Here is a 57671-nt window from a genome sequence, read left to right on the forward strand (position 1 = left end):
ATTCATTATGAATCATATACCGTCATAATGATTAATGCGTCTCTAATGGTGGAGGCGCCGGGTACCGCCCCCGGGTCCAATAAGTTTATTTCGTTGACTATTTATCGTCATAGCTATATAGAATTTCTATAATAGCATGGTTATTATAGCTGTATTTTATTGATATTGGAAGAGCATATTAAGATAGAAATGAATAGAATTTTTATTTAAAATATGTAAAAATGGGTTGGAATGATGCGCCAATATTTGGATCTTCTTCGTCATGTGATTACATCTGGTTCTGATCGTAGAGATCGTACAGGTGTTGGGACACGTAGCGCTTTTGGTTATCAAATGCGTTTTGATTTATCTAAGGGATTTCCTTTGATGACGACGAAAAAAATGCACTTAAAATCGATTGTTCATGAACTTCTTTGGTTTTTAAAGGGAGATAGCAATGTCTCTTATCTTCAAAAGAATGGTGTAAGGATATGGAATGAATGGGCTGATAAAAATGGTGATTTAGGCCCTATATACGGAGTGCAGTGGCGTTCTTGGCCTGATTATGACGAAAATACTATTGATCAAATTTCCTCTATTATTAGTAGTTTGCGAACTGATCCTTATTCTCGTCGTCATGTAGTATCATCTTGGAATGTTGCTTTAATCGACAAAATGGCCTTGCCACCGTGTCACTGTCTTTTTCAATTTTATGTCGATAATGGAAGATTATCATGTCAATTATATCAGCGTTCAGGAGATGTTTTTCTTGGCATACCGTTCAATATTGCTTCTTATTCATTATTGACAATGATGTTGGCAAGCGTAATCGGATTTCAATATGGGGAATTTATTCATACGCTAGGGGATGTACATCTATATAATAACCATTTTGAACAGGCTCATTTGCAACTTTCTCGATCTCCTAATGTTTTGCCTCAAATGATTATTAATCCAAACGTCGTAGATTTATTTTCTTTTCGATATGAGGATTTTACACTAAAATCCTATGAACCACATACAGCAATTCCTGCTAAAATATCGGTATAATACAAATGAAAGAAATAATTTTAATTGCAGCAATTACACGTAATAATGTCATTGGAAATGGCGGTGGTATTCCTTGGCAAATTGCGTCTGATTTGAAACGTTTTAAAAATATGACGATGGGATATCCAATTATCATGGGGTATCATACCTTTCAATCAATTGGGAGGGTTTTGCCGGGGAGGACCAACATCGTCATCACACGTAATAATATGCGTCATATTAGTTTGATCCCAGAAATTATCCCAGCATCATCTATATCTCATGCTTTTGATCTAGCGGCTAACATAGGAAGCAAAAAAGTATTTGTTGTAGGGGGAGGAACAATTTATGCGCAAACTATCAGTTTAGCGCATACTTTATACATTACGCATGTAGAGCAAGCAGTAGAAGGGGATGTTTTTTTCCCTGCGATTGATCCTTGTATTTGGCAAAAAGAAAAACAAGAAATCGTTCTTTCTTCAGGAAAAGGAGATGATTATCCAACTAGATTTGTAATATACCATCGTGATTTTCCATAGAAAAATTTGATAATATTTTCAATACGCATGTAGAGCAAGCAGTAGAAGGGGATGTTTTTTTCCTGCGATTGATCCTTGTATTTGGCAAAAAGAAAAATAAGAAATCGTTCTTGCTTCAGGAAAATGAGATGATTATACAATTAGATTATAATATACCATCGTGATTTTCTATAAAAAATTTTGATAATATTTTCAATGATATTGTAGTTGACATATTCAAATCATCTGTTTATACACCGAAGATGTATTGTAGGTTATATTTTATTTTATTATAGTAAGAGATTTTAATGCCTCATAGTAATGATCGTAGTGATGGGCCTTGGCGTCCTAAAATATTGAATAATTCCAATAACAATAGTAACGATCGTCCTCCTTTTGATTTAGATGCGATCATTCGATGGGTAAAGGATATATTATATCGGATACCATCTTTTAACATATATGGTCCTTTTTATGTTTTATTTTTATTAATCTTTTTATTCTGTGCTATTGAATCAATCTACATTGTTCATCCTGATGAGAGAGGCGTAGAATTACGCTTTGGTAGACCAAAAGATGAGATTATGTTGCCTGGTTTGCACGTGATGTTGTGGCCGATTGATCAAGTTGAGATTGTTAAAGTTATAGAACGGCAACAGAATATAGGAAAACCTTCTACTGCCCATTCTCACAATGGTTTGATCCTTACTGGAGATCAAAATATTGTTAGTTTACAATTTTCTGTCTTGTATGTTGTGACTGATCCTCGATCATATCTTTTCAATTTAGAGAGTCCTGGAGAAACTTTGAGGCAAGTATCTGAAAGCGCAATACGTGAAGTAGTAGGAAGAAGATTTGCGGTCGATATTTTTCGATCTCAACGTCAACAAATATCCTTGGAAGTAAGAGATGTTATTCAAAAGACCATGGATTATTACAAGTCCGGAATATTAATAAATACAATTTCGATTGAAGATGTTTCTCCTCCTCGGGAAGTGGCGGATGCTTTTGATGAAGTACAACGTGCAGAGCAAGATGAAGATCGTTTTGTTGAAGAATCCAATAAGTACTCTAATAGAGTATTAGGATCATCTAGAGGTGAAGCCTCTCGTATTCGTGAATCATCTATTGCTTATAGGGATCGTGTAATTCAAGAAGCTCAGGGGGAAGCAGATCGCTTCTTGTCTATCTATGGACAGTATTCTCATGCACCTGCATTGCTTCGTAAAAGAATATATTTAGAAACGATGGAAGATATTTTAAAGAAAACAAAAAAAATTATCATTGATAAAAAACAGGGTATTATGCCTTATTTTCCTCTCAACAAAGTTTTTTCTCGTGTTACGAAGAAAAAGGAATCAGGTGGTATAAATGATGAGTAATAAGTTCTCTGTTTATTTATTTTTATTTATATTTCTATTCGCAGGAATTTCTTATTCTTCTTTTTTTATCGTTGATGCTCGGAAACAAGCGGTTGTTACTCGATTTGGAAGAATTAATGCTGTTTATAAGAATCCAGGCATTTATTTTAAAATGCCATTTTCTTTTATGAATATCGATAATGTTAAATATTTGCCAAAACAAACTATGCGTTTAAATCTTGATAATATTCGAGTACAAGTCGCTGATGGAAAATTCTACGAAGTTAATGCAATGATGACTCACAGAATAGTTGATCCTGCTTTATTTTGTGAATCTGTTTCGTGTGATCGTGTTGCTGCAGAATCGCGCTTGCGTACCCGTCTCGATGCGTCTATCAGGCGTGTTTATGGTTTGCGGCGTTTTGATGATGCGTTATCCAAACAACGTACGAAAATGATGCTAGAAGTGCGGGATGATTTACGTCATGATTCTGAAAAATTAGGGATTAGCATAGAAGATGTGCGTGTATTGCGTACTGATTTAACACAAGAAGTCTCTCAACAAACATATGATAGAATGAAAGCAGAACGTTTAGCAGAGGCGGAGTTTATCCGTGCTCGAGGACGAGAAGAGGGACAAAAACGCATGTCTATTGCTGATCGTAAAGCAACTCAGATTTTATCTGAGGCACGACGTGACTCTGAAATAAATTATGGGAAAGGCGAAGCAGAAAGAGGACGTATTCTCTCTAATGTTTTTCAGAAAGATCCTGAGTTTTTTGAGTTCTATCGCTCTATGAAAGCATATAGCAACTCTTTGAGTTCCTCAGATACTTTCTTGGTCCTTTCTCCAGACTCAGACTTTTTTAAGTATTTTAATCATTTTCAAGAAAGAAATATGAAATAATACGATAGTTATTTAGATAAGATATGCACGGTTAATAAGATGCGTTGTCAAGTTCGACAAAAATAAAAATATTTCAATTAATAAAATATTTCAATTAATACATGTGCATTTTCTGATTACTATAAAAAATTAAAGAAATGTAACGTGAACTTATTTCAAACTTTAACTGTTTATTGAGATCTTACGAATTCTTCTTGTTTATATCCTTGAATATATAGCAAGGACTCAAGGTCACTGTGATCAATTCGTATTTTTGCTTTTTTTGCAAGAGATGGTTTAGCATGGAAAGCAACCCCATATCCTGCCACTTTAAGCATATCAAAATCATTTATACCATCGCCGACTGCGATGGTATCTTCAGGATTAATTCGCAGCTTTTGTGTGGTTTCCAATAGAATCTTTGATTTTTTCACACTATCAAGCATTGGTTCTACAATTTCTCCTGTCAATATATTATCTTTTTCGATGAATTGATTTGCATAGTATCGATCAAAGCCAAGATTTTTAGCAATAATACGGGCAAATATTGTAAATCCACATGTAATCATAAGGGTAAAAGCACCATGTTTTTTCATAGTATGGACTAGTTCATATCCTCCAGGATTATACGTGATTTTTTTTTCAATGAGAGAATCAATGATTTTTGTAGAAGTTCCTTTGAGTAGGGATACTCTTTCACGTAGTGAATGTTGAAAAGATATCTCGTCATTCATTGCACGAGAAGTAATATGAGCTATTTGCTCTTTTATTCCTATTGTATCTGCCAATTCATCAATGCATTCTTGTTCTATCATAGTAGAGTCCATATCAGAAACAAGAAGGCTTTTTCGTCTATTTTCGTGCTTATGTATAACAAGATCAATAGGTTTTTCTGCAATAATGGAAAGTATCTTCTTTTTGTAATCATCAATCGCTTCTTCTGAAGGCAGGATGATATCGCATGCAATAGAATATGCAAGCCAGTAAAATGCAGAAGCATTGACTGTTTGTATTATTTGTTTCACAAGAGAACTACTCAGTATAGGATGAGAACGATGTGTGATAAGTGTAGCAATAAGAGCCATAGTGATGTTCCTTTCGACAAATAATAATGCTATTTTTATATTTGGTCAAACAGCTAGCGGTAAGTCGCTTTGTGCTTTGAAATTAGCACGTAAATTTAATGGTGCGATTATTAACGCTGATAGCATGCAAGTATATGATACACTTAGTATTCTTACTTCTCGACCATCTTATCAGGACATGCAATCAGTTCCTCATTATCTTTATGGTCATATTCCTGCTCAGGAAAGTTATTCTGTTGGAAAATGGTTAAGTAGTGCTGTTAAAACAATTACAGAAGTACGTAACAACCGTTTTTTACCTATCATAATAGGCGGAACAGGTTTATATTTCCGTGCACTAATGGGTCAGATATCTACTATGCCTGAAATACCCAATGAAGTAAGACAAAATATACGTGAAAAAATAAAAAAATATGGCTCTCATGTGATCCATGATGAATTATCTCGTGTAGATCATCTTGCTGCACAACAAATTCATCCTTCTGATGCTCAAAGGATTGCACGTGCTCTTGAAATTAAAGTGTTTTCTGGACGATCTATCATAGAATTTTGGAAACAATCATCGAATCCTGTCATTCCCCTTGAATCAACATGTAAAATCATCATTATTCCTGAGAAAGATGAGTTAAAAAATAGAATTTATCGACGCTTTAAAAAAATGTTGGATTCAGGTGCTATAGATGAAATATGTAGTCTAGTAAAAATGAATTTATCATTAGATTTACCAATAATGAAAGCAATAGGAGTACGTGAAATTATCGCGTTATTAAATGGTGAAATGAATTATGACCAAACATTAAACAAAGGTGTCGTTGCAACGAATCAATATGCCAAAAGACAAAAAACATGGATTTCGCATCAATTTAAAGAAGATTGGATTAGAATAAATTCTATAGAAGACCTATTATAGATATATTATGAATGTTAATATTTCCATTTTATTAATCAAAAAAATATGTAATAAAAATTATAAGCATAACTTACAGAATTATTCTTCGGTCATTAAGAAGACGATTATAACGATTAAGATCGTTTTTTCAATGTATTATACATGTTATATTAACTGTAAATTACGTAAAAAGTAGAAAATTTTATATAAAAAAATTATAAAAGAATTTGCATTTCCTAATAAATATTTTCCTAGAACAAAACATGTTCTCAACTATTATAAAAATAGCTTTTATGAAAAAATATTCGAACAAAACTAAAATATTACGTTTCTTAAAATTTGGATTGATACTATTAGGTTATTTTATAACACTATTATTATTCAATATTATTTCATTTAACCACCAAAACTTACGTCAAATCTCTTCTATTACGAACGCTTTGGAACAGAAAAAAGTAAAAACTTTGAAAATTTATGTAGTTTATACGGGAGTTAAGGCGGTTATTACTTTTAAGCGTGGTGACCAATACGATCAAGAAGGATTGTCACAATTAAATCGCTTGTTATATGATCGACATTCTAAAAAATCTACTAATCTGCAACCAGAGCTATTTGATTTTTTATGGAATATACATAGCCATTTTAATGAATCACGATATATTTATATATTATCTGGATTTCGTGCAGAAGAAACTAATCAAATGTTGCGAAAGCGCAATATTAAAGTAGCGCGAAGAAGTCAGCATGTTTTAGGTAAAGCCGTTGATTTTTATATTCCAGGAGTTTCTGTAAAAGAGATCTATAAAGTAGCCGTACGTCTTCGACAAGGAGGGGTTGGTTATTATCCTCATTTTATTCATATAGATGTTGGAGCTGTGCGTTTTTGGCTATAATAACCTCATAGTATGTAAAAATAAATCTCCTAGTACGCTTACGTGTTTTCAAGAGATATTTTACTATATATTGAAAAATTAGTTGTTTTCTCCGCTTGATCGATGAGAAAATAGCTAGGGATTAGTGCTTATACTTTTTATTGAGCAAAGTGTGGAAAATAAATACATAGATTATTATTATCATCTTTTTCAGATAAAAAATCACCGCATGCACCGTGGATTTTGGTATAATATCATATAGAAAATAAGCGGAGAGGATTGATATGTGCAAAACCATAAAAGCTATAATGTCTTAATAGCTATCTCTATCTTCTCGTATCTTATCTAGAAAGAATATTAGCTATTTTTCTTCTGATTATTTTTTACGTTCTTTTTCTTGTTTCCTCACTGTATTATTGATTACTTTATTTCTCGATTACGATGATGTTTTACAAGAAGATACTACGGTGCTTATAATAATTAAATTATTTTATATTGTGATGTTTTCATATATCAATTGCCAATATATCAATTGCCAATATATTAAATAAACTAACATTTTACACGCAATCTGCGATCATTCTAGCCGTTTTATAAGCAAGTTTTTTGCATTTACTTCTCTGTTATAGAGTTCATCCATATCTGTTTTTGACCATCCGTAGATAGCTATAAGTTCGACTAGCATCTGCATTCGTTGATATTGTTGCTCGTGCTTTTCGTAGTCCATTAAGGCTCTATATTCATTGGGTAATCCTGCTCCTTTACATCTATCTCTAAACCAGTTGCCGAAAGAAGCTGAAGATGAGAAAGGTTTACCACGGGCAGTTGTTGAAAAGTATCGTGCTTTTTGCCGACCACATCTAAGCATGTTTGTAAAGATTCAAAAATAGGAACATGAACCTTCATCAAAACTGTCTTGAAGTTCTCTTCTTTTTTTTCTGTAATGTCTCCTCTGTCTCAAAAGAAAAATCTTTACAGTTACTACATAGTTTATTAACTCCACCGCCGCCATATGCACTTATTAAAATACGTTTAACTCTTTACTAAACCTCCGGTTTATAATATATAAAAGAGATATGGAAAATAACGATAAAAATAAACTAAACTGGATAGGAATAGGACAGCGTTTTAGAAACCTTCGGTTAAACAAAGGACTGAATCAGCTTGAAATTATTGATAAAGCTAAAGCTTTTAATGGTAGTATATCTATGTTTGAAAAAGGTATACAGCCTGCTAGTACCCACTACGCATTATTTCTGCGTAATGAATTTGGGGCGTCTTTTGATTGGTTGTATGATGGGTCTGAAGCTAAGATAAAAAGTTCAGATAGAGAGAAAAAACGCTCGTTAAACCCTATAGAAATAGGTAAGAGACTTAGGAAATTCCGTAAAGACGAAGGACTAACCTTAAAGGAATTTGGGGAGTGGACTGGGCTTCCTATCTCAACCATTAGTACTTACGAAATAGGCCGGTCAGCTCCTGAAATCAAAACCGCCCTTAAGATCAAGAGGGCGTTGAATAAGCCACTGGATTGGCTGTATTTCGAAGATGAAGAAATCATACCCAACAGTAGAAAGAAAGGTAGAAGATTGCCAACTAAACTCAACTTAAATCAAATCAATCGTCGGTATCTTCAAGGGAAAAGCAAAGAAAGGTATAAGTGTTGGAGACAATTATTTACAACTTTTTAGATAAGTTGCTCACAATTATTTACTACTATTTGGGGGAAATGTTAAGAGATTTGTTTATCTCATTACTTATGCTATCTATATATCTAATATGTTATCTACTATCTTTTGCAAGAATTAAAGGAGATTTTAAATTTATTTGGAAAGCGATTAAGTTATGCTCCTCTTCTGGTAAATATTGTTTGCCATATCTTTTAATATTTTTGGTGCTTAACTTACTATGTTTTTGTTATTTTCCTAGAATTGTGGTTTTCTTATGGGCAGAGGTATTAATAATCTGTATTTGTTTAATTGCACCAGCGGTTAACGAGGCCTTAAAAAAGAAAGAACTTGAGCATGAAGAGGCCTTAAAAAAGAAAGATCTCTAAGATAAAAAAAATAAAGCTTCAGAGTTACAGCGTAAGAATTATCACTTAAAACAATTCATTGATCAGATAATCGATTCTCTTGACTGTTTAGACCGACCGCATCTATTCGAGATCAATGGAGATTTTTCTCATTTAAAGAAATGTGATCCTCATTTATATTGCTATAAACGCGTTTACTCCCGTGAGGTTCCTGATTTTATCTATGATGTATTAGGCATTCCGGAGGATAAGAGGGAAGGTAAAATTGAATATTGTACACAGATCGGTCCTATACCCGGGAAAAGACATATGTCAAGCATTTATGTGACATCTAAAAAATATAGACCATCGGAAGAAGAGGTTAAGAAGGCAGCGCCTGCATTAATAGAAAGGATTGAGGGTATCTTAAATCTTTATGCAAAATTACCGTTACCGTATTATATAAAAAATCACAAAGATGATAGTTACAACAAGCATATACAAAGGCTTCTTTATCTTATGAACGAGGAGAAATTCGACGAGATGATAGAAGAAAGAGAATGCTACAATGAAAAGTTACGAAGTAAAATAACATGATGAATTGTCGAAACGACACTGCATCGTGATCAAAAATAATTGTGAGGAGCTTGCGAAACGCCTTCTCCTATTTAAACTACTTGAAGAATTGGAATGAATCATAAGCTTTTTAGGGGCTTTTGTAAGCTTGGGGGGCCTCTTAAGAAGTTGTTTTGCTATTGAAACTCTTTTTTAACTTTGTTCTTAAACTGTCTAAGCTGTCTAAGCTCTTACAGCAGTATAAGCTTATAAATCAACAGAAATGGTTCTCTATTTAGTTTTAGAGTCTTTGGCTTAATTACCTTATGAGCTTTAGGAGTGAGCTCTGACGATGCTAAAATACGGTCTATATCGGCATCCATTTTAGCTTCGTAAGCTCTGAGGCCTATGGTGACAGATTTGCTCTCTATCTGTGTTACACACCATACTTCGAGCGTCCTACACGCTCTAGATACCACACTTGACTCTATGCTCTCTGTCTCTCTTATCACTGTAGTATTCCGGATGCTTGAGCTCTTCTTCTGGTGGAGGCGTATCAACCTCAGTGATTAAAGACTTGGCTATTCTATCATGTTGTTTCTCAATAGCTATATCCAATCGCTCTCGGAGCTCTGGATTGCTGTCTAATGCACGACGAAAACCGTAATCTGTTGGCCTTCCTGCATCATCCATAACATCGATAAGCATTCTGCCTTTTGAAACTTCGCTGATTATGAGCTCCATAGCTTCTTTAGTAGGAGCTCTGGCTGGGTCTCTTGGCTTATAAGGTTTTATAGATTTCTTATCTTTCAAAGTTAAAGAGTCCTAAATAATTGAATTACGGTAATATTATAGCATTAAATGGCGGTAAATGCAAGAGAAAATCGCGCGGAAGTTGAAAAGTTTTGGGAGTTGAAGAAGCTTTTAACTCCCGTGGGCCGATCAGGAGCAGGAGAAGCCATGGAAACCTAGCAGATGACATCTTGGGCCGGACTTCTTAAGCTCCTTAAGCTAAGAGGTGGGTTTTCTTTAGCTTGAAAAAGTTTAAAACCCTGAAATTACTATTGTGCCTAGATTGTGCCTAGCTCCTTAATGATATAAATAACCTATTATCATTAACTTAATCTATTGTGCCTATTGTGCCTTATTTTTAGAGTGGTACGCACGTATACTATACTCATAATATTATATTCCTATCATGTATAGGGCTATATTCCTACGAGTATATATATATACAGGGAGCTGTAGGAGTGAGTAAAATTAGGCACAATACTGAATAAATCTACAAGTATATGATTATAGGGATTATTTCTCTCTAGAAATTAAGGCACAGATTGGGCACAAGTTAGGCACAATAGCTCCTGAAGCTCCAAATCCCAAGCTTTTCCTGCTTTAAAAGATACAAAAATACCCGCATCCAGATTTTGGAGCGGGCTAATCAACAGGTCCAGATTTGGAGTGGTTTAATGGATCTTGCCATCGGTTGTTCGTTTAAGAGCCTCCTAGTATAAAGCAAAATATTGTTTTCAATTTTTAATCTAGATATGTAGTTATCTTGATTTACTATTAATTTGTCCGTTTTAAAGCTTAACTGTCTTGCCACAGATTTTATCTGTTTTATATCTTCTTGGCATTCAAGTTCTTTCTGCTTCAAAGCTTCTGCATACTCGAGCTCTTTCTGCTTTAAAGCTTCTTTAAGCTCATGACATATCCTAGTTATTGCTTTTGCCTGCTCGGCCTATTTCCTCCGTAAAGCTTCTTCAAGTTCAAGAACTCTCCGTCTCAAAGGCCCTTTAGCTTGGTGTGCCTCATATATCATCCTGAACCGTATTTTCTCTGTATCTTCCCATTTCTTTTTAGCTTCTTCATGCTCTAGATCTTTCTTTGTACGGTCGTAATCACTCACTAATGTAGCTAAAAAAACATAGCCTAGGAGTGGTTCATGGTGGTTCATTAATGGTGAACAGATTTAAAAAAGCTAATAATACCCTAAAATCATATACATTATAACCCATGTCATGGGTGGTTCATATGGTGCACTGTTTTTTAAAAAGTTCATATATACACGTGATATACAGGTGAGATTTTATATACGTGGATTTTTATGTTTTTTACTACTTTTTCGCGCGTAAGGGTTTTTAAAAAGTAATGAACCAGTGAACCACCTACGAATAATATCTATAAACATATGAATCTATGTAGATTTTAGGTTTTTAGAAATATTTAACCATTAATGAACTAGCGTGAACCACCCTAGCTTTAATCTTGACCAAGATCGGCTCCTCATGATAAAAATTGGCTGATTATCCGCCTAAAGGATCCTTAATCTCCTGTCTTTTTTCGTTCTTTCGCATGCGTGAATTAAGGTTACTTTTTCCTGGTTTTTAGATTATAATACTGCCTTAATTCAATTATTTAAGACTCTATGATCTTGAAAAAGATCTTTAAAGCTTTATAAGCCACGTAATCCTGATAGAAATCCTATTTTTAGAGGCTATTGAGCTTATAATTAGTGAATTTTTGAAGGGCAGGATGCTGAGAAAAGTGCTAAAAAACCCTGGAAGGCCGACGGTATATGCTTTTCGTCTGATGATGGATAGTAATCCTAAGATTAGGGGGCGATTGAAAGCAGCAAAAGAGTAACAGCATAGAAATCCTACTTTAGAAGCTATGGAGCTTATAATTAGTGAATTTTTGAAGGGCATAATGCTGAGCAAAGTGCTAAAAGAACCTGAAAGGCCGACGGTATATGCTTTTCGTCTGATGATGGATAGTAATCCTAAGATTAGGGAGCGATTGGAAGCAGCAAAAGAGTAACAGCTAGATGATATAGCTGAAGCTTTAGCAACTGAACTTGACAAAAGCCCTTCAGAAGAAGAGCTTAAGAACCCGCGCTGCTATAGTAGCAGGAGAGACAGAGATCACAAATCAAAAATCTGGTACTTTATGCTAAATACGGGGATGTGACGCAGATAGAGAGCAAATCTATTAGCATAAACATTCGACTGTGAACGCTCGTGTAAACGTATTTTAGCCTCGTCAGCTCCTAGTTATAAATCTACTAAGGAGAATTTAAGTCAAAGAAAATAAAACTAAATAGACAGCCATTTCTGACGATTTCTAATTTATAGGCTCTACTGTTTCAGGAACTTAGGAGCTTTACTGCTTCAGGAGCTCAGTAGGCTCACAAATCTCAAGAAAAAAATTGAAAAAAGGGTTTCTAATGCAAACCAATTTCGTAAGAGGGGGATACCCTACAAACTTACGGAGCTTAGGGAGAAACGCTATACGTCACCGATTTGTGATTTTTTATTTTTTTGAATAATCACTCACAAGTGCGCGTGACTAAATATTTGATTCTACTATTTTTTTACTTTTTAAAATTGACAAAACACAGAAATTCAACTATAGATAGAACCAAGCTAATCTTATCTTAGATTGTTATATCCAAATGCGGGTTATCTAAAAGCTCTTCTGCAGTTGGGTAATAGTTAAATAGTTACCATTATTTGGAGATAGAACAAGATAAATTAGATCGGATAAAGATTTAATAAAAAACGTTCTTCATCCAAAATTCAAGTTTAATTCTCTCGCCTTTACGAAATTTATATTTTAATGGGGGCAAAAAGGGAACAGTTCTACAGAACCACAAAGAACCGCGCCCTTGGCAAGACAAGCAAATTGCTCAGTACTATTTGAAACTAAAAACGAAAGAGATAGAGCATGAAAGGGACAAAGATATTCAAGATGACTGTCGACTGAAAGCGGAGCTTGATTCTAACTACGATGCAACCATTAGAAAAGTGGCTAAACTCGCACTAACTTTGAACTGGGCGTGGATGAGTTTTGTATCAGGGGATAAGATTAAATCGTTAGATAAGCTAGCTTTTTTCGTTTTGTAGGGGTCAGCGTTTACCCACAGAAAAATCGTCGAAGAATGAAACAGAAACAAGGAATAATGAGCGTTTAAAAAGATTACAAAGAAATAGAGATTTTTTGAAGAAACTAGGAAGGGGAGATCCTGACGTTTTAAAAACAAATGGGTGATATTACAACTGCCTATACTAATCGGTTCAGAGATGTAGAGGATTATCTCTCTGCTGCAAAATATCCGGTTCCCGAGATGCGATAACCGTTATGCTGGGCTTGTTTTCGTTTGTCAAAAATATTGGTGTGATTTCTGCGAAATTAGCAGTGATTTCATATTGTTTTCAAGATATCAAAAAGTGGATTAAATTATGATACAGTCTTTTATAACCGGAGGGGTGTTTAGGTTCTTGCTTCGTTTTATCCCGTCTGTGTTTGAAACGATAGCAGAACATGTGAAGTCCAAGCAATCAATAGAACATGATAAGTTAAAGCTTGAATTGGCGAAGATCAATGCAGAACAAATGAATTCCGATCAATCAATAGAACATGATAGGTTGAAGCTTGAATTGGCGAAGATCAATGCTGAGCACATGACTACTGTTGAAGGGATTAAAGCAGAAAAGCCCGTTAGATTGGCAAGGATTAATGAGCACAAACACAAAAGTGGCGTTCAATGGGTTGATGGCTTCACTGCTGTGGTTCGACCTGTTACAACTGTTTTTTGGATTATTTTTTATCCGTTATTAGTATGGTGGGGTGTGAAAGAGAACTTCATTGTTCAAAGTCCTCTCGCTGTTCTCACTTCGTTTGAACAAGAGATTATCGCTTGTATTCTTGGCTTTTGTATACCGATAAAATCGTGCAGAAGAAGAGAGTTAGAGGTTGAAAGAGGGCTAATATAAGTCCTCTTTCTGTATCAATGTATTAATTTTATCTTTTCTTTATGTTGTATTCTAATTTTTATTAGATTCTTTATCCTTATTAGATTCTTTATCCTTATTATCAGTCTCTTTAGATTCTTTATTCTTATTAGCATTCTCTTTAGATTCTTTCTCCTTATTAGCAGTCTCTATAACTTGAATCTGTTCCATTGTTGGCCCATATGTATCTCGCCCAATAATCATACCCTTTCTATAAATATCCCTTGCAGATGTATCATTGTTTTCGCATTAAGCTAACCCACCAGCAACCAATAGGGCTGGCAAAATAGTTGTATATTTCGATATATTCATTATTAAAATTCCTATATAGTAAACATAAATAAAAAAGTTGTAATAAATAAAAAAGTTGTAATAATAATGCTATACACACTATATACATGATTGATTTAATTCCATATTAATGAGAGAAAATACGATGGCATACTCTTTCATGCCTCCGTTTGGAGTATTGGCTACATTATAATTTTAATTTTTTCCCACGCCTTTCCTTTTTTATGAGAACTAAAAAAGGTGTACAATTAGGGAATATTTTCACTTAATAATAATAATCTTAAGCTGAGGAATAAGAATAAGAATAAGTAGGTGAGGGGAAAATACAATGGCATCTACGGAAGTTAAAAATAGCACTAACAAACATAACGATGAAAAAGATAGCCCTTATTCTAATGTTTCCAATTGAGAACAAATAATATCCTGAAGATTCTTAAACTTTTTTTGAGATTTTTTTTGTGTTCTTCAATATCACCTGGCAGACTTAATTCTATTTCACTAAGATTCATCCCTTAAGTCACTTTACATTTTTTAGAGTTATAACTTTAAAAGAAGCAACTGATTAATTTACAATCGTTCAAATTGCATCCATAAAAACCATTTATCTTTTCTTGTAACTAATTGCTTAATACTAGAGCATAACTTAAGGATGATATAGCTAAAGTTACAACAGAAGTAGCTGGCGTTAGAATAGAAATAGCTAACGTTAGAACGGATATAGCCAATATTAGAACAGAATTTAAGCAGAATAGATCTAACGTTAGAACAGAAATATCTGACGTTAAATTAAAATGGAAATTAAGCAAGATATATCTTATATTAAAATAGAAATTAGAGACTATTTGCAAAAGCACTTTAGATGGTTTTTGAGAATATTTATCACTACAGTGTTGTCACTAATAGGAACATTGTACAAATTAATTTAGACATTAATCAAAAAAAATACCTATTGAGCAGGTAATATATTCTACTCAATGATCTCTTGGAGATAATGCCATGTTATATAATAACCGTCTATTTTACCTACCACTGCCCAAAGTTTGCGTATATCTCTTCATTGGAGGAGCAATCTTTGAAATGTTATATGCAGAACTTGAAAGATAAGCAACAGAGTTCTCATTAGGATATGCCCAATACATACTTTTGTTTTCACCTGAGATATATCCGAAATTTCTATTAATACTTAACCTTGCACACCTTACCGACAGTTCTCCCCCTTATCAAAGCTTTAATTTTGATCATCTAACAAGTTGCCATTCAAGAAAAACATATCCTGTGTCGGTGAGAGTCATCCAGCCACCGTTAGCAGGATTCCCTGTCATAGCCATATGTCCATCTTGGTACAATCTTGCTATTTTTTCCCCTTTTAAATTTTTAGATGTTATCTCTGATAGATTATTCTTCTCAGTAACTTGTAAAACCAAATCATCATCAAAAGTAAATCTTTTTTTTACAGGTTCTACTAATTTTATTCTACTTACAAGATCTTTTAATCAGGAATTTAATACGTCGTTTTCTTCTTTAAGTTTATTTATTTTTACATTCAATTTTAAACTTTTAGCTCCATACAATCATCAATTAATTCCACAAAAGATTTGGCATGAACCTTTTAAGGGGATTTAGCTATATATTTTACCCCCCTCAAATATATAAAGCTTATCACCTTTACTCTATTCGTAATTAGGGATTAATTCACCTTGTCAGTATCAATAGTATAATCTTTCCCATAGGACAAAGTAATAGTTCTATCTTTACTGATTAATTATGCTCTGACTGTTGTAGTATCTTAAAAATATCAGGAGGATATTGTAATTAGTAGTTCCGCAAATCTATGTTATAGAACGTTCTTAAGTATTACTTGTGGGTAATTCATTTATTGCCTCAATAAAAGAAACAAAACCACCAATAAACAAGAGGGGGTGAAAAGAACAAAACAATAAAAAACCATAAAAAAAACCTCCTAAACCCCCAAGTCACTATCATCATTGTTGTTGCTTCCACATTTTTACTTGTCCCATCAGTCAAAGTCTTCATCTCTATCCAAGCGTGCTTAACGACAAAATCAATATAATCATAGGAATTATGGTTAGGGGAGTCATCTAAAATATCAGAATATTTCTTAGAGATACTAGGGCTTGGATTGTCTAGTAATTTCTGAAGATTTAAATAGCACTTCCTGTATTCATCGGATGACTTAATAAGACCCAAGCCTAAAGAAATATAAGGTGCAAATAAGCCAATCATAGAAAAAAAAGCTCCAACCTCAGAGGAATATGATCCGTGAAAAACTCTAAAAAGATGAACAGATAAGGAAGCAATAGAATAATAAAACCCTAAAATCCATAAAATAGTGTTCATGGTTCTCCTCTTAGACTCAGCAACCATGCGAACTTTAGAAGTAAGCCATATCTTATTCGCAATGTATGTTTTATATTCAATCATTTATTATCTTTTTCTCCTACGATTTCGAAGAATTTTATCTTTCTTAAAGATGATCTTAGTAGGGGGCTTCTTGAGTTTTCTAAGCTTTTCAAAACAATATTGACCTATCTTTTCAAACCTATCCATAAGAGAATCCATAATTCCTATAAAAGTATCAATAAGTCTTCCATATGAATTTATTAATGAATATATAAATGTAGCTATAAAAGAAGAAAAGCACAAATATTGATACCCTTACGATTAAAGTAAAAGCCTTAAGGATGTAATTGGTAATACTTATGCCTGTAATATCAATTCATTCCTTCTTTATTTATAAATTATTGTAAATACGGATATTTCCTATATCTTTAAAAACCCGTTCAAAGCGTGCACTTGTCTTTCAAATCGCACATCCATTTTTATAAGATATTCTAGCTACTTTATTTTTTAGTCAAGCACAGTTTTTCTTTCGAGCAGGATTAAACTATACTCCATAAGGTCAGAGATACATTTTCCATCTTGTTCCACATCCTAATGTAGTGATAAAAAACATTTAAAATCAATAAAAAAAGCATTTTAAAGCAATAAATTTTTTAATTATGAATTTAATATCTTGCACGTGAAGTCAGCCTTACCCTTTAAAAAGTGCAACCAAATACTATAAAAAATACAGTTAAATCAAATGGTTAAACTTTTTCTGGTGCCCCCGACAGGACTCGAACCCGTTACCTCCTGATTACAAATCAGGCGCTCTACCTGCTGAGCTACAAGGGCCCATCGACAATCGTACTACCGCATTAATAAATAAAAATCAAGAAATTATAAGTTTTTATAAACATAATATACTTGGTATTATGACGTAAATAGCTTTTCTGCATTTAAAAATTAAAAATGTTGTACAATATCTTGATATGATAATGTTTATATAGTGTTTAAATAACATATATTCTAAAACAAAATGACCGCGAATAAATAAGATATAAAGAGATACAATTGTTTTACAATTTTCAACAAAAATTGTAAATTGATCAGTTGCTTCTTTTAAAGTTATAACTCTAAAAAATGTAAAGTGACTTAAGGGATGAATCTTAGTGAAATAGAATTAGGTCTGCCAGATGATATTGAAGAACACAAAAAAAAATCTCAAAAAAAGTTTAAGAATCTTCAGGATATTATTTGTTCTCAATTGGAAACATTAGAAAATGAAATAAGAGAAAATTCGACAGATATCCCTTATTCAGATCTTTTCCAAGTAAAACATTGGTTACGCGATAAAAATAAACAAAAAGATCTAGGGGGGGGATGTATAGCAACGTTGTGTGGTGGAAAAGTATTTGAAAAAGCTTCTGTTATGACATCGACAGTTTACGGAGATTTATCTCCAAAGTTTAGAGATCAAATACCGGGAACTTTACAAAACCCATATTTTTGGGCAACAGGTATTTCGGTGATTGTCCATCCTTATAATCCTTATGTCCCTACAGTACATTTTAATCTACGCATGATTATCACTGGCGCTTATTGGTTTGGTGGAGGAATTGATCTAACTCCATTTTTAGAATCTCGTCGCAACCTCAATGATCCAGATGTGATACTCTTCCATGATATTTTAAAAAAAATGTGTGATCAGCATATAGTGGGCTGATTATAAGAAATATAAAGATTGGGTGTGATCGATATTTTTATCTACCACATCGACAAGAATCACGCGGTGTTGGAGGGATATTTTTTGATCATTTGCATTCTTCGCAAAAAATAGGGGGGATTGATGCAGATTTCTCTTTTGTCTCTAATGTCGGAGATTGTTTTGTCAACCTTTATTCATTATTAGTCCGTCGAAATTATCGTCATTTATTTACTGAACAGGATCGTCAAGAGCTATTAAAACGTCGTGGACGATATGTAGAATTTAATCTTCTTTACGATAAAGGAACGAATTTTGGATTTCAAACAGGAGGTAATGTAGAAAGTATTTTGGCATCTATGCCTCCCATAGTTTCTTGGCCATAGTAAATCAATTCAAGAGCATATAAGGAAAATAAGATGGAAGAAGTGAAAATCCACGAAAGTTGGAAAGTTTTGCTAGAAAATCATTTTCAAAGTGATTATATGCACAATTTAAAAAAATTTCTTATTTCTGAAAAAAGAAAAGGAAAAAAAATATTTCCCCGAGGATCTCATTACTTCCGTGCTTTTGATATCACTCCTTTTAACAAGGTGAAAGTTGTCATCATAGGGCAAGATCCTTATCATGGTTATGGTCAGGCACATGGATTGTGTTTTAGTGTTCCTGTTGGAACCCGTATTCCTCCATCTCTTGTTAATGTTTACAAAGAACTAAAAGAAGATATTAATTTCATTCCTCCTGCGCATGGTTTTTTAGAACATTGGGGATATGAAGGTGTATTATTATTAAACGCTGTATTAACAGTTGAAGAAGGACATGCTGCTTCTCATAGAGGAAAAGGATGGGAAAAATTCACAGATTCCGTTATTGATTTGATTAATAATAAGCGTAAAAATATAGTTTTCATGTTGTGGGGAGCTGCTTCTCAAAAAAAACAAGATATTTTAGACCATAAAAGACATCTTGTTCTTAAGGCTGCACATCCATCTCCATTATCAGCTCACCATGGTTTTTTTGGTTGTCGTCATTTTTCTAAAGCTAATCAATATCTTAAAGAACACGGGCAGACATCTATTAATTGGCAACTACCATTGTTATAGTAGATGGGTATTCGCCAGTAGATTTTTTCATTATACATCTCTAAAGATAAATCATACAAGGATATGGAGTTTATCGTCATTTGCTCTTATTAACATTAAGTAATTTTTTTAACCAAAAAATTTTGTTAATACCTTGCCAAAGTAATAAAAATAAATTAAAAAGCGTATTTAGAACAAAAACTATCTTATTCATAGAAAGGAATAATGGTTTTGTGGTTAAAAATAATCAATAATTTGATCAATAAAATATGGTCTCTGTCAATTGTACCTCTTATTCCAACAGAGTTTATCCGTAATCATACTAAAATATCATCTATTTTATGTAATAATTATCGGCATTCTATAAAGAGAGTGTTTGTTTGTTTTGTTTTTGTGATATTTATGATATTGTTGTATGAATTTATTCCTAATTTTGATTTATTTTGTTTACATTAATATATCTAATAATGCAATTTTATTGAAATTATATCATTAGAATTTTTCCCCTATTGTTAGTTATACATCTCTTACTGTTGGGGGGGGAGATACGTATACTTTGCTATATTTCTTTTGTTTTTGTCTTGGTAAATGATGATACAATAAAGAACAACGAAGATGATTCCCGTATTATAAAATGTGTTGACAATTACCATAATTGCGGAATCGGATGAAGTAGAAAGTATTTTATTTCAATATGAATTGGGAATAATTCCTGTAAAGTTTATTGATATGAATGAAAGACAAGCAATTGAATATGTCATCATGCATATTTATTAGGAAAATTGATATCAAGGTCTAGTATTGAAAAAAGTATAATTGAAAAAAGTATAATGACTCGCAAAGAATTTTCTGCATCTATGAACAAAAAAATGCAGTAACCAAAAAGCTGGGCTAAGGATGATTTTTCATTCGTATCTCAGTTTTAATATGATAAGATCGCAAAAAGTTAAAAATAAGGACAATGGGTTTTGATCTTTTATGAAGAGTAATGTGTTAAAAAAAAATTAATACTATGAACATAGTGTGATCAAACATCTTTCATATAAAATATAGTATATCAGTGTAATGGATATCTTAGTCAAAGAAAATATTTCTTCTTATCTCATAACCCCTAAAAAGCCACATTTTGAATTTGAAACAATAATACAAGAAAAAAATATGTGGCCAGTAGCAGGAATAGATGAGGTAGGGCGTGGTGCTATTGCAGGACCTGTTGTGGTAGCAGCTATTATTCTTGATCCAAATAACATTCCTGATGATATTAATGATTCAAAAAAAATGTCACAGAAAAAAAGAGAAGAATTATATGAAAAAATTATGAGTAGTGCAGTTGTTTCCATCGCTTCTGCCAGCAGTCAGTATATTGATCAGCATAATATTCATAAAGCTACCCTTGATACAATGTGTCGTGTTGTAAAAAATTTGCCGGTTATTCCACAATCTGTTCTTATCGATGGACGAAGTATTCCTGAACATTTACCATGCCAAGCATTTTCCATTATCAAGGGGGATTCTATTTCTTTATCTATTGCTGCAGCATCTATTATAGCTAAGGTCACACGTGATCGTTTTATGAAGATGGCTCATAAAAAATATCCAGAGTATGGATTTGATTCTCATGTAGGATATCCAACAGTAAAACATCGACAAGTTATACGCGAAAAGGGACCTAGTCGCATTCATAGAATGACATTTCGTCCATTACATAATTTATCTATCTAAAATTTTAGTACGTTTTTATTAACAGTAATTACACTCCTCATAGATATATTTAAATTTAATATCTATGAGAAGTATCAGATCAATTAGAAAAAATTTTTTATATCATAATCAAATGACTAAAAGTGAAAATTAATACCACAAGATATCATATGTGCCATGCCACTTTTACGATCAAGCGCAGCATTCATGGTATCTTTCATTTCTTTACTCATTCCATATAGAATTACACGAGGAGAAATACGATAATCAGCAGATACAGAGATGTTTTGATTTGGTATCATATAAGCTACACCAAAGCCCGCAGATGGATTTAACCCGTATACACTAAACGATTTATTGTCGACAGATTTTTTAATTGGAATATAGATTCCTCCTAATGTTCCCATTCCGTAGAAAAGAAACGAATCTATCGAATATCCTAACTTATATGTAGCATCTACATTTAAACCCAATCCTGCTAATTTACTAGATCGCTCTTCTTGGTCATATTGAAAACCAACACCGACATCAAAACCATGGACATAATCTCCCATCTGGATGTTATAGCCGAATATAGGTTCTAGTTTATCTCTAAGTGGTGTACCGTATGGTCTAATTTCACCATAAGCTGTCTGAGTTCCTGCCCGATGAGTTAGATTCAATCCTGCATGATAACCGGACCAGATGCCATATTCGTCATCTTGATATTCTACATTATGTACTATGTTACGTACTATTTTTTTTTCATCTAAGGATTTTTTTTTCATAGGAATATATATATCTCCCGCCATCGAGTAGCTTGAGATCATTAAAGATACTGCAAATAAAATACCACATTTATAAAAATTCATAAAACACCTTTCTTAAATTATTTATAAAAAGAAAATAATCTTCAACATACTATCCTTGTAATTAATTTCATTAAAAATTGCAACATGACTATAAGTATTTGTAGATATCTATTATTGGCTATACAAGATATTTTATATAACACATAAAAATTCTTAGCAGTAATTTTACATAATCCATGATAGAATCGATTATATTATTATATTACACAGAGAAAAAACTGTGATTCGATCTTTAAAATACTTTTTTGGAACATGGTTGCGACATGAGAAAAATCTAGAAAGTTTTTCTCCTCGTACTTTTATGATCTATTTTACTATTTTATTTACTATTTTTATTATAGCAGTGATATTTATAGCGAATGTTTCTTTATTTTATATCGGATTAACACCGTTTTATGGATTAGAATACATACTATTAGAAAACATATCTCTCGTTATTTTTTCTATTATTATATCATTATTATTGGGATATATATCTGGATCGATTCTTAAAGAATTATTTGTTTCCTATAACAAAATATCTAAATTAAGCCGTACTGATTGTCTTTCTGGATTGCTCAATCATTCTTCTTTTATTTCTAACCTTGAATCTGAAAATGGTAAACTATCAATTGTTTTTTTTGATATTGATTATTTTAAGAAAATTAATGATAATTTTGGACATCCTGTCGGAGATAAAGTAATAAGCTTTATTGCTGATCAATTAGTTTTAGTTTTTGAAAAACCTATGTTTGTAGGGAGATTAGGGGGGGAAGAATTTGCGGCAGCTGCTTTAGGAAATTCAGAAAAAGAAGCTGCAATTTTAGCTAATAATCTTCGACAAATTATAGAAAAATCTCAAATCGATATTTTAAATGGCTCATCTATTCGTATCACTGTTTCAGCTGGAATAGCAGAACGTCGTAATAAAGAACCCATTTCGACAATTGTTTACCAAGCTGATCAAGCTTTATATGTGGCTAAAAAATCAGGACGTAACCGCATTGTTTGCTTCAGTGATATTAAATAACCAAGAAAAACGATTAATTTTGGATAGAACATGAGCAATAAATCGATAGCATGATCTTATGATCAATCATCTCTCACCATACCAAGAGCACGCAAATATACGTCAAGAATTTGCTCTTCTTCCATCCATTGTTTTTCATCTTTTTTACGTAAAGAGAGAATTTTTCTAATTGCTTTTACATCAAAACCGGTTGTTTTCGCCTCATTGTAGATATCTTTAATATTCTCCGCAATAAGTTTTTTTTCTTCTTCAAGTCGCTCAAGTCGCTCAATTACAGTGCGCAACTGATCATGCGTAACGCTTTGGATGCTATCAATCATCATTTATCCTTAATTATGAATAGCTTCATTAACAAAAACCATAAACACATATGAACAAAGATTGTTATATCGTCAATCTAATAAAAGATTGTTATATCGTCAATCTAATAATAGTATTTATCAACAATATACTAAAATAAGTGAGCAACAATTTTTTGCTATTACACAATTCATAAAAAAATATACAGACTTTTTTTGCGAAATGAAAAGAAATTACCTTGGTTATCAAATATTTTTTCTTCAAAGTTTTAATATAAATCTTGATATCTATGCAGTCTTAATTTTTAAAGCAAATATTGAAAATAGGAAGGATGTCTTTCTCCCTTATAAATCAATAAACCATCCTGTGGATTAAGTCTCAACGCGTACTGCACAAGCCTCGATTAGCAACAATCGCTCACTTTAATACATCCTATGTGCCATTGGCTATCTAACCGATTAAAAAGCTTTTGCAAAGGCTTTTTGGGCTGTTCAAGATTATACTCAAGATGATATTGTAGATATTGATCATCGTAAAACACTGTAGATTGTAGATACTGTAGTATGTTGATCAGCGTAAAACATGTAAACAACTTTATCTTTTCTAGATCTTTATCTTTTCTAGTATCAGGTTGGAGGTTTTCTTACTTATATATATCGGGAAAATATAATGAAATAAAAGTTCCATAATATTTATTATGCGATTAATAGTGGTTCACAAAATAACCTCATATCATAGAAAATGGATTTAGATAATTATTTAAAATTCTAAGAAAAAACTTTTCATCAAAAAAATAATAGAAGAAATTTAAATTACCCTAAAAAACCAACAACAAAATAAAACAAACATAAATCTCTTAAAACCTCTAGAGCGATTAAAAAAATAGAATAAAAAAAAGCAACACGTAAAATAAAAGAAAATAATCCATAAAGTGTCATAGTAAAAAGTTCCAATATGTTACAAATAAAGTGAGATAACAATGAGGCTTCGGGAAGCTACTTTAATATTTAGTCAATGAAGGCTTCGCCCCCACCTTTGGTAGGTCCCCAACACTCGTCTCATTCTTCGACTTCGCAAGCCTCGGTTGCCCCTCGGATGGTCTCAATAGAGAACCATAACGAAAGGACGCTCTAACTCTTCGTATTTTTCTTTATAAGATATTTACAAACATACCTAGCTTAGGATAAGTCTTCCTGAAGAAGACGTACATGAGAAAATCCTTCATAATTCCATTCATTTTGTATTTCAGCTTTTTTAAGTAATTCCTGATCTGGATCTTGATGTATCAACATATGAACATGAGGATTTCCAGTCTTATGTTTCTCAAACACATAAAAATAACGAAATGTTTTTTTAGTATTTGTTCGCAAACGTTTTAAGAATAAAGTTACCCTTTTCCCAAAACTTATACATAAAAGGTTATATTTCATATCAGTATCTAAAATAGGAAAAACAGAAGAAATCCTAGGGAAAGAATAGTTCGATAAAACCTCATGATAAACAACGTTTTGTTTATACTTCCTACCTAATCTAGTATCTAGTATCTAGTATCTAGTATCTAGTATCAGGAGAATCATCAACAAATTCTCCAATAGAAGTAGCATAATCAATGGTATGCTTTTTAGCTGTAAATGTCAAACTAATAAACCAAGTACGTGTAGAACGAATAACTTCTGTCTGACAACGATGTAACCAAAATAAACCACGATTCTTTAAACAAGATTCACACTTACGACAAGGAGTAAAAACAAAAAAATAATATTTAAAAGAAAATATAATACCAAAAAAGATCTTTTCCCGCTGATAATATTGTAAAAAAAACAATAGGATCTAAACAAGAACCAGAAAAATCAATAGGAAAAACATTGATAATGTTTTATCAAAACTATGAGAAGAACAAAAATAACTGAGAAGAATGAAAAAGAATATCAATATTTCAAACAAAGATTTTCGTCAATAAATTGGCAATACTAAATTTACTGGAAAAAATTTTTATGTCGTAACTGAATATCACTTATTCTATCTTCAAAAATTTGATTGTTGAAACTGTCGTTCATATTCTTAGAAATAATTTCTCTGATAGATTCAAGAGAATAATCTGCTACTTTTATATAAAATGAACGCTTAGCTTCTAATTCCATATGATTTATTTTTTTTTCTAAATCCACACGATGTACAAAAAAAATTTTCTGCACATGTCGATGATTATCATCTTCAATAATTTTTGCTTTTTGTTTAGCGGCTAAAATAATTTCACTGACTTCTTTTTCAACTTTGCTATATTTTTCTTTATATTGCACTAAAATATTTTCTGATTCCTCACGTAAACGTCTTGCTTCTAATATTTCATCACGCACTTTATCAGCATGAGCATCAAGGAAAGATAATATCTTTGAAGGGATACGCATATACATCAATGCAGTGAGAAAAATAACAAGAGATATAAAAACTAAAAAAGTTTCATCAAAAAAATTCATTAATCACCCTCTCTTCTGATCTATCACCATTTTTATGGTAGATTGCACATCTACATCAGAGACGGGAAAACCAATTTTTCGAACTAAATCTTTAGTAACTTCTTCTACAACGAAACGGATCTCCTTTGATGCTTTGTTTTGCATATCATCTATTTTAGATTGTGCATCTAAAAGTTTATTTGACAAATCTTTCTCTAGAATTTTTCTTTGAGAATCTAGATGATTATCAGCATTTATTAGCGCCATATCAACAATCTCCTTGGCATTCTTGCGAGCAATTACCAATAATTCTTCATACGATGAAACGATAGAATCCACTTCTTTCTTAGCAAGAATCGTATTATCTTTGTCATCTGATATTTTATTACGACGCATCTCCATAACAAAATACAGACGAGGTAAAATAAATCGATGCATTATCCAATAAAAAAAACCAAAAATAATAAAAAGCCAGAAGAATTCTGATAAAAAAGTTCCAGTATGAAAAGGAGGGAATTTACTTGAAAAATCAGAAGATGAAGTCATATTTGCCTTCTTTATAATTGCGAAATGTGTTCTTCGTCACATTACATTTAATCCAAAAAATTCTTATTCAAACTACGAAAAGAAGAAGTATTACTATTAAGAGCAAAAATATTGCTACTGATTCAGCAATTGCAGCAAAAATTAAAACTTGTGACTTTTGATGAACAGCTGCAGATGGATTGCGCAAAGCTCCAGACAAGTAATTAGAAAAAATGTTACCAATTGCAAGCGCAACTAGTCCCATAGCTAAACACGCCATACCAATAGCAAGAAATTTCGCTGCTAAAGAATAATGACTAATTGCCGCAAGTGCTGATACTGATTCTATTCCCATTTATTTCTCCTTGTTGTAATTAAATATTGACGTTTTTCAAAATAATTTCACTATAGTTTTAATGTTGATCACATTTATATACATCACCAATATATAAGCAGGTTAACATCATAAAAATATACGCTTGCATAAATGCAACAAAAAATTCAAGACCCGTTATTAAAACATTGAAAATAACGGGTAAACAAGAAAATATCATACCTAAGACACCAATAGATGCCATGGAGGTAGAAAATCCGGCAAATACCTTTAACATCATGTGTCCTGCTAACATGTTTGCGAATAAACGTAACGACAGACTAATCGGACGAGATAAAAACGAAGCAATTTCCACAAAACAAACCAATGGTTTCATAACTGTAGGAATCCCTGATGGAATAAATAATTTTAAAAATCGCAAGCCATTCTTATAAAAACCAGATATAATAACGCTTAAAATGACCAAAAGTGCGAAACTTGCAGTTATGGATATTTGACTTGTAAACGAAAAAAGATATGGGAACATACCCAATAAATTAGCCGTTGTTAAAAAGAGAAATAAAGAAAAAACAAAAGAAAAAAAACCTTTAGATTGAGGTCCAGCAGAATCACATAAGGTAGACATAACGAACTGATATATAATTTCAAAAACAGACTGCAAGCGCGTAGGAACTACTTTGCAGTTATAGACCGCAAAGAAAGATGTAATAAAAATAACCAATGAGCAAATAAGCATCGAAAGAGAGGAGTTGGTAAAAGACAAATTTAATCCACCAACATGAATAGGAATAACTTCATGTACTATAAATTGACTCATGGGAGATTTAGACATGCACTACTCTCTCTTTATATTGACACCACTATAAAAATAAAATCTACAACCATTTATACGTACGAGCAGGATTCAAAAATACTTCCGTATACTAAAAATATATTTAAAATATTTACATCGAAAAATACAATGTTCAGCATATTAAAAAAAATCAAAATGTCTACTAAATATTAAAGATTACATCTATAAAAATAAATTACATCTATAAAAATATTGAATATTAAAAAAAAAAGACGACACATTAGCATCATAAAAAAATAATAAAAAATCACTCTTAAAAAAATAATTTCAAGAGTGAATATCATCCATCTAATGACAAGAACAATATCCTTTAAAAAAATCTAAAAACATTGCTATACCAAACAAGTGCTTTTAAAAAATCCAATCATGCTGTCTTACAATTCCTTCATAAAAAAGGAAAAACCAAATATTCTTATATTTTATATCATGAAATTTTGGGTATAACTTTTCTTTATACAAGTTCGCATTCATAAGTAAATATCCTTATACATAATTCAATCAAGTTTTTGATTAAAATATCTAACAAAACACCTTTTGTTTTTCAAACCATATCACAGAAAAAATCACCACTTAAAAAATATACTTTACTATAAAGGTCAAGAGGTTATTTATGATATTAAGAACTAATATTCAATAAAATTGGCAAAGGCCTGTAAAATAAATACCAGTAAGTCAGTGAATTTTAGAATGATAAATTGCATAAAACTAAAGAAAATCAATGAGAAAATTTCTTGTGATTTTTTAAATCACCGAAGAACAGCGTACTATTTTGTATAATGCTTTTAAAAAAACATCAATATCTTCTTGTGTAGTGGTATCACCACAAGAAATTCGTAAAGCACCCGTCGATGTATCATATCCCATAGCATTTAGCACATGATTTTTCTTGGTTTTTCCAGAAGAACATGCAGATCCAGCTGAGACAGCGATTCCTTCAAGGTCAAGAGCAATTTGTAAAACTTCTGCTTTTAAAAAAGGGATACTAAAACAACAAGTATTAGAAATTCGCTGCACATCTTCTCCATAAATGATGATATTAGGAATTATCTTTTTTAATTCTTTTTCTAAATAATTGCGTATACCAGTGATGCGTAAAGAACGTTTTTGTATATCTTTTCCCATATATTGTGCGGCAGCAGCAAATCCACTAATAACAGCATAATTTTCTGTACCTGCACGATGACCTTTTTCTTGATCCCCTCCTCTTAAGAGAGGAGATGGCAACAAAGTATCTTCTCGAAAGATAAGCGCTCCAGATCCTATAGGAGCCCCTAACTTATGCGATGAAATAATAAGAAAATCCGCTCCTATTTCTTCTATAGAAAGAGGAATGCGCCCTGCTGCTTGCACAGCATCGACAACTAAAATACCTTGATATTTCTTAACTATCCGCGAAACCTCTGTGATTGGCTGAATGACGCCTGTTTCATTATTAACCAACATAATAGCTATCATAGGAATACCACATGCAGAATCTCTGTTCTCTAAAGCATCAGCCAACGCCTTAAGATCAACGATTCCTTCAGATAAAACTGGTATCTTATGAATTTTATGAGAAGGAAAATGTCCTCCTGAATAAACAGCAGGATGCTCTATTGCAGAAATATAGAGCGAATCAATCAATAATTTTTGAGACCCCTTATAAAAATTAGGTGTTAAAACCCAATTTGCTGACTCTGTTGCACTGCTTGTAAAAATAATATGCTCGGATTTTGCACCACAAAAATCAGCGATAATCCGACGTGATTCCTCAATATAAAAACGCGTTTTTTGCCCTTCTCTATGCACAGATGAAGGGTTTCCACAAAAATCTAAAGCTTTGACAAAAGATTTTCTTGCAACATCTAAAAGAGGTGCTGTAGCGTTCCAATCAAGATAAACTCTTCTAAACAATATTTTTCTCTTTATTTATCGTATAAATATGCTTTATACGTAATCTAAAAATAAGATAACTATCTTAAACTCAAGTATCTTCCTAACTATTAACATAAATCTAACGCTTTTTTTATTAATTTAATTATAAAAAAGTGTTGTTATAATAATTATCTTTTTTGTAGAAAAGTAGCATCCAAATGCCCGAAGTAGTTTTCAATGGCCCCTCAGGTCGCTTAGAAGGACGTTATCAACCCTCTAAAGATCCAAACGCTCCTATTGCGTTAATACTTCATCCTCATCCCCGATTTGGCGGAACGATGAATAATAATATTGTTTATCAGCTATTCTATCTTTTCCAAACGAGAGGATTCGTCTCATTGAGATTTAATTTTCGAGGAATTGGTAGAAGTGAAGGAGAATTTGGCCATGGTGATGGTGAATTATCTGATGCTGCCGCTGCTTTAGATTGGGTGCAATCTCTCAACCCTGAAAGTAAAAGTTGTTGGATTGCAGGTTATTCTTTCGGAGCATTGATTGCTATGCAGCTTTTGATGCGGCGTCCTGAAATTAATGGTTTTATATCTGTTGCCCCACAGCCTAAAAGTTATGATTTTTCTTTCTTAGCACCCTGTCCTTCTTCTGGTTTGATTGTCAATGGCAGTAATGATCTGGTAGGCGCAACATCTGATATCAAAGAATTGGTAAACAAGCTTATGAATCAAAAAGGAATTTCTATAACCCACAAAATTATTTCTGATGCAAATCATTTTTTTGTCGGTAAAGTGGATGAATTAATAAGTGAATGTTCTCATTATCTTGATAATTCTTTAAACCAAAAATTATCCCTCTCACAACAATCTTTCAAACGTCTTCGTTGAAATATCATATTTTTCAATAGGTACTATTAGATTTTGTGAGCTTTGAGCTAAAGGATAGCCTAAAATAAGATATTAATGGGAAACTATAGGCATGGAAAAATGTTCTAGGAGTACTTGGAAACTTGCGCATGGTCGTAATATAGATATCGGCTATCAATCACTTATTATGGCGATTGTTAATGTTACACCAGATTCTTTTTCCGATGGAGGAAAGAATTTAGTTCGTGAAAAGGCTATTTCTTATTCTATTAGTTGTTTAAAAGAAGGAGCTGATATTATTGATATTGGCGGAGAATCTACGCGCCCTGATGCTATACCAGTCAGCGCAAAAGAAGAACAAAAGCGTATTATCCCAGTTATAGAAGAATTAGCTAGCCGTACGAATGCTATTATTTCCGTTGACACATATAAACCTGAAACTGCTGAATTGGCTATTAAGGCAGGAGCTCATATTGTTAATGATGTGTGTGGATTGCAAAATGATATAAATATGGCTAAGAGAATAGCAAAATATAATGCCGGTGTTTGTATTATGCACACAGGTCGTAACCGTACAAAAATTGTCGATGTTTTTGAAGATCAGTTTTACTTTTTAAATCATTCACTGGAAATTGCTTCACGTTCGGGAATTTCACGGGAACAAATAGTTATTGATCCAGGTTTTGGATTTGCCAAAAAAACTAACGAAAGCTTTGCCTTAATAGAAGGATTTTCAAAATTGAAGAATCTTGATTTCCCTATATTAGTTGGTATATCAAGAAAAAAATTATTAGGAGAAATAACACACAGTAATAAACCATTGAATTTAGATGATAGCACGGCTACAGTCAATTGCCTCCTAAGAAAAGCAGGAGCTCATATCTTTAGGGTTCATAACGTGAAAATCAATAGAGATGCTTTGCGTATAGTTGATAATGTTATGAAGACTCAATCTTAGTTTACAGATAGTAAGATGAAAAAATAATATGTTTAATACAAGTTATACAATATTTTTAAAGAATTGTTCTTTTTTTGCCTATCATGGTGTTTATAAAGAAGAACAAAGTAAAGGTCAGCAGTTTTTTATTGATATAGAAATGCGGCTTATAAAAAATTTTGTTTTAGATAATGATAATATAGAAAATACAATTGATTATAGTGACGTATTTACCGTGACAGAAAAAGTCGTTATTGGAACAAGACATAACCTTATTGAATCTCTTGCAAATGAAATTGCTACGAAATTACTAAAAGAATTCAAAAAGATCAATCACATCATTGTTACCGTAAGAAAGCCTAACGCACCAATTAAGGGTACACTTGACTATGTAGAAGTCAAAGTAGAATATTCTCATGAACAAAAAAAATGATACTATTGCGATCGGACTAGGAAGCAATATTGGAAATAAGAAGAAGTATATTGCTCAAGCCTTGCAATTACTTAACAACCATAAGGATTGTGAAGTAATATCTGTATCGCGTTTATATCATACCCCTCCTTGGGGAAAAAATGATCAAGATTTTTTTTTCAATGCTGTTTCTCTTATTAAAACACGAGTTTCTCCCAATGAATTATTGGATATTTTGTTATCCATTGAAAATAAATTAAATAGGAAACGTGATGTATTATGGGGCTCTCGTACAATTGATCTTGACATCCTTATTTTAGGAGATTACGTATGCGCGACTGATCGCTTAACAATACCTCATCCATATATTACAGAAAGGGCTTTTGTAATAGCACCGTTATCTGACGTTGCTCCTGACATAGTTATTAAAGGATTGTCTGTAAAAAAATGGTTTGATCACATTGATGTTTCAAAAATGCAAGTTATAGATGATAGTCGTGACTGGTGGATTGATTGTGATTAACACATCGATTGTAATCTCAGTGAATCAACAAAGTAATATTTTCATTGTTTGTAGGAATTAGATAATTTTCTTCATATTAACAACTGTCATGATGATGTCTTGTGTATATTTAATCAAGGAAAGACGATTATTCCTCACTTCTATATCATCTATATTGACCAGTACTTTATCAAAAAAATCTTCAATAGGTTCGTATAAAGAATACAGGAGATCTCCTATTTGATGATATCTCTTATTATGCAGGCTTTCTTTTATACGAAAATTAAGATCAGATATAACGCTATACAGTTTCTTTTCAGATTCTAGTAAAAATTTTTGAACATTAATGTTTGTTGATATTTCTGTGTTCTTTTTTTCTTCTATAGATAAAATTTGAACAATACGTTTGGCAGATAAGAGGAATTTTTGTCCTTTAGTGCTATTAAAAAACTCATTCAAATGAGTAATGAGATCAACCACAGTTAAAAGATTGTCATTTTCAGGTCGTAATATTGCCTCAATGAGATCATGTCGAATACCTATCTCACGTAAGTGTAATTTTAAACGATCATGAAAAAACATAATCAGAGTACTATCTTCTATCAATTGTGATAAAGGAAGATCAATCTTATTAGATAATATAATACGGATAATGCCAAGTGCAGCTCGACGTAATGCATAAGGATCTTTTGAGCCACTTGGCTTTTCATTAATCGCCCAAAAATTGATGAGAATATCGATTTTATCCGCCAATGATAAAGTAATTGATACTTTATTGGTTGGCACATCTTCTAACGGACCACGTGGTTTTAAGTGCTCTTCAATAGCATTACAACAAACGACGGATTCATTTTGTAAAGCAGCATACTCTTTGCCTATTTTCCCTTGCAACTCTGGAAATTCTCTGACGATATCTGTGCACAAATCAGCTTTTGCAAGTACTGCTGAACGATCTACTAAATCGATATCAGAATCTATTAACTGCGATATTTTTTTTCCCAGGGTTCTGATACGTGATACCCTTTCTCCTTGCGTTCCTATTTTAGTATGAAAAACTACATTCAACATATCAAGTTTTGCCATACGCTGATCTAGCGGTTTAGATAAATCAAGATTAAACTTAAGTGCCGATTTTTTTAAAGAAAATAAGTCATAATAATTCTCTTGATCACGTTTCCAGAAATGTAAAGCATCTTCCAAACGAGCGGCCACTACCCTACTATTTCCTTGCGCAATTGCAATTCCACCATCAGCAGCTTGAATATTAGCAACTAGAATAAAACGATTCGCAAGCTTACCTTCCCGAGTGCGCGTGACAAAACACTTTTGATTCGTCTTAATAGTCAAACGAATCAACTCCTCTGGAAGACAAAGATATTTTTCATCAAAATATCCCATAATAACTTGTACCCATTCAACAAGACCCATAATTTCTTCTAAGAGATCATGATCTTCCACTAATTCTAATCCATGAGTAGAAGCTAACTGCCGTGCACCTTGAAGAATGCTTTGACGACGATATTCTGGGTCTAATAATACCATTCCTTTTTCTAAACCTCTGATATAATCATCAAGACATTGGACTTCTATCGGGTGTGGTGCATGAAAACGATGTCCATAAGTAATCTTTCCACAAGGTATGTCTTTTAAATCAAGGTCAATGATTTTACTTTGGCCATTTTCAAGAACAAGAACACATAAAATTGATTTTAATGGTCTTATCCATGAAAAATCACTAATTGAAGAATTGTTTGCACTCCAACGCATTGATTTAGGCCAAGGAACCTTTTGAATCGCTATAGGTACTATTTCTTTAAGAATATCTTCTGCTAAGCGTTTTGGCTTTTTCAGAACTGCTAAATAAACATCTCCTTTTTTCAGATCTTTTTTAATTTTACAATCAGAAATTTTATCTAATCCTGTAGATCTCAAAAATCCATCAATTGCCTTTTGTTCAGCTCCAACTCTTGGCCCTAATCTTTCTTCAATTTTTTCTGGAGAATACGGAGTTAAACCATTAAGGTATAAGAACAAGCGATTTGGTGTCCAGTACTGACGCATATTTTGATATGTTAAGCTATATTCTTTCAATAAACCAATAAGAATTGTGCTCAAATCTTCAGTAGCTTTGCGCTGCATACGTGCAGGAATTTCTTCAGAATAAATTTCAAGCAAAAAATTAGGCATTATTGATTCCTATTCTTCAAGATTATAAATTACTCATACATTTTAATGCACAAGATATGAGCAAGATATGAGAACGTCTATAAATTTTTTTATGAAAGAGAACAGTAAACGAATATTCAAATATTTGTACAGTTATAGAATTCGTTATGCATTAACATCTAAAGGAAAATATGAAAATGCGCTTTTATAAACTGCTTTAAACTACTACATGAGTACCATTTATGGTACCCGGTGAGGGACTCGAACCCTCACGCTTCCGCGTTTGGACCTAAACCAAGTGTGTCTACCAATTCCACCAACCGGGCATAATACATTTTCTTACATCTTATACTTTATAAGTAAGAAATCAATTTAATATTCTAGAAGTACTACGAAAAATAATTTAAAATAGGAATTATTACTCAAATATTTTTTCTTTCCAGAAAATGTTTAATTCCATTCAAATGATTTATTAAATATTCAATGCATTTTTGTTTTCTATCCTACATATCCTTTTCCTACATATCCCTTTTTATGTCGTTACTTACAGTCTGTAATCTGTGTAATTTCTATATGGACAAATGAAATAATTTCGCAAAAACGATGTTGAAAAACAGGATTCGATGATTGGAATGAAATAAGAGAATAAATCATCAAGCATTTTATTCGTAAAAATTCTAAAATATTTTGGCATAATCAACTATCTTATTATCGAAAAACTCTCCAAGACGCTTAATCTCCCATTCTAAAAGAATACCTGATTGATTAAAAACCTTTTTCCGTACTTTTTCACCAAGATATTCAAGATCATATCCAGTTGCATTATTGGTGTTAATCATAAAATTACAGTGTAACTCTGATATTTTAGCACCTCCAAATTCTAATCCACGACAACCAGCTTCTTCTATTAATTTCCACGCAGAGCGTCCAACAGGATTTTTAAAAGTAGAACCTCCGGTTTTCTCTTTAATTGGTTGTATTTTTTCACGATAATCACGAACATCATCGATGGCAGATTGAATAACATTTTTAGATTCTTGGAATCCCCGCAGAACCACATGAGTAATAATCAAATCTTTTGCAAGATCTGAAAAACGATACTGATATTTTAATTTATTTTGAGGAATAACATGTTGATTCCCCATACGATCTATAACATGCACTTCAACCACATGCTGAGAAGTCTCACAATTATTAGAACCAGCATTCATATATGCTGCCCCTCCAATTGATCCCGGAATACCATAGAAAAAATGAAATCCTCCAATACCATAACGCAAAGCCCAGTTAGCGAGAGATTTCCCTGAACAACTAGCACCTACAATAATTTCACAATCATTTCTTTTTTCTATACTACTAAAACCAGCATGCGATAATCGCAAAACAATGCCCTTAATCCCAGCATCACGAACTAAAATATTTGAACCTAGTCCCACAATCGTTATAGGAACATCATGAGGTAAGAGAGAGAGAAAATATTTTAAGTCATCTATATCCTGAGGTTGGAACATGACTTCTGCATTACCACCAGCGCGAAACCATGTTATCTTATTCATTGGAAAATTTTCCTGAAATTTCCCCTTGAACTGTTTGCTTTTATTTCTTAAAGAGACTAAATAGTTTTCGTAAATCACATCATGCATATATTTTGTCGAGTAACCAACCCAAGCTCTCCAATCAGAGAAGCTGCCCATTGTGTTATATTACCTGCCCCGAAGAAAATAATAAAATCACCTGCTTCCGCAACATCTAATATCTTCGCTACAAGATGATCAAAAGAATCCATGTAATATGCTTGAGGATGTCCATTTGATTGAATTTTCTTCACTAACTCCGGAGAAGAAAATCCAGATATTTCTTGTTCTCCAGCCGAATAAACAGGGGAAATCAACACAGTATCAGCATCTCCAAAACAAGTGGAAAATTGATCAAAAAGTGCTGAAAGACGTGAATAACGATGTGGCTGATGAATAGCAATAATCTTACGAGGACAAATTTGACGAACCGCAGAAAGAACGGAAGATATTTCTATTGGATGATGCCCATAATCATCGAAAACATGCACATCGTTCCAAATACCAACGAGACTGAATCTTCTTTTGACACCAGAAAATGATGCTAAGCCTTCTGCTATATTTTCTGATGATAAACCTAATTTATGCACTACTGCAATAGACGCACAGGCATTAGAAATATTATGTTCCCCGATTAATGGTAGAGAAAGATCCTTGATGACCGAAGGTTCTTTGCTAAGAACACCTTGAACTGTAACATCAAAAATAGAACGATCTGAACATCTTCTAATATTTGAATAACAAATATCAGCTTGAGAATGTCGACCATAGGTAATAATTTTACGATTTTGAATGCGAGCAACGAGAGAAAGAATCTCCGGATGATCAAGACAAACTACTGCAAAACCATAAAAAGGAATACCATCAATAAACTTGTAAAAAGCGGCACGAATAGCATCAAAATCACCATAGTAATCTAAGTGTTCTGGATCAATATTCGTAACGACTACAATATCTGAAGGCAATCTTATAAATGTTCCATCTGATTCATCGGCTTCAACAACAATCCACTCACTCGTCCCAATACGAGTATTTGTTCCATAAGAATTAATAATTCCTCCATTAATAACTGTTGGATCAAATTTTCCTTGTTCAAGCAATGTTGCAATTAACGAAGTTGTTGTTGTTTTACCATGAGTACCGCTAACAGAGATAGATTTACGACAACGCATAATTCCAGCAAGCATTTCAGAACGAAATATTACAGGGATATTTTTCTTACGCGCGGCAATACATTCGACATTATCTTTATCAATTGCCGAAGAAACTACTAGAATTTCAGCATCATTAATATTTTCTACATTATGACCTATAGAAACTTTAATCCCTTGTTTACGAAGTCTCTGTACATTCGGGCTAATGATAACATCTGATCCTTGCACATGATAACCAGTATTGTGCAAGACCTCGGCAATACCACTCATTCCTATACCACCTATTCCAACAAAATGTATTGGACCCATTCCTTCTGGATTTAGCATGTGCAGTCCTTCTCTAAAACGAGAGCTATACCTTGTGGAACCAGCATGTAAACTTCCTTCCTAAAAAAGATCTACTCTTTGCATGAGCAAGTTGTTCAATTATATCTGATAACATTAAAACTGCCTGAGTTTTTCCTTTCTCAGAAATATTTTTAGCCATTTGAGATAAACATTCTGGATTTTTCATAGCAGAATAAAGTTCATTAGCCAATCGTTCAGGAGAAAGAAAATCCTGTGTTATCACTTTAGCCCCCCCTCCTTCTTGAAGATAATGCGCATTATGCAACTGATCCTGATGAATGGAATAAGGATAAGGTACAAGAATAGCTGGACGTCCTATAACAGCTATTTCGGAAACGGTCAAAGCTCCTGATCGACATATCAACAAATTTGCTTTCACCATATGCCGTTCAATATCTTTTAAAAAAGAAAAAATATTTACTTTACAGCCTAATTCACTATATTTTTTCTGAACTCTTTCCTTATCATCTTCATGAACTTGTTGCGTAATCACTAGTCTTTTACGCTGTATTTTGGATAGAAGAGAAATGCTTTTAGGGATAACATCAGAAAAAAATCTTGCTCCCTGGCTTCCTCCAAATACCAACAAGTAAAAAGGTTTATCTGAATCACTAACCTGATAAGGAATATCTCGCATTCTTATCAGTGAGTGACGTATAGGATTTCCTGTAACGATAACTTTATGTGATAAATTTTTTTTTTGAGGAGATACCATTCCTCTTGCTATCAATTGTACGCCCCAAGATAAGAGACGATTCGCTCTTCCCATAATGATATTTTGTTCATGGATCATAGATGGTATCCGCAATATTATTCCTGCTAACAAAGGTGAAACAGTGTGATATCCGCCAAAACCTACTATGACTTTTGGTTTTATTTTTTTTATCAAACGTAAAGAAGCAAAAAATCCTTTCACAAAATTTATTAAAGAACGACAAAAAACAATGGGATTAGAAAATCGAATTGGAGAAGAAGCTATTTCGAAAATCGAATCATTAGGAAAATCCATAGTGAAAGGTATAGCACGATGATCAGTTACCAAGCAAACAGTATACCCTCGAGCTTTTAATTCATGTGACAAGGCTATTGCGGGCAATACATGTCCCCCTGTTCCTCCTGCTACTAGTAATACGGCATTATATTCTGACATATCTATAGATCCTAAAACATGTGTGGTGTGGAAACACGCATAAAGTCTTCTTCATAAGCGCGTCTCTCAGGGCGACGACATGTTAATGCTAATAGATAGCCCATTGTAATACATATTCCCAGCATAGAAGACCCTCCGTACGATATAGCAGGCATTGTCATTCCTTTAGTTGGGAGAAGATGTAAATTAACACCGATATTAATAAATGCCTGTAAAGCTATTTGCAATGCAAGACCGAATATAGCCATACGAATAAAATCATCTGATTCAGTTAATGAATAGATAAAAGCACGAACAACTACAAAAGCAAAAATACATAAAATAAAGATACAAAATATGATACCAAATTCCTCAGCAGCTACAGAGAAAACAAAATCCGTATGACTATCTGGTATAACACGTTTTATAGTTCCTTCTCCAGGTCCTTTACCGAACCATCCACCATTAATAATAGCATCACGCGCACTATCTATTTGGAAAGAATCCCCTATTCCAGTCATAAAGTGGTTAATGCGAAACGCAACATGAGGCATTGTTTGATAAGCAATAAATAAACTCACTGCCCCTAAAAAAGCAAAGACAATAATCCACAACCAAGAAATACCTGTGATAAAAAACATACAATCCCATATTAAGCATACAAGAATACTTTGTCCAAAATCAGGTTGTGCAATTAATAAAGCTATTACAATTCCAAATAATATCAAAGAAAAAATATTCCCTGGCATTTCTGGATGATGCATTTGTTCAGCAAAAAACCAAGCGCATACAATAATAAATGATGGTTTGAGGAATTCAGAAGGCTGTATTGATGTTCCTGCAATATATAACCAACGTTTAGCTCCTTTAATTTCCACTCCCCAAAACAATACTAAGACCATAGCTATTAAGGAAAAAAACAGCAAAATAAAGGCAGTATTTTTTACTGTTTTAGGGGTAAAAAAGGAAAAAGATATCATAATAATTATGGACGGAATAAGAAAAAAAGCATGTCTTTTAACAAAATAGAAATTATCTAGACCTAATTTTTCTGCTACAGCAGGCGAAGAAGCAAAGGACAAAACGAGTCCTAACCCTAATAAAAACAAAAACGCCATGAGAGACATCCAATCCACGGTCCAAAACCATTCTGCTAGAATCCCTCTTTCAGCTCGTTTTACCATGGAGATTGTCTTTCCTTCTCTATATCAACAAACATTTCTATGTCTTTTATCTCGGAAACCAGTGACATAAATGAAAATCCTCTTTCTCGAAAATCAGTATATTGATCAAAACTCGCACATCCTGGTGAAAATAATATAACAGATGAAAGTTGCGTATTTTCTGCATCACGAATAGCGCTTTTAAGTGCTTGATCAAGAGTGTTAGAAATAGTGCTATGTATTTTGCATCCGAGATGATGAGAAAAGAGCATAGAAGAATCCCCAATAAAGTAAGCTTTAGCTATCTTTGATAAAAGAGGGAAAAGAATAGAAAAATCTTCCGATTTAGATACACCACCTGCAATCCAATAAATTGCACGTTTTTCGTTAGAGATTGCGTTAACAACAGAATGAAGATTCGTTGCTTTCGAATCATTAATAAAAATAACATCTCCTAATTGTGCTATTGTCTGCAAACGATGTGTTAAACCATCAAACGAAGATAATGCTCTTTTGATATCATCATTTTTTAAACCTAATCGCATACAAACGGTAGCAGATGCTGCTAAATTTTGAATATTATGTTTTTTAATTTCTCTTGAAAAATCAAAAATTATTTTTGATGTTGAAGAACATTTAAGGGAATATTCGTCAATATATAAATCAGAATCTAACGGCATTAATTTAGATGATATTCTAGATATAGAATGTTCGCAACAATTCACATCACTGGCAATTTTCTTACATTGATCATCCTGTGTACAAATAATCGCATGTTTACTCATTTTCACAATTTTTTCTTTAATGCGCACATAATTATCTAAACTATGATGACGATCAAGATGATCGGGAGAAATATTTAAAAGAACCCCTATAGACGGATCAATTGTTGGCGCTAATTCTATCTGATAAGAAGAGCACTCAATAACGTAAAAACGATTGGGAACAAAATATTCAAGATTTAAAATAGGAAGACCAATATTACCGCCTAATTGTACATCGTAACCATTGTTTTGTAAGATATGAGCGATCAATGCAACTGTAGAAGACTTACCATTAGTACCAGTAACAGCAATAAAAAGAGACTGTTGCAACGAAAAACGTCGTTCACGCACAAATAATTCGATATCTCCAATGATTTCAACATTAAATTGGTTAGCTAATGTGACACACCAATGAGCGTTTTCTCCTGTTAAAGCAATCCCTGGAGAAAGAACTAAATAATTAATATTGCTCCATGAAATAGTACGAAAATCAACGACTTTTATGCCCATATCTTGTGCTTTTTTCACAGCAACAGGATGATCATCCCAAGCAATGACATGCGCCCCAGAATTATTTAAGGAATTCGCAACAGATAATCCAGAACTCCCTAATCCAAAAATGGCAATCGAATGATTCTTAAAACTTCTCAATTTCATAAAATGATTAACGCAGTCCCAAAGTTAAAATCCCAACAACGGCTAGTATAAAAGAAATAATCCAGAAGCGGATTATTATTTGGCTTTCACTCCAACCTTTTTTTTCAAAATGATGATGGATAGGAGCCATTAAGAAAATCCTTTTTCTCGTTATCTTAAAATAAAAAACCTGAATGATGACAGAGAGTGCTTCAACGACGAATAACCCTCCAATGACAATCAGCGCTATCTCATGTTTAGTTGATACGGCAACTCCCCCAATAAAAGCACCTAATGCTAAAGATCCTGTGTCTCCCATAAAAATCGTTGCTGGTGGAGCGTTGAACCATAAAAAACCAATTCCCGCACCAATTAATGCACTGATGACGACAATTAATTCTGCTGAACCTGGAATAAAATAGACTTGTAAATAATGCGAAAAGATAACATTACCCGTGATATACGCAATCAATGAAAATGCGATAGATGCAATCATAACTGGTACAATAGCTAATCCATCAAGTCCATCTGTTAAATTTACAGCATTAGCAGTAGCAACAATGACAAACGCAGTAAAAGGAATAAAAAAAATTCCTATATCCAGAAACATGTTCTTTAAAAAGGGAAAGACTACCATAGTTTTTGTTTCTAGACCTAAAAAGGTTGAATTTGAATAAAAAAGCAAAATACAAACGGCAAATACAGCAATAATAAACTCTATGATAATTCTCACTTTCCATGATAAGCCTTTCTTATCTCCAGTGACAATTTTTGCATAATCATCACAAAAACCAATCAAACCAAAACATAACGTGAGCAATAAGACAATGTTCACATGGATAGAAGAAAAATCAGCCCACAAAAGAGACGATCCCATCAATCCAATCAAAATTATTATACCACCCATAGTAGGAATGCCGATTTTTTTAGAATGCATTGGTAAATCAGGAACCCGAGAAGGTTGTCCCTGATATCCTTGAAGGTAATGAAGATATTCTATAATCTTTGAACCGAAGGCTAAAACAATAAAGAAGGCAGTGAAAAATGCTCCACTAGACCTAAAAGTAATATATTTCAAAATATTAGTGGCCATATAATATTCTGAAAAATCAGCCAATCGGATAAACATTCTCACCTCTTTGGTAGTCTTCTTTTACAAACTGCTATCTCAGGTCTTAACTAATAACCGAGAATTCCTCAAGCAATAACTTGACAAGACGATGAAATCCACAGGAATAAGAAGATTTAACAACTATAACATCTCCATCAATGAGAGATGCTTGGATAAACAAAAAAAAATCTTCTATTGTTTTAGAGTAATGCACATGAATATTATGCGACAATACATCTTTTAACGCTAGAATATGAGTACCATGCAACCATATATGTGAAATGTTATATAAAGACAAAACTTTCGTTAAATCAATGTGAAAATATTTTGATTGTTCTCCCATTTCAAACATATCACCAAGAACAGCAATTTGACGTCCCTTTCCATCAGGTCTTAACTAATAACCGGGAATTCCTCAAGCAATAACTTGACAAGACGATGAAATCCACAGGAATAAGAAGATTTAACAACTATAACATCTCCATCAATGAGAGATGCTTGGATAAACAAAAAAAAATCTTCTATTGTTTCAGAGTAATGCACATGAATATTGTGCGATAATACATCTTTTAACGCTAGAATATGAGTGCCATGCAACCATATATGTGAAATGTTATATAAAGACAAAACTTTCGCTAAATCAATGTGAAAATATTTTGATTGTTCTCCCATTTCGCACATATCACCAAGAACAGCAATTTGACGTCCCTTTCCATGCGGATAAATTTGAGATAAAACTGATATTGCTGATTTCATAGAAATGGGATTTGCATTATAGCTTTCATCAATTAGGGTAAAAAATCCTTTTTTACATGCACAACGATACCGCTTTCCTCTTCCTTCTTTGGGATGAAAAATAGAAAGTGCTTTGATTGCTTTGTCGATATCAATATTTAGAATCGAGAAAACTCCTAATGAGGCAAGCATGTTTTGTGCCATATGATATCCAAGAGCATGATGTGTAACTTCTGCTAATTTACCCTGTAATTGCACTTGCATCCAAGATTTTTCATCACTATCTTTCCGTTTTTGCAACTGAAAATCAGCATTAGGTGATTCACCAAAAGAATAAATTTTATTTATTCCAAGAGTATGAGCTTTTTCTTTAAGATATGAAAAAAAGGAATCATCGTGATTTAAAAAAACAGCCCCATTTTTTTCTAATCCCTCAAAAATCTCCGCTTTGGCAGAAGCAATTTCTTCTATCCCTGAAAAGTTTTCTAAATGCGCAGGAGCAATCTTGGTAATCATAGCAATATGCGGACGAACCAAGTGTGTTAAAAAACGTATTTCACCTAAATGACTCATGCCCAATTCAAAAACACCAAAGTCTACATCTGCAGGCATACGTGCTAACGTTAATGGAACGCCAATATGATTATTATACGAATCAATACATGTATGGGTTCTACCCAAAGAAGACAAAGCAATGGCCAGCATTTCTTTTGTGGTAGTTTTGCCGACAGAACCAGTAATAGCAATAATTTTCGCCTTAGAACGGCGACGTGCAACCATAGCAAGTTTTGTTAGAGAAGATAAAACATCCTGCACTACAAAGACCGGAACAGATAATGATCCTATAGATTGAGCCATATCTGAATTTATAATAACAAGACAGGCGCCTCTTTGCACTGCGTGTAAAATGAAATTATGACCGTCATAGTTAGGGCCTTTAATAGCAAAAAATGCTTCTTTGGGCGCAATGGAACGGCTATCTATTGAAATTCCCTGCACAAAATCTTCAGGCACGTTTCCAATAGACTTACCCTCGACAGCGTGGAGCAAATCATGGAATGTCCATAGATGTTTCACAAAGAAGATCCTAAAATTTCACGTATAATATCACAATCAATAGACATTCTGACGACCCCTTTATTGATAATTTGTACTGTTTCGTGTCCTTTACCTGCGACAACTAAAACATCTCCTTTGTTGAGCATAGACAAAGCAATACGTATCGCTTCTACTCGATTTCCTTCTTCAATAAATCCAGAAAATCCATTGATAATTTCAGCCCTTATTTTTTTAGGATCCTCAGAACGGGGATTATCATCTGTTACGATAACAGTATCAGCTAAATCCAGAGCAATTTTTCCCATCATTGGGCGTTTCCCTTGATCACGATCCCCACCACAACCAAATACAACAATAATACGCCCTGATGTAATAGTGCGAACATTTTTTAAAACCATCTCAAGAGAATTTGGAGTGTGAGCATAATCAACATAAATTTTACCGCCCTTGGAGTTTGTGCCAATAAATTCAAAACGACCAGGAACAATATTTAATTTTCCTAAACATTCAATAACAGTTGGAATATCTATTCCACTGGCAATACATAATCCTGCGGCGACTAAAGCATTGTATACTTGGAATTCTCCGGGCAGAGAAAAAATAAAATTGAAATCCTTTCCCTCAATAGATAGAGAAACTTGTTGTTTATCAAGGATAGAAGAAGAAGATTTAACAACTATAACATCTCCATCAATGAGAGATGCTTGGATAAACAAAAAAAAATCTTCTATTGTTTCAGAGTAATGCACATGAATATTGTGCGATAATACATCTTTTAACGCTAGAATATGAGTGCCATGCAACCATATATGTGAAATGTTATATAAAGACAAAACTTTCGCTAAATCAATGTGAAAATATTTTGATTGTTCTCCCATTTCGCACATATCACCAAGAACAGCAATTTGACGTCCCTTTCCATGCGGATAAATTTGAGATAAAACTGATATTGCTGATTTCATAGAAATGGGATTTGCATTATAGCTTTCATCAATTAGGGTAAAAAATCCTTTTTTACATGCACAACGATACCGCTTTCCTCTTCCTTCTTTGGGATGAAAAATAGAAAGTGCTTTGATTGCTTTGTCGATATCAATATTTAGAATCGAGAAAACTCCTAATGAGGCAAGCATGTTTTGTGCCATATGATATCCAAGAGCATGATGTGTAACTTCTGCTAATTTACCCTGTAATTGCACTTGCATCCAAGATTTTTCATCACTATCTTTCCGTTTTTGCAACTGAAAATCAGCATTAGGTGATTCACCAAAAGAATAAATTTTATTTATTCCAAGAGTATGAGCTTTTTCTTTAAGATATGAAAAAAAGGAATCATCGTGATTTAAAAAAACAGCCCCATTTTTTTCTAATCCCTCAAAAATCTCCGCTTTGGCAGAAGCAATTTCTTCTATCCCTGAAAAGTTTTCTAAATGCGCAGGAGCAATCTTGGTAATCATAGCAATATGCGGACGAACCAAGTGTGTTAAAAAACGTATTTCACCTAAATGACTCATGCCCAATTCAAAAACACCAAAGTCTACATCTGCAGGCATACGTGCTAACGTTAATGGAACGCCAATATGATTATTATACGAATCAATACATGTATGGGTTCTACCCAAAGAAGACAAAGCAATGGCCAGCATTTCTTTTGTGGTAGTTTTGCCGACAGAACCAGTAATAGCAATAATTTTCGCCTTAGAACGGCGACGTGCAACCATAGCAAGTTTTGTTAGAGAAGATAAAACATCCTGCACTACAAAGACCGGAACAGATAATGATCCTATAGATTGAGCCATATCTGAATTTATAATAACAAGACAGGCGCCTCTTTGCACTGCGTGTAAAATGAAATTATGACCGTCATAGTTAGGGCCTTTAATAGCAAAAAATGCTTCTTTGGGCGCAATGGAACGGCTATCTATTGAAATTCCCTGCACAAAATCTTCAGGCACGTTTCCAATAGACTTACCCTCGACAGCGTGGAGCAAATCATGGAATGTCCATAGATGTTTCACAAAGAAGATCCTAAAATTTCACGTATAATATCACAATCAATAGACATTCTGACGACCCCTTTATTGATAATTTGTACTGTTTCGTGTCCTTTACCTGCGACAACTAAAACATCTCCTTTGTTGAGCATAGACAAAGCAATACGTATCGCTTCTACTCGATTTCCTTCTTCAATAAATCCAGAAAATCCATTGATAATTTCAGCCCTTATTTTTTTAGGATCCTCAGAACGGGGATTATCATCTGTTACGATAACAGTATCAGCTAAATCCAGAGCAATTTTTCCCATCATTGGGCGTTTCCCTTGATCACGATCCCCACCACAACCAAATACAACAATAATACGCCCTGATGTAATAGTGCGAACATTTTTTAAAACCATCTCAAGAGAATTTGGAGTGTGAGCATAATCAACATAAATTTTACCGCCCTTGGAGTTTGTGCCAATAAATTCAAAACGACCAGGAACAATATTTAATTTTCCTAAACATTCAATAACAGTTGGAATATCTATTCCACTGGCAATACATAATCCTGCGGCGACTAAAGCATTGTATACTTGGAATTCTCCGGGCAGAGAAAAAATAAAATTGAAATCCTTTCCCTCAATAGATAGAGAAACTTGTTGTTTATCAAGGATAGAAGATACCTTTTTAAGACGAATAAATGCTCCTTGATATCCCACTGATAAAACACGACAACCAGCATTGTGAGCACGATGCATAACCTCTTGGGAGCAAGGATCATCTGAATAAATAACAGCAGGAGATTTTTCAGGTAATAATTCTTCAAAAAGACGCATTTTAGCGTTTAAATATGCTTGTTTGGTTTTATGATATTCTATATGATCACGCCCTAAATTGGTAAAACATCCACCACTCAATTTAATGCCATCTAATCTATGTTGATCTAATCCATGACTGGATGCCTCAAGAGATACATGGGTCACACCCTGTGAAGATAAATATGATAATGCTTTTGCCAAATAAACAGAATTAGGAGTGGTTAAGCTGTTATGATGTGGAAAAGAAGCAATCGAACGCATAGGCCCAATTTGAAAAGACGATAAACCAGAATATTGATAAATCTGTTGCACAAAAGAAGCAACGGAACTCTTTCCAGAAGTCCCTGTAATGGCAAAGATTTTTTTAGGATGTTCACCATATAATTTAGATGAACAAAGAGATAAAAAAATTCTCGTATTATCGACGAATAGAATCGGAACATTCTCTCTAATAGCAACTGAAAAATCGTGTGATGAATATGTAGAAGATACGACAATAGCTTCAGCACCTTGTGCTATCACTTGCGAAATAAAGTCATGACCATCTGCCTTATGTCCAATAATTGCTACAAACATCCAACCTTTTTGAATACAACAGCTATCCGATGAAATTTCATTGATTTCACGTTCTCCCCACTGCATTGAATAAGACGATAATTGATTCATAAGTTCTGGAAAATTATTATGTATCAGATCTTTTAATTTCAATACTATTTCCTCTGCACAATGAATGAAAAAACTGTTTTTCAATACCTTGAAAATACCTCACTATCATCGTCTAATGTTGAATATATTTATTTTAAAAAAACGGGTTTAACACCAAGCATAGACGCCGATCGACGAATTATTTTTCCTACCATAGGAGCAACATTTATTCCAGCAGTAAGCTGATTGTTTTCTTTGATTGTTGGGGAATCCATAAAACTTAGTACAACATATTGAGGATCATTTATAGGAAAAACCGCAAGAAAAGAATTAAAGTTTAACTTTTCTGAATAACGTTTTTTTATCACTTTTTGAGCTGTTCCTGTTTTCCCTCCTACTTCAAATCCTTCTACAAATGCTCTTCTCCCTGAACCACTTGTTACCCCTTCTCGCAATAAGTAACGCATTATTTTTACTGTACTTTTTTTGAGAACTGTACGCGATATTTTATTAGCTTCTTCATGATTGCGAACCATAAATGTTGGCAGTACCAACTGACCGCCATTAACAAGAGAAGCTGCAGCAACCGCTGTTTGCAATGGGGTTGTCGAAAGTCCGTGTCCAAAAGAAATCGTTAGTGAATGCACCCTCTTCCATTGTGATGGATGGGAAGGCTCTTTAACTTCAGGCAATTCAGTTTCTATTTTAGATAACAAACCTAATTTATGCAAAAAATCTTTGTGTTCCTGAATACCCACAGCCTCAGCAATTTTAGCCGCACCAATATTAGAAGAATATCGAAAAATTTCCGGAATAGTCAAAATTCGCTTTTGTGGATGAAAATCATTAATAACAAATTTTCCTTCCCGAATAGGATGACGAGTATCCAAACTATCTTTTATTGTAAACAAACCACTATCAATCCCCATAGCAATAGTAAATGCTTTAAAAATTGATCCCATTTCAAATGTTCCATATGAGATACGATTGAGCCATCCTTCTTGATTTTCTGTTAATACTTCATGGGGATCATGGTCAGGAACAGAAACCATCGCAATGATCTCTCCTGTAGAGACATTGAGTATCACTGTACCCGCTGATTCTGCATTATATTTTTTCTTATTTTCAAGCAAAGCTTGATGAACTATATTTTGAACACGTAAATCTAGTGATAATCGAATAGGAGGCAAATCTTTTATGCCTTTATTTATTGTAGAATTACTCGTCAATCCTTGCATATCAAGAAATTTTTCAATACCGCTGATACCACGATTATCGACATCGACATAACCAACAACGTGTAATGTATGAGAAGCAGCAGGATAGAAACGACGTTTTTCAGTGCGAAAACCCAATCCTGGCAACCCAAGAGCTAAAATTTTCTTTTGCTGTTGTGGAGATAATTTACGACGCAACCATTGAAATTTTGTTTTGGACAGCAATCTACGACGAATCATTTGAGAATCAAGATCAGGTAATACAATTTTTAGTTTCTCAATGATTTCATCAACGGAAATAATCTTGTGTGGTTCAACGTAAAGGGAAAAAGTAAGTATATCTGTCGCTAATATTTCTCCATTTCTATCAATAATATCAGGGCGCGATATTCCATAATCTTCAATATTCATTGAAGAAACAGGATGTTCAGGTTTTGTAATTCCATATTGGATCAATTTAATGATAAGAATCACGCATATCATAAGACAGAAAACAATAGTCATGGCAATGCGATTTTTGCTGTGCGCAATGACCTTGCGACGTCTTTTTTGAAAAAGATCATTTCTATCTTCCATATTCCGCAATGGAAAATTATCATTATAGCGTAACATAACTATGATACTATCATAAAATAAAAATCATTTTAGAAGCATAACTCCTTAGTCAAAAAATCGGTAAATTCATTTTTTTTGTACAACCTTTTGGTAATATTTACGTATTTTAACTTTTTTTAGAGAAAAATCAGACCGATTTTCAGAAAAAGACTGTTTCTTTTTTAAGTGGGCTAAATCATCATACGCAATGAGATTACTAATAATTGTTGGTTGTAATTGCAATTCTTTTTGATAAAGAGCAACCAAATCTTTAATACGATCAGGCTGAACCAATAACGCCCACTGCGCTTTCAGCAAATCAATATAATTTTGCTCTAAAACGATTTTATTTTCTAAGATTCTGAGCTCTTCTTTTTTGTTTTCCACTTTATGCTTAATGGAATAAGTGGTAGATATAGAAGCAAGAATAATACCTAAAATAATCAAATCAAATGTTTTAAACATGTCACCCTCTAAATTGAGAAAGCGCGGGTAATCGAGCTAAATGTGCAAAGGAACAATCTTCCTTTAATGGTGCTGAAGTACGTATTCCTGCACGTAATTTTGCGGAACGTGCTCGTCTATTAATGGCTATATCATCTGTATCTGGAATCACAACCTTTTTAGTAATAGATTGAAAAACAGCAGGATGTGCATGGGGAGAAATCATATGACGCACAGCTGTTACTTTACCTGAACGACTAGTAAGAAACTTTTTAACAAGACGATCTTCTAACGAATGAAAAGAAACCACTATTAATACCCCCCCACATTTGAGCACTTTTTCTGCTGATTGTAATCCTTGAAATAATTCTCCTATTTCATCATTAACAAATATACGTAGCGCTTGAAATGAGCGAGTGGCAGGATGAATACGATGATTCTTACCAAGATAAACGGTATTTTTAATTAAAGAAGACAAATCTTCTGTCGTTTGAAAAGGTGCAAATTTACGACGTTTTACAATAGCATGTGCAATACGAGAAGCTTGTTTTTCTTCCCCTAAAATCCCTAAAATACGTGTCAAATCTTTCACATCTGCATAATTGACAACATCAGCGGCCGATACTCCTGAACAAGACATGCGCATATCTAAAGGACCTGGTTTTTGAAAAGAAAAACCTCGATGAGCACAATCAATCTGCATAGATGATACCCCCAAGTCAAAGACAATTCCATCAACTCCTTCATCTGGGACATAATTTTGCAATTGAGAGAAGTTTGCTTGGAAGAGAGAAAATTGTTCTTTATAGTCTTGCATGATTTCTTTTCCTCGATCCACTGCAAGTGGGTCGCGGTCTAATGCAATAACATTAGATCCCATTTTACAAAAGGAACGGCTATATCCTCCAGCACCAAACGTTGCATCCAAAATAATCTTTCCTGGAGAAGGATTGCAGAGTGCAACTACTCTTTCTAACAGAACAGGAATATGAACATCTATTGTCGAAGACACCGGTTTAGCAAGCATGGATTCCATAGTATATTTCCGATATATTTTTCATTTTTTCAAAGAAAATAGCTTTAATCTCTTGATTATTTTTGTAAATTTTCTAATCCTATCATTGAATATGATTGCCCCTTTTCACATAAAGAAAATTCATTTTCAATGCTCATAAACACACGATATAGAATATACCATCAAAAGACCTCTTTATGAAATCCGTTTTCAAAAACAATCCTCTATAAAGCCAATTAGTTGTCTAAATAAAAAGTGGATCACTATCTTTTACTGATCACAAGAGGAATTTTAATTTTGAATGGTGATAAAAGCAAACTATAAACTAAAAAAACAACCGCGAATAATTCAAAAACCAATTCATAATCGATAATAAACCAACAAATAATTTAAGATATATCTCACACAATCTATAATACAATCTCTTTATAAACGAAACAATTATCTAATTGTTTTATGGTATGAATAATTGTCACAAACATTTTGCAGAACAAAGGTAATGGAGGGCAATTTATTCTCATAACTTAACCACTATTGCAAATATAAAATTTAATTATATAATATCCCGTGGAGCACCATTAACGTGTAGAGAAGGAAAGCAATATTGTCAAATTTTTATCGTTATACACCTTGAGAATTTCTCCTGTTATAAATTTCATGTGTATATATTGACCATAGAAATATTAACATCAAAAGTTGAAGATTAGGAGGGATTTTTGATCCTAGGAATCATTCTTGACACGTATTTCAATTTGTCTCTCAAACAAACATGCATGCATACTCCTGTTTTTTCTCAAGGAGTGGTGCATAGTAATTGTTTATGCCTAAGCAAAGTGTAATCTCATAAATGTTATATACTACAGTTCCAACAACACCCTATCTCGACCAAAAACCAGGTACATCGGGATTACGAAAAAAAGTCAATGTTTTTCAGCAAGATTCTTACGTAGAAAATTTTATCCAATCTATTTTTAACAATATAAATTACACAGAAAAAACACTCATTGTTGGTGGAGATGGTCGATTTTACAATCGCGTTGTAATACAAAAAATCATTAAGATCGCCGCAGCGAACGGTTTTTCTCGGATTATTATAGGTAAAGGGGGCATCCTTTCAACCCCCGCTGTTTCTCATCTCATTCGCAAGTATAAATCCTCTGGGGGCATTATACTCACCGCTTCTCATAATCCTGCAGGTTCTACACAAGATTTTGGCATAAAATACAATACCAGTAATGGAGGGCCAGCTTCTGAACAAAAAACACAAGATATCTTTGAAGAATCAAAAAGAATCACTTATTATCGAATCATAGAAACCAATGATATAGATATTGACCACATTGGAACACAAGAAATAGCCAATATGGTTATATCAATCATTGATCCTATTGAAGATTACGTCGCATTAATGGAAAATATTTTTGATTTTGATGCAATCCGCAAACTTCTTAGCCTTGGATTTCGCATTGATATTGATTGTATGAATGCCGTAGTAGGACCTTATGCAAAAGAAATATTAGAGGAAAAACTTGGGGCTCCCGCTGGTTCGGTACGCAATTTTGTCGCTTTAGAAGATTTTGGAGGACGTCATCCAGACCCTAATCTCATTCATGCAAAAGACCTATACGATCGAATGATGACGGATGATAGTGCTGATTTCGGAGCCGCTTGTGATGGAGATGGTGATCGAAATATGATTCTAGGCAAAGGAATATTTGTCAATCCATCTGATAGTTTAGCGATTATGGTTGCCAATGCAGGATTAATACCCGGATATTCATCTGGCTTGATCGGTGTGGCACGTTCAATGCCCACGAGCACTGCCCTTGATCGTGTTGCCGAAAAATTGAATTTAAAACTATTTGAAACCCCCACTGGTTGGAAGTTTTTTAGTAACCTACTAGAAAATGGGATGGTTACTATTTGTGGAGAAGAAAGTTTTGGGACAGGTTCATCTCATTCCCGTGAAAAAGATGGTCTTTGGTCTATATTATATTGGCTCAATATTTTAGCGGTTCGAGGAGAAAGTCTCTCAGATATCGTCCATAAACACTGGACTACTTATGGTAGAAATTACTATTCTAGATATGATTATACCGATATTCCTACAAATGATGCACAAGATTTTCTAGATAATCTTCGTTCTAGAACAAACCGTTTAATTGGAAGTTCATTTATTGGAAAAAGAATAGAACAAGCGGGTGATTTTGTTTATACAGACCCTATTAATGGCAATATAAGCGATAAACAGGGAATATATATTGTCTTTGAAGATCAATCTCGCATAATTTATCGTATATCTGGTACAGATACAGATAATAGCACTATACGAATTTATATCGAATATTATGAAGCTGATTCATTAAAAAACTTACAAGACACACAAGAAGTACTGTCTGAACTCATAGACGTATCCCAAACAATTTCTTGTATACGACATTATATAGGAAACAAAAATCCTCTTATTGCATCATAATGCTTTCGTAAAACTATTTATAGTTTTCACCCTAAAAATATCATTTGCTAGTCATTTGCTGTGATCCATTCCATAAAAATAATAAATTTTAACTAATAAATATTTATATATTAGTAAAATTCGCTTTAAAGTGGTATGTATGATAATATATCACAATAGATACATATCATATCTGTAAAAAATTTAACTTATAAGGTTGGAATAAAGTTCAAACAATGTTTTTTTACATAAAAAATCTAATTTTTGATAATATATTTCTTTTGTTGAAGAATATAAAAGGTTTTTTTAGTATTATGACAGCAATCTTTATTGCAATGTTCGTTATTCTTATATCTTTTGCTATTGATATTGCAAATTTTTTATATTTACGAAGCCACATACAATCTTCTATCGATTCTGCTGTTCTTTCTGGATGTACGATTATTTTATCAGATCCAAACGTAATAAATATAGGTCAGCAAAAAGATAAAACAAATAAGATATTACGAAATGAGCTAGAGCGCCATTTAAAACCAATATTTTTAGAAGATGCGCGACATATTGCTAATAATACGAATATTTCCATGCTCAAAGATCCGATCATTCCATCACGATATATAGTGAAAATGAAATCGTCGTATCAAATACCTGACAAGAAATTTTTTTGCAAAAATTTGATTCCAAAAAATGCAATTGAGTTAACAAATATAAGTACTGGAATACTTGAAAAACCTTCTAAAATGCAGAATGTTATAATAAAAATGGTGCTTGATTCCTCTTATTCTATGATAGACCAATTTTCTAATGATGAGATAGAGGCCAAGAAAAAACCAAAATTTGTGAGAAGACTGTTTTATAATGATAACAAATCAAATCATCCAGAGAATATATTACTAAAACTATGTAAATCCAAACAATACTTAGCCGGAACACCTAATAGAAAGGTAGACATTCTCATAGAATCCGCTTGGAATCTTATTACCAATATTCAAGAAATGCAAAAAGATACACAAACCATCGAATCAGTATACATAGGATTTAATTCTTACTCCAAGAAAATAGAACAAAATTTCGTGCCTACATTAAATCTAAATTACATAAAAGATAAATTGTGTGATATCAACCCAACTGGTGATACTAATACAGCCATTGCAATGGAGAATGCTTATAACGAATTATCTGAGGTGACGAATAATAATCTATTTATGGATTACAAAAAACATGGTACAATGAAAAAATACGTTATATTCATAACAGACGGAAAGAATAGCTTTGAGGCTAACTTAAATGATCGAAAAACGCTTGCGACATGTGAACAGTTACGTAAAGAATCCATAAAAATCTACTGCGTAAGCGTTGCTGCCCCACCAGAAGGAAAAGACCTATTACTCAAATGTGCTAATTCTCCAAAAAATTTTTTTATTGCGAATAATGGTCAAGAATTACTCGGTATTTTTAATAAAATAAAAAATATGATAAAAGAAGAAATTGTTGTGAAGATCGCACCTAACGAATAGATCCTTGCAAAATAAAAACATTCTTTTTCAACAGTGTTCCACCCAATATGCAGTTTAAAATTATGGAATACATCTGGTTATATTAAACCACATTTTTCTCTATCAAATGTTTTTAATCAGTAAAATAAACCGAAGAATAATGATTACGTATATAAATAAAAGGGCAAAAAAACGCACATTACTCATCGGTCGATATAATATGATGGTTAACAGAACCAATGATAGATTCATGATAGAATCTATCATGAATTCAATATGGCTACTATGATAATACCACAAAATAGTAGAATCTATAAAAGCAATAAAAATAACTAGATTTCTACCACTTAAGATAATTTTATTGAAATTTTTAAATACCATTGACACCCTTTACTTATTTCAAACAATATAAATCATCACTGTTCATAGAACAAGCTAATTATTATCAAAATAATTATATCAAAAATATATCGTTGTATATGACAGTTATTTTTTTATTATATATTTTATATAACACCTTATTGAGATGTAGAAAAATAAATTATCTTCTGTATTATAATAAAAAACATCTCAACGATTAGAGAATAAATAGAAAAATTATTTATCCTTTGACTCTTACTTGATATTTATTATGAACAATCACTCGAAAAATATCCTGAAAGACTCGTAAAAGAGACGCATTATTTTTGACATCATAATGGTATTCAGAGGAACTTCCACATTTTTTTAAAAATATTTTTCCTTGAGGAGAAGCATTAAGAGATATAGTTATTATTTTTACAGAATTTTTCTTAGCTTTATCGCATATTTTAATAGTATCAACATCATTTTTTTGCTTGTTATTTTCGCCATCTGTTAAAAGTATAATAAATTTCTGAAAATCAAGAGAAGGAATTGTTACTTTCTCACGAAAAAGATTAACCCAAAAAGATCTCTTCTTATCAGCAGTCACTATTCGGTATGCCGTCTCCATTGCGGGAGTTGAATCAGTTGATCCAGTTGATAGAGCATCCATATCTTTAGAAACGTATTGGCGTATTTTTTCCGTTCCCCACGATGGTTTTATGTTCTTTTCGACACGAGTTGTATATCCTATTAATCCTATGTATACTTGTTGTTGTGCATTGGAATAATTTATTGCATCAAGTAACTGAAGAACCGCATTTTTTAGTGCTGTTATTTTAGAGTTTTTATTCTTTTGGCAAACAGAATCCGAATCTTCGGTTTCTAGATCAGAATCCATCCCGCAAAGCATTGAAGCAGAAAAATCCAGAACTAGTTCTATCAAAAAATTAGGGGGTTCTCCTGTATCTATCGTCAACATAGCAGGAACAAAAGATAAAATTTTATGACTGTATCTATGATGAAAAATATTTTCTATAAGTTGCAAACGATAGTCATAAGATGTTGTAACATCTAAATGATAAAAAATTTTATTATTTGAAACACTAAAAATATTGTTTTGTAAACTAGAATAATTTTTCAGATCATTTTTCTGCTGAGCGATCATAACATTAGAATTATTTACAATGTTCTGTATTTCTTCTCGATAAAATGCCTTAGAACTTTGAATCAAATTTTCTTTAACATGATTTCTAATAAACTTTTTTACATCGTCGATTAAAAGCCTTTTTGCATGATTTGAAAAATTGTACCCTAATCTATTGAAATTTGACACCATTTTTGATGCACCAGCCAAAACAGCAGAATTATTGGCATGGTCCATAGAAGTTTTCTTATAATACCAATCCAAAATATATATCAAAAAGCTTGTAACCGTCAGAAACAATATAATAATCAAAGAAAAAATAATGGAGAAATTTGCTTTTTGAGAAAAGATATTTTTTTTAAAGTAAAAAAATAATCTGCTTAAAAAATACATTTAAAAATCTTTTTAACAAAATAAAAACCAAATAATTGTGATTTTTAATTTACAAAATAATTTTTTTTTAAAAAACTGTGATTTTCTATGAAAAATATTGATGTATGTACAATGAGTGAAATGTTATCATAGACAATTTATTGTCTATGAAAATTCATTTTTTATAATTTACAACAAAAACTAAATAATATAAAAAAATTATTTGTGCATCTCTATAATAACAAATCACAAATGATATAAATATATTGATTTATATTAATAGTAATGTTCAAAGCCATATTAATGTGCATAATGATCTGGAAAAAATTTTAACTGCAAAGTTATCTAACAATTTCTAAATATCTCTCATGTTTTCTTCATTGTATGTCTGAAAATAGATTGTCTAATAAATCAAAGGGATAGGACAAATCAATGAACGATGATTTACTGTCTAAATTACAAAAAAATTCCACAATAATAGATAAAATATTAGATGAGTTATTATTACACACATCATGTCATATGCAAACACAGCATAATGATCGGTTACTCTCTGCAATTCGTTACGCCCTCTGCGGAGGAAAAAAAATACGAGCATTTTTAGTCACTGAATGCGCTTCATTATTTAAAACAAATTATTTAACAGCATTACGCATTGGTGCTGCTATCGAGTGTATACACTGTTATTCTCTTATTCATGATGATCTTCCCGCAATGGACAATGGACATACTCGACGTGGTAAGCCGACAGTACACATTCAATATGATGAAGTAACAGCCATTCTTGCTGGGAATAGCTTGTTAACCTATGCATTTGAGATCATTTGTTCTCCAGAAACTCAATTGGACGATAAAGCTCGATCTGAATTAATGCTTTCGCTAACGCGCAATATAGGATTACAAGGCATGATCGGTGGACAAATGCTAGATATTCAAGATGAATTTATAGATGAAAAACAAATGTTCATGATACAAAAAATGAAAACAGGAAAACTCATGGGCTTTGCTTGCGAGGCAGGGGCTATTATTGCAAATACAAGTCAAGAAGAAAAACAAAGACTACGTTGTTTTGGAGAAAATTTAGGAATTATTTTCCAATTAGTTGACGACTTGCTCGATTTTGCCGATGATTCTTTTAAAACAACAAAAAAATCATCTAAAAATGCAACCACTAAAAATAATAGTTGTGTTAAAATTAAAGGTAAGGAATGGGTAAAACAGGAAATACATCGAAGAAATAAAAAAATACTTGAAATCATGGATTCGTATAAAGAAAAATCACAATTTTTAATAAAAT

Annotated in this window: 50 protein-coding genes, 2 tRNA genes, 1 other RNA gene and 2 pseudogenes (2 of these 55 cut by a window edge); 20 read left to right on the forward strand and 35 right to left on the reverse strand. The window is 32.9% G+C overall.

All coding sequences use genetic code 11. The annotated features are described in order from the left end of the window. Positions 1 to 175: a transfer-messenger RNA gene (gene ssrA, locus G293_RS05585) on the reverse strand; it reaches 216 nt to the left of the window's first position. Positions 176 to 234: 59 nt separating this feature from the next. On the opposite strand from ssrA, the gene G293_RS04930 reads away from it, so the two are divergent. From G293_RS04930 to hflC, 4 genes are all read left to right on the forward strand, one after another. Continuing rightward, positions 235 to 1029 carry a thymidylate synthase gene (locus G293_RS04930; protein ID WP_047264549.1) on the forward strand — a complete coding sequence of 265 codons (795 nt, stop codon included), beginning with the start codon at positions 235 to 237 and terminating at the stop codon, positions 1027 to 1029. 5 nt (positions 1030 to 1034) lie between these two features. Further along, on the forward strand, positions 1035 to 1547 hold the full coding sequence (locus tag G293_RS04935; protein WP_047264550.1) for a dihydrofolate reductase: 513 nt from the start codon (positions 1035 to 1037) through the stop codon (positions 1545 to 1547). 287 nt (positions 1548 to 1834) lie between these two features. Beyond that, a complete protein-coding gene (hflK, locus tag G293_RS04940) occupies positions 1835 to 2908 on the forward strand; it encodes an FtsH protease activity modulator HflK (protein ID WP_047264551.1) in 1074 nt (357 codons plus the stop codon). Next, positions 2898 to 3794 (forward strand): protease modulator HflC, encoded by an 897-nt coding sequence (hflC, locus tag G293_RS04945; RefSeq protein ID WP_200897309.1) that lies wholly within the window; start codon positions 2898 to 2900, stop codon positions 3792 to 3794. Before hflK ends, hflC begins: the two co-directional genes overlap by 11 nt. 170 nt (positions 3795 to 3964) lie before the next feature. Here hflC and serB read toward each other — a convergent pair whose 3' ends face one another. Then, on the reverse strand, positions 3965 to 4858 hold the full coding sequence (serB, locus tag G293_RS04950; RefSeq protein ID WP_047264552.1) for a phosphoserine phosphatase SerB: 894 nt from the start codon (positions 4856 to 4858) through the stop codon (positions 3965 to 3967). A 4-nt stretch (positions 4859 to 4862) separates the two neighbouring features. Between serB and miaA the strand changes: the two genes are divergently transcribed. Further along, entirely contained in the window at positions 4863 to 5768 is a 906-nt protein-coding gene (gene miaA, locus G293_RS04955) for a tRNA (adenosine(37)-N6)-dimethylallyltransferase MiaA (protein ID WP_052775053.1), read from the forward strand. Positions 5769 to 6010: 242 nt separating this feature from the next. Continuing rightward, a complete protein-coding gene (locus tag G293_RS04960; RefSeq protein WP_244464385.1) occupies positions 6011 to 6640 on the forward strand; it encodes a YcbK family protein in 630 nt (209 codons plus the stop codon). 556 nt (positions 6641 to 7196) lie between these two features. On the opposite strand, the gene G293_RS05755 is transcribed toward G293_RS04960, so the two are convergent. Together G293_RS05755 and G293_RS05760 are read right to left on the reverse strand one after the other, a co-directional pair. Next, positions 7197 to 7346 carry a hypothetical protein gene (locus G293_RS05755; RefSeq protein WP_158402235.1) on the reverse strand — a complete coding sequence of 50 codons (150 nt, stop codon included), beginning with the start codon at positions 7344 to 7346 and terminating at the stop codon, positions 7197 to 7199. Next, positions 7346 to 7525 carry a hypothetical protein gene (locus G293_RS05760; protein ID WP_047264553.1) on the reverse strand — a complete coding sequence of 60 codons (180 nt, stop codon included), beginning with the start codon at positions 7523 to 7525 and terminating at the stop codon, positions 7346 to 7348. The genes G293_RS05755 and G293_RS05760 overlap by 1 nt, the downstream gene beginning before the upstream one ends. 170 nt (positions 7526 to 7695) lie before the next feature. Here G293_RS05760 and G293_RS04970 point away from each other — a divergent pair, with 170 nt between their 5' ends. Then, positions 7696 to 8310 (forward strand): helix-turn-helix domain-containing protein, encoded by a 615-nt coding sequence (locus tag G293_RS04970; protein ID WP_047264554.1) that lies wholly within the window; start codon positions 7696 to 7698, stop codon positions 8308 to 8310. A 653-nt stretch (positions 8311 to 8963) separates the two neighbouring features. Then, the gene (locus G293_RS04980) at positions 8964 to 9230 is read left to right on the forward strand and encodes a hypothetical protein (protein WP_047264556.1); all 267 of its coding nucleotides are present in this window, start codon (positions 8964 to 8966) and stop codon (positions 9228 to 9230) included. A 426-nt stretch (positions 9231 to 9656) separates the two neighbouring features. On the opposite strand, the gene G293_RS04990 is transcribed toward G293_RS04980, so the two are convergent. Then, the gene (locus G293_RS04990) at positions 9657 to 9932 is read right to left on the reverse strand and encodes a terminase small subunit-like protein (RefSeq protein WP_148407350.1); all 276 of its coding nucleotides are present in this window, start codon (positions 9930 to 9932) and stop codon (positions 9657 to 9659) included. 994 nt (positions 9933 to 10926) lie between these two features. After that, the gene (locus tag G293_RS05765; protein WP_158402237.1) at positions 10927 to 11094 is read right to left on the reverse strand and encodes a hypothetical protein; all 168 of its coding nucleotides are present in this window, start codon (positions 11092 to 11094) and stop codon (positions 10927 to 10929) included. Between the two features lie 2332 nt (positions 11095 to 13426). Here G293_RS05765 and G293_RS05010 point away from each other — a divergent pair. Beyond that, a pseudogene (locus G293_RS05010) lies at positions 13427 to 13944 on the forward strand (hypothetical protein). Between the two features lie 67 nt (positions 13945 to 14011). On the opposite strand, the gene G293_RS05770 reads toward G293_RS05010, so the two are convergent. The 4 genes from G293_RS05770 to G293_RS05030 all read right to left on the reverse strand — a co-directional run bounded on the left by G293_RS05770 (position 14012) and on the right by G293_RS05030 (position 17464). After that, entirely contained in the window at positions 14012 to 14182 is a 171-nt protein-coding gene (locus G293_RS05770; RefSeq protein ID WP_158402239.1) for a hypothetical protein, read from the reverse strand. A 1325-nt stretch (positions 14183 to 15507) separates the two neighbouring features. Beyond that, positions 15508 to 15693: a hypothetical protein gene (locus tag G293_RS05015; RefSeq protein WP_047264562.1), complete on the reverse strand. Its 186-nt coding sequence runs from the start codon at positions 15691 to 15693 to the stop codon at positions 15508 to 15510. A gap of 457 nt (positions 15694 to 16150) precedes the next feature. Continuing rightward, entirely contained in the window at positions 16151 to 16711 is a 561-nt protein-coding gene (locus G293_RS05020; RefSeq protein WP_047264563.1) for an SLATT domain-containing protein, read from the reverse strand. Between the two features lie 677 nt (positions 16712 to 17388). Further along, positions 17389 to 17464 (reverse strand) — tRNA-Thr (locus tag G293_RS05030). Between the two features lie 307 nt (positions 17465 to 17771). Between G293_RS05030 and hemF the strand changes: the two are divergent. From hemF to G293_RS05050, 3 genes and pseudogenes are all read left to right on the forward strand, one after another. Further along, positions 17772 to 18700 (forward strand): annotated as a pseudogene (gene hemF / locus G293_RS05035) (oxygen-dependent coproporphyrinogen oxidase). Positions 18701 to 18733: 33 nt separating this feature from the next. After that, positions 18734 to 19417: a uracil-DNA glycosylase gene (gene ung, locus G293_RS05040; protein ID WP_047264565.1), complete on the forward strand. Its 684-nt coding sequence runs from the start codon at positions 18734 to 18736 to the stop codon at positions 19415 to 19417. A 1044-nt stretch (positions 19418 to 20461) separates the two neighbouring features. Then, positions 20462 to 21118 (forward strand): ribonuclease HII, encoded by a 657-nt coding sequence (locus tag G293_RS05050; RefSeq protein WP_047264567.1) that lies wholly within the window; start codon positions 20462 to 20464, stop codon positions 21116 to 21118. A gap of 116 nt (positions 21119 to 21234) precedes the next feature. Here the strand turns inward: G293_RS05050 and G293_RS05055 are convergent, their stop codons facing one another. Further along, a complete protein-coding gene (locus tag G293_RS05055; protein WP_047264568.1) occupies positions 21235 to 21948 on the reverse strand; it encodes a hypothetical protein in 714 nt (237 codons plus the stop codon). A gap of 220 nt (positions 21949 to 22168) precedes the next feature. On the opposite strand from G293_RS05055, the gene G293_RS05060 reads away from it, so the two are divergent. Continuing rightward, positions 22169 to 22957, forward strand: a complete 789-nt coding sequence (locus G293_RS05060; RefSeq protein WP_047264569.1) for a GGDEF domain-containing protein — start codon at positions 22169 to 22171, stop codon at positions 22955 to 22957. Positions 22958 to 23019: 62 nt separating this feature from the next. Here the strand turns inward: G293_RS05060 and G293_RS05065 are convergent, their stop codons facing one another. From G293_RS05065 to G293_RS05105, 8 genes are all read right to left on the reverse strand, one after another. Continuing rightward, positions 23020 to 23277, reverse strand: a complete 258-nt coding sequence (locus tag G293_RS05065; RefSeq protein ID WP_047264570.1) for a DUF2312 domain-containing protein — start codon at positions 23275 to 23277, stop codon at positions 23020 to 23022. Between the two features lie 1158 nt (positions 23278 to 24435). Beyond that, entirely contained in the window at positions 24436 to 24687 is a 252-nt protein-coding gene (locus tag G293_RS06065) for a rolling circle replication-associated protein (RefSeq protein WP_047264572.1), read from the reverse strand. 121 nt (positions 24688 to 24808) lie between these two features. After that, positions 24809 to 25081 carry a hypothetical protein gene (locus G293_RS05080; protein WP_047264573.1) on the reverse strand — a complete coding sequence of 91 codons (273 nt, stop codon included), beginning with the start codon at positions 25079 to 25081 and terminating at the stop codon, positions 24809 to 24811. Positions 25082 to 25233: 152 nt separating this feature from the next. Continuing rightward, entirely contained in the window at positions 25234 to 25734 is a 501-nt protein-coding gene (locus G293_RS05085) for a F0F1 ATP synthase subunit B family protein (protein WP_047264574.1), read from the reverse strand. 3 nt (positions 25735 to 25737) lie between these two features. Then, positions 25738 to 26259, reverse strand: coding sequence for a F0F1 ATP synthase subunit B family protein (locus G293_RS05090; RefSeq protein ID WP_047264575.1), 522 nt, complete (start codon positions 26257 to 26259; stop codon positions 25738 to 25740). Positions 26260 to 26326: 67 nt separating this feature from the next. Then, positions 26327 to 26593 (reverse strand): ATP synthase subunit c family protein, encoded by a 267-nt coding sequence (locus G293_RS05095; protein ID WP_047264576.1) that lies wholly within the window; start codon positions 26591 to 26593, stop codon positions 26327 to 26329. Positions 26594 to 26651: 58 nt separating this feature from the next. Beyond that, the gene (locus G293_RS05100) at positions 26652 to 27404 is read right to left on the reverse strand and encodes a F0F1 ATP synthase subunit A (RefSeq protein WP_047264577.1); all 753 of its coding nucleotides are present in this window, start codon (positions 27402 to 27404) and stop codon (positions 26652 to 26654) included. 762 nt (positions 27405 to 28166) lie between these two features. Beyond that, a complete protein-coding gene (locus G293_RS05105; RefSeq protein ID WP_047264578.1) occupies positions 28167 to 29318 on the reverse strand; it encodes a cysteine desulfurase family protein in 1152 nt (383 codons plus the stop codon). Between the two features lie 179 nt (positions 29319 to 29497). Between G293_RS05105 and G293_RS05110 the strand changes: the two genes are divergently transcribed. From G293_RS05110 to folK, 4 genes are all read left to right on the forward strand, one after another. After that, positions 29498 to 30178: an alpha/beta hydrolase gene (locus G293_RS05110; protein ID WP_047264579.1), complete on the forward strand. Its 681-nt coding sequence runs from the start codon at positions 29498 to 29500 to the stop codon at positions 30176 to 30178. Positions 30179 to 30269: 91 nt separating this feature from the next. Further along, positions 30270 to 31115, forward strand: a complete 846-nt coding sequence (folP, locus tag G293_RS05115; protein WP_047264580.1) for a dihydropteroate synthase — start codon at positions 30270 to 30272, stop codon at positions 31113 to 31115. Positions 31116 to 31143: 28 nt separating this feature from the next. After that, positions 31144 to 31527 (forward strand): dihydroneopterin aldolase, encoded by a 384-nt coding sequence (gene folB, locus G293_RS05120; RefSeq protein WP_047264581.1) that lies wholly within the window; start codon positions 31144 to 31146, stop codon positions 31525 to 31527. Further along, positions 31511 to 32029, forward strand: a complete 519-nt coding sequence (gene folK, locus G293_RS05125) for a 2-amino-4-hydroxy-6-hydroxymethyldihydropteridine diphosphokinase (protein ID WP_047264582.1) — start codon at positions 31511 to 31513, stop codon at positions 32027 to 32029. The genes folB and folK overlap by 17 nt, the downstream gene beginning before the upstream one ends. A 57-nt stretch (positions 32030 to 32086) precedes the next feature. Here the strand turns inward: folK and glyS are convergent, their stop codons facing one another. The 15 genes from glyS to rsmH form a co-directional block, all read right to left on the reverse strand. Further along, the gene (gene glyS, locus G293_RS05130; protein ID WP_047264583.1) at positions 32087 to 34195 is read right to left on the reverse strand and encodes a glycine--tRNA ligase subunit beta; all 2109 of its coding nucleotides are present in this window, start codon (positions 34193 to 34195) and stop codon (positions 32087 to 32089) included. Between the two features lie 222 nt (positions 34196 to 34417). Further along, a tRNA-Leu gene (locus tag G293_RS05135) sits at positions 34418 to 34500 on the reverse strand. A gap of 351 nt (positions 34501 to 34851) precedes the next feature. Beyond that, positions 34852 to 35817, reverse strand: a complete 966-nt coding sequence (murB, locus tag G293_RS05140; protein ID WP_047264584.1) for a UDP-N-acetylmuramate dehydrogenase — start codon at positions 35815 to 35817, stop codon at positions 34852 to 34854. After that, the gene (gene murC, locus G293_RS05145) at positions 35805 to 37229 is read right to left on the reverse strand and encodes a UDP-N-acetylmuramate--L-alanine ligase (protein ID WP_047264585.1); all 1425 of its coding nucleotides are present in this window, start codon (positions 37227 to 37229) and stop codon (positions 35805 to 35807) included. The genes murB and murC overlap by 13 nt, the downstream gene beginning before the upstream one ends. A 25-nt stretch (positions 37230 to 37254) precedes the next feature. Continuing rightward, positions 37255 to 38400 carry an undecaprenyldiphospho-muramoylpentapeptide beta-N-acetylglucosaminyltransferase gene (gene murG / locus G293_RS05150; RefSeq protein ID WP_047264586.1) on the reverse strand — a complete coding sequence of 382 codons (1146 nt, stop codon included), beginning with the start codon at positions 38398 to 38400 and terminating at the stop codon, positions 37255 to 37257. A gap of 11 nt (positions 38401 to 38411) precedes the next feature. Then, positions 38412 to 39563, reverse strand: a complete 1152-nt coding sequence (locus G293_RS05155; protein ID WP_047264587.1) for an FtsW/RodA/SpoVE family cell cycle protein — start codon at positions 39561 to 39563, stop codon at positions 38412 to 38414. Beyond that, the gene (murD, locus tag G293_RS05160; protein WP_047264588.1) at positions 39557 to 40963 is read right to left on the reverse strand and encodes a UDP-N-acetylmuramoyl-L-alanine--D-glutamate ligase; all 1407 of its coding nucleotides are present in this window, start codon (positions 40961 to 40963) and stop codon (positions 39557 to 39559) included. The genes G293_RS05155 and murD overlap by 7 nt, the downstream gene beginning before the upstream one ends. 7 nt (positions 40964 to 40970) lie before the next feature. Continuing rightward, on the reverse strand, positions 40971 to 42071 hold the full coding sequence (gene mraY, locus G293_RS05165; RefSeq protein ID WP_047264589.1) for a phospho-N-acetylmuramoyl-pentapeptide-transferase: 1101 nt from the start codon (positions 42069 to 42071) through the stop codon (positions 40971 to 40973). A 46-nt stretch (positions 42072 to 42117) separates the two neighbouring features. After that, positions 42118 to 42396, reverse strand: coding sequence for a hypothetical protein (locus G293_RS05170; protein WP_200897310.1), 279 nt, complete (start codon positions 42394 to 42396; stop codon positions 42118 to 42120). Between the two features lie 50 nt (positions 42397 to 42446). Then, complete coding sequence (locus G293_RS05175; RefSeq protein WP_052775044.1) at positions 42447 to 43865, reverse strand: UDP-N-acetylmuramoyl-tripeptide--D-alanyl-D-alanine ligase; 1419 nt, start codon at positions 43863 to 43865, stop codon at positions 42447 to 42449. Then, entirely contained in the window at positions 43862 to 45865 is a 2004-nt protein-coding gene (gene murF / locus G293_RS05180) for a UDP-N-acetylmuramoyl-tripeptide--D-alanyl-D-alanine ligase (RefSeq protein ID WP_083965964.1), read from the reverse strand. The genes G293_RS05175 and murF overlap by 4 nt, the downstream gene beginning before the upstream one ends. Next, positions 45862 to 47355, reverse strand: coding sequence for a UDP-N-acetylmuramoyl-L-alanyl-D-glutamate--2,6-diaminopimelate ligase (locus G293_RS05185; protein WP_047264591.1), 1494 nt, complete (start codon positions 47353 to 47355; stop codon positions 45862 to 45864). The genes murF and G293_RS05185 overlap by 4 nt, the downstream gene beginning before the upstream one ends. 86 nt (positions 47356 to 47441) lie before the next feature. Beyond that, positions 47442 to 49121: a peptidoglycan D,D-transpeptidase FtsI family protein gene (locus G293_RS05190; RefSeq protein WP_047264592.1), complete on the reverse strand. Its 1680-nt coding sequence runs from the start codon at positions 49119 to 49121 to the stop codon at positions 47442 to 47444. Positions 49122 to 49190: 69 nt separating this feature from the next. Beyond that, positions 49191 to 49568, reverse strand: a complete 378-nt coding sequence (gene ftsL / locus G293_RS05195) for a cell division protein FtsL (RefSeq protein WP_047264593.1) — start codon at positions 49566 to 49568, stop codon at positions 49191 to 49193. Position 49569: 1 nt separating this feature from the next. After that, a complete protein-coding gene (rsmH, locus tag G293_RS05200) occupies positions 49570 to 50583 on the reverse strand; it encodes a 16S rRNA (cytosine(1402)-N(4))-methyltransferase RsmH (protein WP_047264594.1) in 1014 nt (337 codons plus the stop codon). Between the two features lie 826 nt (positions 50584 to 51409). Between rsmH and G293_RS05205 the strand changes: the two genes are divergently transcribed. Beyond that, a complete protein-coding gene (locus tag G293_RS05205; protein ID WP_047264595.1) occupies positions 51410 to 53038 on the forward strand; it encodes an alpha-D-glucose phosphate-specific phosphoglucomutase in 1629 nt (542 codons plus the stop codon). A 293-nt stretch (positions 53039 to 53331) separates the two neighbouring features. Continuing rightward, on the forward strand, positions 53332 to 54534 hold the full coding sequence (locus tag G293_RS05210) for a Tad domain-containing protein (RefSeq protein ID WP_158402248.1): 1203 nt from the start codon (positions 53332 to 53334) through the stop codon (positions 54532 to 54534). Positions 54535 to 55114: 580 nt separating this feature from the next. On the opposite strand, the gene G293_RS05215 is transcribed toward G293_RS05210, so the two are convergent. Further along, positions 55115 to 56278, reverse strand: coding sequence for a vWA domain-containing protein (locus tag G293_RS05215; RefSeq protein ID WP_244464387.1), 1164 nt, complete (start codon positions 56276 to 56278; stop codon positions 55115 to 55117). A gap of 528 nt (positions 56279 to 56806) precedes the next feature. Here G293_RS05215 and G293_RS05220 point away from each other — a divergent pair. Further along, positions 56807 to 57671, forward strand: partial view of a polyprenyl synthetase family protein gene (locus G293_RS05220; protein ID WP_047264598.1) — the 5' portion only. The gene runs 32 nt beyond the window's last position; the window shows 865 of its 897 coding nt (coding positions 1-865); the start codon lies at positions 56807 to 56809; its stop codon lies beyond the right edge, outside the window.

Source organism: Candidatus Liberibacter africanus PTSAPSY (assembly GCF_001021085.1).
In the GTDB taxonomy this organism is placed as follows: domain Bacteria; phylum Pseudomonadota; class Alphaproteobacteria; order Rhizobiales; family Rhizobiaceae; genus Liberibacter; species Liberibacter africanus.

Bases quoted from the DNA above. Each gene is read 5' to 3' on its own strand.
- G293_RS04930 (WP_047264549.1), top strand. From the start codon at position 235: ATGCGCCAATATTTGGATCTTCTTCGTCATGTGATTACATCTGGTTCT.
- G293_RS04935 (WP_047264550.1), top strand. From the start codon at position 1,035: ATGAAAGAAATAATTTTAATTGCAGCAATTACACGTAATAATGTCATT.
- hflK (WP_047264551.1), top strand. From the start codon at position 1,835: ATGCCTCATAGTAATGATCGTAGTGATGGGCCTTGGCGTCCTAAAATA.
- hflC (WP_200897309.1), top strand. From the start codon at position 2,898: ATGATGAGTAATAAGTTCTCTGTTTATTTATTTTTATTTATATTTCTA.
- serB (WP_047264552.1), bottom strand. From the start codon at position 4,858: ATGGCTCTTATTGCTACACTTATCACACATCGTTCTCATCCTATACTG.
- miaA (WP_052775053.1), top strand. From the start codon at position 4,863: ATGTTCCTTTCGACAAATAATAATGCTATTTTTATATTTGGTCAAACA.
- G293_RS04960 (WP_244464385.1), top strand. From the start codon at position 6,011: ATGTTCTCAACTATTATAAAAATAGCTTTTATGAAAAAATATTCGAAC.
- G293_RS05755 (WP_158402235.1), bottom strand. From the start codon at position 7,346: ATGGACTACGAAAAGCACGAGCAACAATATCAACGAATGCAGATGCTA.
- G293_RS05760 (WP_047264553.1), bottom strand. From the start codon at position 7,525: ATGAAGGTTCATGTTCCTATTTTTGAATCTTTACAAACATGCTTAGAT.
- G293_RS04970 (WP_047264554.1), top strand. From the start codon at position 7,696: ATGGAAAATAACGATAAAAATAAACTAAACTGGATAGGAATAGGACAG.
- G293_RS04980 (WP_047264556.1), top strand. From the start codon at position 8,964: ATGTCAAGCATTTATGTGACATCTAAAAAATATAGACCATCGGAAGAA.
- G293_RS04990 (WP_148407350.1), bottom strand. From the start codon at position 9,932: ATGGAGCTCATAATCAGCGAAGTTTCAAAAGGCAGAATGCTTATCGAT.
- G293_RS05770 (WP_158402239.1), bottom strand. From the start codon at position 14,182: ATGATTATTGGGCGAGATACATATGGGCCAACAATGGAACAGATTCAA.
- G293_RS05020 (WP_047264563.1), bottom strand. From the start codon at position 16,711: ATGATTGAATATAAAACATACATTGCGAATAAGATATGGCTTACTTCT.
- ung (WP_047264565.1), top strand. From the start codon at position 18,734: ATGGAAGAAGTGAAAATCCACGAAAGTTGGAAAGTTTTGCTAGAAAAT.
- G293_RS05050 (WP_047264567.1), top strand. From the start codon at position 20,462: ATGGATATCTTAGTCAAAGAAAATATTTCTTCTTATCTCATAACCCCT.
- G293_RS05055 (WP_047264568.1), bottom strand. From the start codon at position 21,948: ATGAATTTTTATAAATGTGGTATTTTATTTGCAGTATCTTTAATGATC.
- G293_RS05065 (WP_047264570.1), bottom strand. From the start codon at position 23,277: ATGATTGATAGCATCCAAAGCGTTACGCATGATCAGTTGCGCACTGTA.
- G293_RS06065 (WP_047264572.1), bottom strand. From the start codon at position 24,687: ATGAAATATAACCTTTTATGTATAAGTTTTGGGAAAAGGGTAACTTTA.
- G293_RS05085 (WP_047264574.1), bottom strand. From the start codon at position 25,734: ATGAATTTTTTTGATGAAACTTTTTTAGTTTTTATATCTCTTGTTATT.
- G293_RS05090 (WP_047264575.1), bottom strand. From the start codon at position 26,259: ATGACTTCATCTTCTGATTTTTCAAGTAAATTCCCTCCTTTTCATACT.
- G293_RS05095 (WP_047264576.1), bottom strand. From the start codon at position 26,593: ATGGGAATAGAATCAGTATCAGCACTTGCGGCAATTAGTCATTATTCT.
- G293_RS05100 (WP_047264577.1), bottom strand. From the start codon at position 27,404: ATGTCTAAATCTCCCATGAGTCAATTTATAGTACATGAAGTTATTCCT.
- G293_RS05110 (WP_047264579.1), top strand. From the start codon at position 29,498: ATGCCCGAAGTAGTTTTCAATGGCCCCTCAGGTCGCTTAGAAGGACGT.
- folP (WP_047264580.1), top strand. From the start codon at position 30,270: ATGGAAAAATGTTCTAGGAGTACTTGGAAACTTGCGCATGGTCGTAAT.
- folB (WP_047264581.1), top strand. From the start codon at position 31,144: ATGTTTAATACAAGTTATACAATATTTTTAAAGAATTGTTCTTTTTTT.
- folK (WP_047264582.1), top strand. From the start codon at position 31,511: ATGAACAAAAAAAATGATACTATTGCGATCGGACTAGGAAGCAATATT.
- glyS (WP_047264583.1), bottom strand. From the start codon at position 34,195: ATGCCTAATTTTTTGCTTGAAATTTATTCTGAAGAAATTCCTGCACGT.
- murB (WP_047264584.1), bottom strand. From the start codon at position 35,817: ATGCATGATGTGATTTACGAAAACTATTTAGTCTCTTTAAGAAATAAA.
- murC (WP_047264585.1), bottom strand. From the start codon at position 37,229: ATGCTAAATCCAGAAGGAATGGGTCCAATACATTTTGTTGGAATAGGT.
- murG (WP_047264586.1), bottom strand. From the start codon at position 38,400: ATGTCAGAATATAATGCCGTATTACTAGTAGCAGGAGGAACAGGGGGA.
- G293_RS05155 (WP_047264587.1), bottom strand. From the start codon at position 39,563: ATGGTAAAACGAGCTGAAAGAGGGATTCTAGCAGAATGGTTTTGGACC.
- murD (WP_047264588.1), bottom strand. From the start codon at position 40,963: ATGAAATTGAGAAGTTTTAAGAATCATTCGATTGCCATTTTTGGATTA.
- mraY (WP_047264589.1), bottom strand. From the start codon at position 42,071: ATGTTTATCCGATTGGCTGATTTTTCAGAATATTATATGGCCACTAAT.
- G293_RS05170 (WP_200897310.1), bottom strand. From the start codon at position 42,396: ATGGGAGAACAATCAAAATATTTTCACATTGATTTAACGAAAGTTTTG.
- G293_RS05190 (WP_047264592.1), bottom strand. From the start codon at position 49,121: ATGTTACGCTATAATGATAATTTTCCATTGCGGAATATGGAAGATAGA.
- ftsL (WP_047264593.1), bottom strand. From the start codon at position 49,568: ATGTTTAAAACATTTGATTTGATTATTTTAGGTATTATTCTTGCTTCT.
- rsmH (WP_047264594.1), bottom strand. From the start codon at position 50,583: ATGGAATCCATGCTTGCTAAACCGGTGTCTTCGACAATAGATGTTCAT.
- G293_RS05205 (WP_047264595.1), top strand. From the start codon at position 51,410: ATGTTATATACTACAGTTCCAACAACACCCTATCTCGACCAAAAACCA.
- G293_RS05210 (WP_158402248.1), top strand. From the start codon at position 53,332: ATGACAGCAATCTTTATTGCAATGTTCGTTATTCTTATATCTTTTGCT.